Origin of the sequence: Xanthomonas sp. D-109 (genome assembly GCF_017746095.1) — a bacterium.
GTDB classification, from domain to species: domain Bacteria; phylum Pseudomonadota; class Gammaproteobacteria; order Xanthomonadales; family Xanthomonadaceae; genus Xanthomonas_A; species Xanthomonas_A sacchari.
The window spans coordinates 57,672-113,221 of record NZ_JAGHWV010000012.1 but is presented as its reverse complement, the minus strand read 5'-3'; the positions used below and the strand labels follow the sequence as shown (position 1 = coordinate 113,221).

At 70.3% G+C, this 55,550-nt stretch carries 55 protein-coding genes (1 of these 55 only partly in view); 22 read left to right on the top strand and 33 right to left on the bottom strand.

From position 1 onward, the window contains the following. Positions 1-696, bottom strand: partial view of a ribokinase gene (locus J7357_RS13510; protein WP_209247185.1) — the 5' portion only. The gene continues 258 nt to the left of window position 1, outside the view; the window shows 696 of its 954 coding nt (coding positions 1-696); it begins with the start codon at positions 694-696; its stop codon lies beyond the left edge, outside the window. Between the two features lie 66 nt (positions 697-762). Next, a complete protein-coding gene (locus tag J7357_RS13505; RefSeq protein WP_010342192.1) occupies positions 763-2,061 on the bottom strand; it encodes a nucleoside transporter C-terminal domain-containing protein in 1,299 nt (432 codons plus the stop codon). A 214-nt stretch (positions 2,062-2,275) separates the two neighbouring features. Between J7357_RS13505 and J7357_RS13500 the strand changes: the two genes are divergently transcribed. From J7357_RS13500 to J7357_RS13480, 5 genes are all read left to right on the top strand, one after another. Continuing rightward, positions 2,276-3,247 (top strand): aldo/keto reductase, encoded by a 972-nt coding sequence (locus tag J7357_RS13500; RefSeq protein WP_209247182.1) that lies wholly within the window; start codon positions 2,276-2,278, stop codon positions 3,245-3,247. A gap of 188 nt (positions 3,248-3,435) precedes the next feature. Further along, on the top strand, positions 3,436-3,636 hold the full coding sequence (locus J7357_RS13495; RefSeq protein ID WP_017907561.1) for a hemin uptake protein HemP: 201 nt from the start codon (positions 3,436-3,438) through the stop codon (positions 3,634-3,636). 174 nt (positions 3,637-3,810) lie between these two features. Continuing rightward, positions 3,811-6,039, top strand: coding sequence for a TonB-dependent hemoglobin/transferrin/lactoferrin family receptor (locus J7357_RS13490; protein ID WP_209247180.1), 2,229 nt, complete (start codon positions 3,811-3,813; stop codon positions 6,037-6,039). A gap of 6 nt (positions 6,040-6,045) precedes the next feature. Further along, the gene (locus tag J7357_RS13485) at positions 6,046-6,633 is read left to right on the top strand and encodes a Hemin transport protein (RefSeq protein ID WP_209247178.1); all 588 of its coding nucleotides are present in this window, start codon (positions 6,046-6,048) and stop codon (positions 6,631-6,633) included. Between the two features lie 50 nt (positions 6,634-6,683). Then, a complete protein-coding gene (locus J7357_RS13480) occupies positions 6,684-7,622 on the top strand; it encodes a DUF6607 family protein (RefSeq protein WP_209247176.1) in 939 nt (312 codons plus the stop codon). Between the two features lie 128 nt (positions 7,623-7,750). Here J7357_RS13480 and J7357_RS13475 read toward each other — a convergent pair whose 3' ends face one another. The 7 genes from J7357_RS13475 to J7357_RS13445 all read right to left on the bottom strand — a co-directional run bounded on the left by J7357_RS13475 (position 7,751) and on the right by J7357_RS13445 (position 16,017). Beyond that, complete coding sequence (locus tag J7357_RS13475; protein WP_209247174.1) at positions 7,751-8,620, bottom strand: ABC transporter permease; 870 nt, start codon at positions 8,618-8,620, stop codon at positions 7,751-7,753. Further along, complete coding sequence (locus tag J7357_RS13470; protein WP_209247172.1) at positions 8,617-9,495, bottom strand: ABC transporter ATP-binding protein; 879 nt, start codon at positions 9,493-9,495, stop codon at positions 8,617-8,619. Before J7357_RS13470 ends, J7357_RS13475 begins: the two co-directional genes overlap by 4 nt. A gap of 1 nt (position 9,496) precedes the next feature. Then, positions 9,497-10,555, bottom strand: a complete 1,059-nt coding sequence (locus tag J7357_RS13465; RefSeq protein ID WP_244667504.1) for an ABC transporter substrate-binding protein — start codon at positions 10,553-10,555, stop codon at positions 9,497-9,499. A gap of 70 nt (positions 10,556-10,625) precedes the next feature. Further along, positions 10,626-11,519: a TauD/TfdA family dioxygenase gene (locus J7357_RS13460; RefSeq protein ID WP_209247170.1), complete on the bottom strand. Its 894-nt coding sequence runs from the start codon at positions 11,517-11,519 to the stop codon at positions 10,626-10,628. A gap of 347 nt (positions 11,520-11,866) precedes the next feature. Further along, positions 11,867-12,781 carry a trypsin-like serine protease gene (locus tag J7357_RS13455; protein ID WP_209247168.1) on the bottom strand — a complete coding sequence of 305 codons (915 nt, stop codon included), beginning with the start codon at positions 12,779-12,781 and terminating at the stop codon, positions 11,867-11,869. Between the two features lie 153 nt (positions 12,782-12,934). After that, the gene (locus J7357_RS13450) at positions 12,935-15,418 is read right to left on the bottom strand and encodes an FtsX-like permease family protein (protein WP_209247166.1); all 2,484 of its coding nucleotides are present in this window, start codon (positions 15,416-15,418) and stop codon (positions 12,935-12,937) included. Continuing rightward, positions 15,415-16,017, bottom strand: a complete 603-nt coding sequence (locus J7357_RS13445) for an ATP-binding cassette domain-containing protein (RefSeq protein WP_010342203.1) — start codon at positions 16,015-16,017, stop codon at positions 15,415-15,417. Before J7357_RS13445 ends, J7357_RS13450 begins: the two co-directional genes overlap by 4 nt. 124 nt (positions 16,018-16,141) lie before the next feature. On the opposite strand from J7357_RS13445, the gene J7357_RS13440 reads away from it, so the two are divergent. The 4 genes from J7357_RS13440 to J7357_RS13425 all read left to right on the top strand — a co-directional run bounded on the left by J7357_RS13440 (position 16,142) and on the right by J7357_RS13425 (position 20,813). After that, a complete protein-coding gene (locus J7357_RS13440) occupies positions 16,142-16,801 on the top strand; it encodes an arylesterase (RefSeq protein WP_209247164.1) in 660 nt (219 codons plus the stop codon). Positions 16,802-16,893: 92 nt separating this feature from the next. Next, positions 16,894-17,607, top strand: coding sequence for a response regulator transcription factor (locus tag J7357_RS13435; RefSeq protein ID WP_003481607.1), 714 nt, complete (start codon positions 16,894-16,896; stop codon positions 17,605-17,607). A gap of 107 nt (positions 17,608-17,714) precedes the next feature. Then, on the top strand, positions 17,715-18,995 hold the full coding sequence (locus J7357_RS13430; protein ID WP_209247162.1) for a HAMP domain-containing sensor histidine kinase: 1,281 nt from the start codon (positions 17,715-17,717) through the stop codon (positions 18,993-18,995). A gap of 135 nt (positions 18,996-19,130) precedes the next feature. Continuing rightward, positions 19,131-20,813, top strand: a complete 1,683-nt coding sequence (locus J7357_RS13425) for an alpha-L-fucosidase (RefSeq protein ID WP_209247160.1) — start codon at positions 19,131-19,133, stop codon at positions 20,811-20,813. Positions 20,814-21,057: 244 nt separating this feature from the next. Here J7357_RS13425 and J7357_RS13420 read toward each other — a convergent pair whose 3' ends face one another. After that, complete coding sequence (locus J7357_RS13420; protein WP_209247158.1) at positions 21,058-21,774, bottom strand: SGNH/GDSL hydrolase family protein; 717 nt, start codon at positions 21,772-21,774, stop codon at positions 21,058-21,060. Positions 21,775-21,963: 189 nt separating this feature from the next. Between J7357_RS13420 and J7357_RS13415 the strand changes: the two genes are divergently transcribed. The 8 genes from J7357_RS13415 to J7357_RS13380 all read left to right on the top strand — a co-directional run bounded on the left by J7357_RS13415 (position 21,964) and on the right by J7357_RS13380 (position 28,141). Then, the gene (locus J7357_RS13415; RefSeq protein ID WP_010342212.1) at positions 21,964-22,344 is read left to right on the top strand and encodes a diacylglycerol kinase; all 381 of its coding nucleotides are present in this window, start codon (positions 21,964-21,966) and stop codon (positions 22,342-22,344) included. 39 nt (positions 22,345-22,383) lie between these two features. After that, on the top strand, positions 22,384-23,133 hold the full coding sequence (locus J7357_RS13410) for a TerC family protein (protein WP_019799747.1): 750 nt from the start codon (positions 22,384-22,386) through the stop codon (positions 23,131-23,133). Between the two features lie 74 nt (positions 23,134-23,207). Then, positions 23,208-23,840, top strand: coding sequence for a LemA family protein (locus J7357_RS13405; protein ID WP_019799748.1), 633 nt, complete (start codon positions 23,208-23,210; stop codon positions 23,838-23,840). A gap of 120 nt (positions 23,841-23,960) precedes the next feature. Beyond that, positions 23,961-24,848: a TPM domain-containing protein gene (locus J7357_RS13400; protein ID WP_244667520.1), complete on the top strand. Its 888-nt coding sequence runs from the start codon at positions 23,961-23,963 to the stop codon at positions 24,846-24,848. Further along, complete coding sequence (locus tag J7357_RS13395) at positions 24,848-25,339, top strand: TPM domain-containing protein (RefSeq protein ID WP_209247154.1); 492 nt, start codon at positions 24,848-24,850, stop codon at positions 25,337-25,339. The genes J7357_RS13400 and J7357_RS13395 overlap by 1 nt, the downstream gene beginning before the upstream one ends. A gap of 506 nt (positions 25,340-25,845) precedes the next feature. Further along, complete coding sequence (gene lgt / locus J7357_RS13390) at positions 25,846-26,754, top strand: prolipoprotein diacylglyceryl transferase (protein ID WP_209247152.1); 909 nt, start codon at positions 25,846-25,848, stop codon at positions 26,752-26,754. Continuing rightward, positions 26,751-27,545 (top strand): thymidylate synthase, encoded by a 795-nt coding sequence (locus tag J7357_RS13385; protein ID WP_152246453.1) that lies wholly within the window; start codon positions 26,751-26,753, stop codon positions 27,543-27,545. The genes lgt and J7357_RS13385 overlap by 4 nt, the downstream gene beginning before the upstream one ends. A gap of 89 nt (positions 27,546-27,634) precedes the next feature. Further along, positions 27,635-28,141, top strand: coding sequence for a dihydrofolate reductase (locus J7357_RS13380; protein ID WP_209247297.1), 507 nt, complete (start codon positions 27,635-27,637; stop codon positions 28,139-28,141). Between the two features lie 107 nt (positions 28,142-28,248). Here J7357_RS13380 and J7357_RS13375 read toward each other — a convergent pair whose 3' ends face one another. The 9 genes from J7357_RS13375 to J7357_RS13335 all read right to left on the bottom strand — a co-directional run bounded on the left by J7357_RS13375 (position 28,249) and on the right by J7357_RS13335 (position 37,683). Continuing rightward, positions 28,249-29,172, bottom strand: coding sequence for a symmetrical bis(5'-nucleosyl)-tetraphosphatase (locus J7357_RS13375; RefSeq protein ID WP_209247150.1), 924 nt, complete (start codon positions 29,170-29,172; stop codon positions 28,249-28,251). Beyond that, positions 29,172-29,555, bottom strand: coding sequence for a Co2+/Mg2+ efflux protein ApaG (gene apaG / locus J7357_RS13370; RefSeq protein WP_209247148.1), 384 nt, complete (start codon positions 29,553-29,555; stop codon positions 29,172-29,174). The genes J7357_RS13375 and apaG overlap by 1 nt, the downstream gene beginning before the upstream one ends. A 331-nt stretch (positions 29,556-29,886) precedes the next feature. Beyond that, the gene (gene rsmA, locus J7357_RS13365; protein ID WP_209247146.1) at positions 29,887-30,681 is read right to left on the bottom strand and encodes a 16S rRNA (adenine(1518)-N(6)/adenine(1519)-N(6))-dimethyltransferase RsmA; all 795 of its coding nucleotides are present in this window, start codon (positions 30,679-30,681) and stop codon (positions 29,887-29,889) included. Positions 30,682-30,807: 126 nt separating this feature from the next. After that, on the bottom strand, positions 30,808-31,785 hold the full coding sequence (pdxA, locus tag J7357_RS13360; protein ID WP_209247144.1) for a 4-hydroxythreonine-4-phosphate dehydrogenase PdxA: 978 nt from the start codon (positions 31,783-31,785) through the stop codon (positions 30,808-30,810). Between the two features lie 3 nt (positions 31,786-31,788). Beyond that, positions 31,789-33,150 (bottom strand): peptidylprolyl isomerase, encoded by a 1,362-nt coding sequence (locus J7357_RS13355; RefSeq protein ID WP_209247143.1) that lies wholly within the window; start codon positions 33,148-33,150, stop codon positions 31,789-31,791. Further along, positions 33,147-35,498 (bottom strand): LPS-assembly protein LptD, encoded by a 2,352-nt coding sequence (gene lptD / locus J7357_RS13350; protein WP_209247141.1) that lies wholly within the window; start codon positions 35,496-35,498, stop codon positions 33,147-33,149. The genes J7357_RS13355 and lptD overlap by 4 nt, the downstream gene beginning before the upstream one ends. A gap of 110 nt (positions 35,499-35,608) precedes the next feature. Further along, on the bottom strand, positions 35,609-36,514 hold the full coding sequence (locus tag J7357_RS13345) for a histone deacetylase family protein (protein ID WP_209247139.1): 906 nt from the start codon (positions 36,512-36,514) through the stop codon (positions 35,609-35,611). Positions 36,515-36,538: 24 nt separating this feature from the next. Continuing rightward, entirely contained in the window at positions 36,539-37,093 is a 555-nt protein-coding gene (locus J7357_RS13340) for a cob(I)yrinic acid a,c-diamide adenosyltransferase (protein ID WP_209247137.1), read from the bottom strand. Positions 37,094-37,098: 5 nt separating this feature from the next. Continuing rightward, the gene (locus tag J7357_RS13335) at positions 37,099-37,683 is read right to left on the bottom strand and encodes a hypothetical protein (protein ID WP_209247135.1); all 585 of its coding nucleotides are present in this window, start codon (positions 37,681-37,683) and stop codon (positions 37,099-37,101) included. A gap of 143 nt (positions 37,684-37,826) precedes the next feature. On the opposite strand from J7357_RS13335, the gene ubiH reads away from it, so the two are divergent. The 3 genes from ubiH (at position 37,827) to comJ (ending at position 40,927) form a co-directional block, all read left to right on the top strand. Further along, complete coding sequence (gene ubiH, locus J7357_RS13330) at positions 37,827-39,041, top strand: 2-octaprenyl-6-methoxyphenyl hydroxylase (RefSeq protein ID WP_209247133.1); 1,215 nt, start codon at positions 37,827-37,829, stop codon at positions 39,039-39,041. Further along, positions 39,038-40,216: a UbiH/UbiF family hydroxylase gene (locus J7357_RS13325; RefSeq protein WP_209247131.1), complete on the top strand. Its 1,179-nt coding sequence runs from the start codon at positions 39,038-39,040 to the stop codon at positions 40,214-40,216. The genes ubiH and J7357_RS13325 overlap by 4 nt, the downstream gene beginning before the upstream one ends. A gap of 222 nt (positions 40,217-40,438) precedes the next feature. After that, positions 40,439-40,927: a competence protein ComJ gene (gene comJ / locus J7357_RS13320; protein WP_209247129.1), complete on the top strand. Its 489-nt coding sequence runs from the start codon at positions 40,439-40,441 to the stop codon at positions 40,925-40,927. A 228-nt stretch (positions 40,928-41,155) separates the two neighbouring features. On the opposite strand, the gene J7357_RS13315 is transcribed toward comJ, so the two are convergent. The 4 genes from J7357_RS13315 to J7357_RS13300 all read right to left on the bottom strand — a co-directional run bounded on the left by J7357_RS13315 (position 41,156) and on the right by J7357_RS13300 (position 43,949). Then, complete coding sequence (locus tag J7357_RS13315) at positions 41,156-41,476, bottom strand: hypothetical protein (protein ID WP_010340011.1); 321 nt, start codon at positions 41,474-41,476, stop codon at positions 41,156-41,158. A 329-nt stretch (positions 41,477-41,805) separates the two neighbouring features. Then, positions 41,806-42,201 (bottom strand): EF-hand domain-containing protein, encoded by a 396-nt coding sequence (locus tag J7357_RS13310; protein ID WP_209247127.1) that lies wholly within the window; start codon positions 42,199-42,201, stop codon positions 41,806-41,808. A gap of 44 nt (positions 42,202-42,245) precedes the next feature. Then, positions 42,246-42,968, bottom strand: a complete 723-nt coding sequence (locus J7357_RS13305) for a hypothetical protein (protein WP_010340013.1) — start codon at positions 42,966-42,968, stop codon at positions 42,246-42,248. Positions 42,969-43,049: 81 nt separating this feature from the next. Then, positions 43,050-43,949 (bottom strand): SMP-30/gluconolactonase/LRE family protein, encoded by a 900-nt coding sequence (locus J7357_RS13300; RefSeq protein WP_209247126.1) that lies wholly within the window; start codon positions 43,947-43,949, stop codon positions 43,050-43,052. Positions 43,950-44,140: 191 nt separating this feature from the next. Between J7357_RS13300 and J7357_RS13295 the strand changes: the two genes are divergently transcribed. Next, a complete protein-coding gene (locus J7357_RS13295) occupies positions 44,141-45,190 on the top strand; it encodes a Gfo/Idh/MocA family oxidoreductase (RefSeq protein ID WP_244667517.1) in 1,050 nt (349 codons plus the stop codon). 114 nt (positions 45,191-45,304) lie between these two features. Here the strand turns inward: J7357_RS13295 and rlmM are convergent, their stop codons facing one another. The 7 genes from rlmM to J7357_RS13260 form a co-directional block, all read right to left on the bottom strand. Continuing rightward, on the bottom strand, positions 45,305-46,369 hold the full coding sequence (rlmM, locus tag J7357_RS13290; RefSeq protein WP_209247122.1) for a 23S rRNA (cytidine(2498)-2'-O)-methyltransferase RlmM: 1,065 nt from the start codon (positions 46,367-46,369) through the stop codon (positions 45,305-45,307). 22 nt (positions 46,370-46,391) lie between these two features. After that, on the bottom strand, positions 46,392-46,952 hold the full coding sequence (locus J7357_RS13285) for a nucleoside deaminase (RefSeq protein ID WP_209247120.1): 561 nt from the start codon (positions 46,950-46,952) through the stop codon (positions 46,392-46,394). Next, the gene (locus J7357_RS13280; protein WP_209247118.1) at positions 46,952-47,359 is read right to left on the bottom strand and encodes a hypothetical protein; all 408 of its coding nucleotides are present in this window, start codon (positions 47,357-47,359) and stop codon (positions 46,952-46,954) included. Before J7357_RS13280 ends, J7357_RS13285 begins: the two co-directional genes overlap by 1 nt. 59 nt (positions 47,360-47,418) lie before the next feature. Beyond that, complete coding sequence (locus J7357_RS13275) at positions 47,419-47,802, bottom strand: STN domain-containing protein (RefSeq protein ID WP_209247116.1); 384 nt, start codon at positions 47,800-47,802, stop codon at positions 47,419-47,421. A 46-nt stretch (positions 47,803-47,848) separates the two neighbouring features. Beyond that, entirely contained in the window at positions 47,849-48,808 is a 960-nt protein-coding gene (locus J7357_RS13270; protein WP_209247114.1) for a DMT family transporter, read from the bottom strand. Between the two features lie 39 nt (positions 48,809-48,847). Then, positions 48,848-49,624: an AraC family transcriptional regulator gene (locus tag J7357_RS13265; protein WP_209247112.1), complete on the bottom strand. Its 777-nt coding sequence runs from the start codon at positions 49,622-49,624 to the stop codon at positions 48,848-48,850. 464 nt (positions 49,625-50,088) lie between these two features. After that, complete coding sequence (locus J7357_RS13260; RefSeq protein WP_209247110.1) at positions 50,089-51,840, bottom strand: glutamine--tRNA ligase/YqeY domain fusion protein; 1,752 nt, start codon at positions 51,838-51,840, stop codon at positions 50,089-50,091. A 202-nt stretch (positions 51,841-52,042) separates the two neighbouring features. Between J7357_RS13260 and J7357_RS13255 the strand changes: the two genes are divergently transcribed. Then, the gene (locus J7357_RS13255; protein WP_017915895.1) at positions 52,043-52,270 is read left to right on the top strand and encodes a DUF2007 domain-containing protein; all 228 of its coding nucleotides are present in this window, start codon (positions 52,043-52,045) and stop codon (positions 52,268-52,270) included. Between the two features lie 80 nt (positions 52,271-52,350). Here the strand turns inward: J7357_RS13255 and J7357_RS13250 are convergent, their stop codons facing one another. Genes J7357_RS13250 through J7357_RS13240 form a run of 3 tightly spaced genes read right to left on the bottom strand, consistent with a single transcriptional unit; the run spans position 52,351 to position 55,429 of the window. Beyond that, positions 52,351-52,824 carry a response regulator gene (locus J7357_RS13250; protein ID WP_209247109.1) on the bottom strand — a complete coding sequence of 158 codons (474 nt, stop codon included), beginning with the start codon at positions 52,822-52,824 and terminating at the stop codon, positions 52,351-52,353. Continuing rightward, complete coding sequence (locus tag J7357_RS13245; RefSeq protein ID WP_209247107.1) at positions 52,821-54,731, bottom strand: ATP-binding protein; 1,911 nt, start codon at positions 54,729-54,731, stop codon at positions 52,821-52,823. Before J7357_RS13245 ends, J7357_RS13250 begins: the two co-directional genes overlap by 4 nt. Next, positions 54,728-55,429, bottom strand: coding sequence for a helix-turn-helix transcriptional regulator (locus J7357_RS13240; protein WP_209247105.1), 702 nt, complete (start codon positions 55,427-55,429; stop codon positions 54,728-54,730). The genes J7357_RS13245 and J7357_RS13240 overlap by 4 nt, the downstream gene beginning before the upstream one ends. Positions 55,430-55,550 lie beyond the last annotated feature (121 nt).

Here is a 55,550-nt window from a genome sequence, read left to right as displayed (position 1 = left end):
GCCGACCGCGCCCAGCGTCACCACCACGGTGCCGCCCGGCAGCAGCTTGCGGCACAGCGCGTGCAGGCTGCCGCCATCGGTGGCGGCGACGTCGTCGGCGTCCACGCGCACGCCGACATGGCGCGCCAGCAGCGCGGCGAACTCGGTTTCGTTGGGGGTCAGCACGTCGGCCAGCTTGAGCAGGCCGATGCTGGTCTGCGCATTGGCCGGTGCGGCGTTGAGCACGGTGGTCAGGCCGGCCTCGCGGGCGAGGGCGAGGGTGCCCTCGATGGTCTCGATCGGCGATTCCAGCTGCGCCAGCAGCACCCGCGCCGAGCCCAGCAGCGGGCGCTGCGCCTGCACGAAGTCCAGGCTCAGCGCCGCGTTGGCGCCGGCGCCGATGACGATGGTGTTGCGGCCATGGCCGTCGACATAGATGCCGCCGGTGCCGGTCGGCTCGCTGCTGGCCTCGGCCACCAGGGTGATGCCGTCCTGCGCGGCCAGGCCGCGCGCCATCGCGCCGCCGGCATCGTCGCCGAGCGCGCAGACGAAGCTGGTGCGCGCGCCGGCACGCGCCGCCGCCACCGCCTGGTTGAAGCCCTTGCCGCCTGGGCCGGTGCTGTAGCGGCCGGCGATGGTCGCCCCCGGTGCGGGCAGATTCTCGCACCGCCACACATGGTCGACATTGAACGAACCGACGACGATGACCGAACTCATAGGCATGTACTGCTTCTCGACTGGAACTGAAAAAGGAAAAACGGTGGAGCGGGTGCTGCGGCCGGATCAGGCGAAGTGCGACAGCACCCCGGCGATGGTCGCGGTCATGAAGGTGGCGATCGAACCGCCCAGCACCGCACGCAGGCCGAAGCGGGCCAGGTCGTGGCGGCGCTCCGGGGCCAGGCCGCCGATGCCGCCGATCTGGATCGCGATCGAGCTGAAGTTGGCGAAGCCGCACAGCGCATAGGTGGCGACCAGCCGGCCCTCCGCGCTCAGGCTCACGCCCGGCACCTGACCCTGGACGATACGCGACAGCTCGGTATACGCGACGAACTCGTTGATGACCACCTTCTGGCCGATCAGCGAACCGACGGTGGTCGCATCCGGCCACGGCGTGCCGATCACCCAGGCCACCGGCGCCAGCACGTAGCCGAAGATGGTGGACAGGTTGGTCGGGCGGCCGATGACGCCGGCCAGGCCGGTGACATCGCCGATCCAGGTCAGCGGCGCATTGACCAGCGCGATCAGCGCGATGAACGCCAGCAGCATCGCGCCGATGTTCAGCGCCAGGCGCAGGCCGTCGCCGGCGCCGGCGGCAGCGGCGTCGATCACGTTGCTGGTGGTCTTCTCCACTTCCATCTTGACCGTGCCGCGGGTCAGCGGCGTGCCGGTTTCCGGGATCAGCAGCTTGGCCACCACCAGCGTCGCCGGCGCGGCCATGATGCTGGCCGCCAGCAGATGCTTGGCGTAGAACGCCTGCTGCGCCGGGTCGCCGCCGCCGAGCATGCCCACGTAGGCCGCCAGCACGCCGCCGGCGATGTGCGCCATGCCGCCGATCATCATCGTCAGCAGTTCGGATTCGGTCATGCGCGGGATGTACGGGCGCACCGTCAGCGGCGCCTCGGTCTGGCCGATGAATACGCTGGCGCAGACGCTGGTGGTCTCGGCGCCGGACACGCGCATCACCTTGGTGATCGCCCAGGCCATCACCCGCACCACCGCCTGCATCACCCCCAGGTGGTACAGCACGCCCATCAGCGCGGAGAAGAAGATGATGGTCGGCAGCACCTGGAAGGCGAAGATGAAGCCGTAGGTCTTGGTGTCGAGCAGGCTGCCGAAGATGAAGCTGGAGCCTTCGTTGACGAAGCTCAGCACCTTCACGAACACCTGGCCGAGCCAGTCGAACACTTCGCGGCCGCCGGGAACCAGCAGCACCAGCGAGGCGAAGCCGATCTGCAGGACCAGGCCGGTCGCGACCAGCTTCCAGTCCACCGCGCGGCGGTTGTTGGAGAACAGCCAGGTGATCCCGATCAACACCGCCAACCCGAACAGGCCGAAGCCGATCCTTCCCAATCCCTCGACCATCTGCGTCCCCGGTCCCCGACCAAAGACGGGAAGCCTAGTGCAGGGGGTGACGGCCGGCAAGGCGAGCGGTGTTCAGTCGGGGGATTGGGGATTTGGGATTGGGGATCCGCAAGAGCGGGGCGCCCTGCTGTTGGCAGGGCGATGTCGGGCGCCGCCGCTACACTGTGCGGCCGCCCCGGCCGTGCCGCGGGTTTGTTCAGCAGGAGGAGTTGCCATGCATTACCGTCGCCTCGGTGCCACCGGGCTGCAACTGTCGGCGCTGTCGTTCGGCGCCTGGATCAACTTCGGCGGGCAGACCGGCCGCGACGAAGCGCGCAACCTGATCGCCGCCGCCTGGGACCACGGCATCAACTTCTTCGATAACGCCGAGGTCTATGCGCACGGCCGCGCCGAGCAGGTGATGGGCGACGTGATCGCCGACCTGCGGCTGCCGCGCGACGGGTTCTGCGTGTCCAGCAAGGTCTACTTCGGCGCCGTCGAGTCGCCGCGCCCGACCCAGCGCGGGCTCTCGCGCAAGCACGTCACCGACGCCTGCCATGCCGCGCTCAAGCGCTTGCGGGTGGACTATCTGGATCTGTACTACTGCCATCGCCCCGATCCGGACACGCCGGTGGAGGAAACCGTGCGCGCGATGGACGCGCTGATCCGCCAGGGCAAGGTGCTGTACTGGGGCACCTCCGAGTGGCCGGCCGAGCGCATCCGCGAGGCGGCGCAGGTGGCGCGTGCGCTGGGCCTGCATGGGCCATCGATGGAGCAGCCGCAGTACAACCTGCTGCATCGCGAGCGCGTGGAGCAGGAGTACGCGCCGCTGTACGCCGAACTGGGCCTGGGCACGACCATCTGGTCGCCGCTGGCCTCGGGCCTGCTCACCGGCAAGTACAACGACGGCATCGATCCGGCCTCGCGGCTGGGCCAGGAGCGCAATGCCTGGCTGCAGCAGGAGGTGATCGGGCCGCCGGCGCAGCGCCGCATCGAGCGCGCGCGTGCCTTCACCGCGCTGGCCGCGGCCGAGGGCGTGGCGCCGGCGCCGCTGGCGATCGCCTGGTGCCTGCGCAATCCGCACGTCTCCACGGTGATCCTCGGCGCCAGCCGGGTCGCGCAGTTGCTGGAGAACCTGGCCGCGCTGGAATTGGCCGCGCGCGACGACGCGGCATGGTGGGAGCGGGTCGAAGCCGCCGTGCGCTGACGATGTGTGCGCGCGCCGCCGCGATGCAGCGGCGGCGCGCCAGCGAGCGGTGAAGGCATTGCGATCTTCGGAATCTTTCGTGGGCGCAATTTCGATCAGGACTGCGAATCGAATCGGGCGAGAATGGGTCTTGATTAAGTATTGAGAATCATTATCATCTCGATGCACCCCGTGGATGGAGTTCGACCATGACCGCTCAACCCGTGCTGTTGCGTCACCCCGAGACCCTGAGCCTGCGCGAGCGCACCGTGCCGCGCGCCGTGCCGGCAGAAGAAACCATCAGCAGCCAGGCGCTGCTCAAGGGCCGCCGCGAAGTGCTGATCCAGCACGGCGACCGCGTCTATCGCCTGCGCCACACCAGCAACGACAAGCTGATCCTGACCAAGTAACGCCGTCCGGCCGCCGCGCGCGGCCGGCTCCCCGCTCGACCTGCTGCCACCTGGCCGCCGCCCCTGCGCGTCGGCCGCGGCCGCCTCGCAGTCGCGATCCTTCTCTCCCCCTCGGCCAGGCGCGGACCCCGCGCCGTGCCGGTCGAGGGTCTTACGCGACCACCGATGCTCCCCATGTTCCGTACCGCTCCGTTGACCGGCGCGCTGTGGCTGGCCCTGGCCGCCGGCGCACATGCCGCTCCCGCATCCGCACCCTCTTCCTCCAACGCTGACGCCGACGCCAGTGGGGCGTCCGCCGTCCGCGACTTCGATCGCCTGCAGGTCACCGCTACCCGTACCCAGCGCGCCATCGTCGACGTGCCTGGCAGCGTCGATGTGATCGACCGCGAACAGATGGATCGCGCATTGGTCCACGACCTGAAGGACCTGCTGCGCTACACGCCCGGCGTGTCCGCCACCGGCAACAGCGGCCGCTTCAGCGGCATCTCCGGCATCCGCATCCGTGGCCTGGACGGCAACCGCGTGCTGATCCAGACCGACGGCATCCCGGTCTCGGACAGCTTCAGCTTCGGCAGCTACCTCAACGCCAACCGCAATTTCGTCGACATGGACACGCTCAAGCGCGTGGAGATCGTGCGCGGCCCGGCCAGCGCGCTGTACGGCTCCGATGCGTTGGGCGGCGTGGTCGCCTATGTCACCAAGGACCCGGCCGACTACCTGGCGCCGGGCAAGGACAGCTACGTCGGCCTGAAGTTCGGCTACGAGAGCGAATGGAAGGGCCTGTTCGCCGGCGCGCTGGTCGCCTTCGGCGGCGACCGCTGGAGCGGCATGGCCGCGGTCAGCCATCGCCAGGGCCAGGAAAGCGAGACCCAGGGCGACAACCGCAGCGTCGGCGCCGCCCGCACCGCGCCCAATCCGCTCAGCAGCGACGGCCGCAGCCTGCTCAGCAAGCTGGTCTACGCGCCCAGCGCCAACCAGCGCTTCAAGCTGACCGTCGAGGGCAACGAGGACTATTCGCGCATCGATGCGCTGAGCAACGTCACCGCCAGCATCCTGTCGCAGCGCGGCCGCGACCATCAGACCCGCGCCCGCGTGTCGCTGGCACACGAGGTGGACCAGCTCGATACGCTGCTCGCCGACGACCTGCGGTGGCAACTGTACCGCCAGGACAGCCAGAGCCTGCAACGCACCGACGAACGCCGCAGCAACGGCACCCTGCGGCACATGGAGCACGACTTCGACCAGCGCCTGTACGGGCTGCAGGCCAACCTGCACAAGCGGGTGGAGCAAGGCAGCGTCGTGCACGACTTCAGCTACGGCATCGACCTGTCGCACACCGACACCCACGAGAAGCGCGACGGCCACACGCTGAATCTGCGCACCGGGGCGATCAGCAAGACCGTGGGCATGGAGACCTTCCCGGTCCGTGATTTCCCGATCACCGAGACGCTCAAGGCCGGCGCCTACCTGCAGGACGAGATCGCGCTGGCTGGCGGACGCTTCAGTTTGATCCCGGCGCTGCGTGCCGACTACTACCGGCTGTCGCCGCAGGTCGATGCGATCTTCGCCACCGACAATCCCGGCGTGGCGGCGAAGAAGATCAGCGACCGCAACGTCTCGCCCAAGCTCGGCGCGATCTGGCGCCTGGACGATGCCTGGTCGCTGTACGCCAACTATGCGCACGGCTTCCGCGCGCCGCCCTACAACGACGTCAATATCGGCTTCACCAACCTGCTCATCGGTTACACCGCGATCGCCAATCCCGACCTGAAACCGGAGACCAGCCGTGGCGCGGAGTTGGGCGTGCGCTACGCCGGTCCGGCCGTCTACGCCGGCCTGAGCGCGTACCGCAACGCCTATCGCGACTTCATCGAGTCCTACCGCTTCGTCGGCTTCAACGCCGACGGCCTGATGCTGTATCAGTCGCGCAACGTGGACAGGGTCACCATCCGCGGCGTGGAAGCCAAGGCCGGCATCGACTTCGGCGCACTCGATGCGCGCTGGGCCGGCTGGTCGCTGCAGGCCAGCGCGGCCTATGCGCGCGGCGACAACCGCACCGACGGCACCCCGCTCAATTCGGTGGATCCGCTGCGTGGCGTGCTCGGCCTGGGCTACGACCGCAGCACCTGGGGCACGCAACTGGTCGCCACCGCGGTGGCGAAGAAGCGCCGGCCGGAACTGCCGACCTACTACACGCCGGCCGGCTACGCGACGCTGGATCTGCTCGCGCACTGGCACTTCACCGAAGGCGCACGGCTCGACGTCGGCGTGTTCAACCTGGCCGACCGTCGCTATATCGACTGGAACATGCTGCCTGGCGCGACCCTGGCCAGCAGCGCCGTGCTCGACCGCTATACCGGTGCCGGGCGCAACGTCTCGGTCAGCCTGGCGCTGGATTGGTAGCCGCACATGCGCATGGCCGCGCCAGCGCGTACCGGCCCGGAGCGGATCGCCGCGCCGCTGCCGCGCCCGGCGCAACTGGCCGCGCTGGGCACTGTGTTGTGTCTGTACCGCGCGCACACCGGCGCCGAACTGATCGGCTGGCGCCACGCCTGCAGCGTGGCCGCGCACCTGGACGTGGACAGCGACGGCGTGCTGGAGAGCCTGCGCTTCTACGACCGGCAGCAGCAATGCTGCTGGCGCCTGTACCTGCTGCCCGACAGCGATTTCGTCGCCTGGGACACGCTGTTGTCGGCGTTGCCCGCGGCACAGGACGCCGCCGACGGCGGTGTCGCCGAACGACTGTGGCGGCGCGTGGCCGGTCGCCTGCGCGGCGACGGCTGGCACGCAAGGGCGCTGCGCCTGCACGCGGCCGATGGCGTGCTGGCGGCCAGCGTGGCCGGCGTGTCGCCGCTCGGCGCCAGCATCGCCCGGCGCATCGCGCGCCTGGAGGCGGCCGAGGGCGACGTGCTGGTCGACGATTGCTGTTGCGCTCGCGCCGGTCGCACTGCGCCGCATCCCGATCCCGAGCGGCCATGGCCGCTGCTGCGGTTGTGAGCGGCCGATCGCGCTTCCCCGTTTCCCATCAACAACGACCACACCTCTCGATGATGAAAGCCCCGCCCCTGTTCTGCGCCCTGCTGCTTGCCGGCAGTCTTCCCGTCCACGCCGCGGACGCCGATCCGGCCCGTGACCGCGCCAGCATCCTGGCGATGCAGGGCGAGTACACGGTGGCGTTCGCCTTCGACGAGACCGTGCTGCTGCAACCCGGCTACACGCGCGCCGCGCCAATGCGCAGCGGCGGCGACGAAGTGGTGATCGTGGTCGAGGACAGCCCGCGCAAGGTGGTGCTGCAGCATCTGCTGGTGGAACCCAAGAGCGGCCACGTGACCAAGCACTGGCGCCAGGACTGGATCTACGAGGCGCCGCAGCGTTTCGCGTTCAGTGCCGACCAGACCTGGCAGGTGCGCCCGCTCGACGCCGCGGCCACCCGCGGCGCCTGGACCCAGTGCGTGTACGAGGTCAGCGACGCGCCGCGCTACTGCGGCACCGGGCGCTGGGACTACGCCGATGGCCATCCGACCTGGACCAGCGACCTGAGCTGGCGCCCGTTGCCGCGCCGTGAGTACACCAAGCGCAGCGACTACAACGCGCTGGCGGTGATCAACCGGCACACGCTGACCCCGGCCGGCTGGACCCACGAGCAGTTCAACACCAAGGTGCTGCGCAAGCCCGACGGCAGCCAGCAGGCCATCGCGCGCGAGTTCGGCTTCAATGACTACGTCAGGACCACGACCGTCGATTTCGCTCCGGCCTACGCCTACTGGAAGGCCACCCAGGGCTACTGGGCCAGGGTGCGTGCGCGCTGGGACGGCCTGCTCGGCAAGCCGCCGGGCGTGCACCTGAAGACCAAGGTCGATGGCATGGCGATCATCGTGCCGCTGTTCGGCCAGGCCGAGGCGGTGCAACAGGGCAAGCCGGTCAGCGATGCGCAGCTCGATGCGGTGTTCGCGCAATGGGCGGAGCCGGCACCGGCCGCGCGCTGAGGCCAGCGCCGGCGACACAGCCAGGGTGGGGAAGGCGGCCGGGATGGCGCCTTCCCCTTTTGCGTTTTACCTGTGGGCGTGCGCTCGTGACCGGCGCGAACCCGTGCTGGCGACGACGCCCGCGCCGTTCAGCGCTGCATGCCCCAGCGGCGCACGGTAAGCCGTTCCAGCACACGGAACCCGGCGCCTTCCACCACCAGGCCGAGCAGGATCACCATCGCCAGGCCGGCGAAGACGCGGTCGGTGTAGAGCTCGTTGCGATTCTGGAAGATGTACCAGCCCAGGCCGCCCTGGCCGGAGGTGGCACCGAACACCAGTTCGGCGGCGATCAGTGTGCGCCAGGCGAACGCCCAGGCGATCTTCAGGCCGGACAGGATCGCCGGCAGCGCCGCCGGCACCAGGATCGCGACCACGTAGCGCAGGCCGTGCAGCCCATAGTTGCGCGCGGCCATGCGCAGCGTCTCCGGCACGCCCTGGAAACCGGCGTAGGTGTTCAGCGCCAGCGGCCACAGCACCGCGTGCACCAGCACGAACACCAGGCTGCCATTGCCAAGCCCGAACCACAGCAGGGCCAGCGGCAGCAGGGCGATCGCCGGCAACGGATTGAACATCGCCGTCAGCGTGCCCAGCAGGTCGCGGCCGATCCGGGTCGAGACCGCCAGCGCGGTCAGGCCGAAGGCCAGTGCCACACCGAGCGCATAGCCTTGCGCGAGCATGCGCAGCGAGGCGCCGACCCGGCCCAGCAATTCGCCCGTCCATATCCCGTCGGCGAAGGCATGCGCGGTCTGCAGGAAGCTCGGCAGCAACAGGTCGTCGCCGAGCCAGCGCGCCACCGCTTCCCACAGTGCCGCCAGCGCGACCAGCACCAGCGCCTGGCGCAGCCAGTCCGGGACCTGCCGCCGCCGCGCCACGGCCGCCGGTACGGTCGCGGTGTAGGGCACGACCGGGTTTTCGTATTCGGCGCGGATCGGCGGCCGCAGCGGTGCGGCGGCGCTCACGGCGCGGCCTCGCGCACGCCGACGCGCCGACGCAATGGCGCCACGTTGCTGGCGGCCGTCGCCGTCCCCTCGGTGTCGTCGCCGACGCCAGCGGCGCCCGGCGCATCGAACAGCAGCCGATGGATGCGCTGCGCGGCGTGCTGGAACGCCGGGCTGCCGACGCTGGCGGGGCCGAAGCCATGGCTGTTGAGTTCGGCGCGCACCTGGCCCGGATGCGCCGACAGCAGCACGATGCGGCTGCCGACCAGCAAGGCCTCCTCGATCGAGTGGGTCACGAACACCAGGGTGAAGCGGGCCTCGTCCCACAACTCCAGTACCTCCGCCTGCATGCGCTGGCGGGTCAGCGCGTCGAGCGCGGCGAACGGCTCGTCCATCAGCAGCACGCGCGGTTGCATGGCCAGCGCCCGCGCGATCGCCACGCGCTGCTTCATGCCGCCGGACAAGGTGTGCGGATAGGCGTCGGCGAACGCCGACAGCCCGACCTTGTGCAGGAAATGATCGGCGCGCTCGGCCGCTTCGCGCCGCCCCAGTTTGCGCGCCGCACGCAGGCCGAAGGCCACGTTCTGGCGGACCGTCTTCCACGGCGCCAACTGGTCGAATTCCTGGAACACCACCACCCGGTCCGGTCCCGGCGCGCGCAGCACCTGCCCATCCAGGCGGATCTGTCCTTCGCTGGGCGCGACGAAACCGGCGATGGCCTTGAGCAGGGTCGACTTGCCGCAACCCGACGGGCCGAGCAGCACCAGCCGGTCGGCGGCGTACACGTCGAAGCTGACCTGGTGGGTGGCGCGGACCACGCGCGGCCCGCTGGCGTAGTCCAGGCTGACCCGCTCGAGCTGCAGCAACGGCGCCGGCGTCAAGGCGAAGGGGTTCATCTCAACTGCCTCCGGCGACTTGCGCGCTGTCGAAGAAATACTCCTTGACCGAGGCCGGCGCCTGCCTGATCGCGCCGATCCGGGACAGGAACTGGCCGAGCTTGAGCGTGTTCTGCGGCGCGGTCTTGAACTGCACCTTCGGGTCCTTGAGGATGCGCAGCACCAGCGCGCGGTCGATCTTGCCGCCATTGCGGCGCACGAACAGGTCCGCCGCCTGTTCCGGCTGGTGCTGCACGAAGACCGCCGCCTCGGCCAGCGCGGCGACGAAGGCCTGGTAGGTCTTGGGATTGTCGCGGCGGAACTTCTCGGTGGCGTACAGCACCGTGGCCGAGGTCGGGCCGCCTTCGATCGCGTACGAATCGAGCACGATGTGCGCCTTCGGGTTGCGCGCCAGTTCCTGCTCCTGGAACGGCGGGCTGGCGAAGTGCGCGGTGATCTCGGTGCCGCCGCGGATGATCGCCGCGGCAGCGTCGGGATGCGGCAAGGCCACCTGCTGCGCGTCCAGCCGGTTGTAGGCGCGCTCGCCCCAGCGCTGCGCCGAGGCATGCTGCAGCAGGCGCGACTGCACCGACACGCCGACCGCCGGCACCGCGATGCGGTCGCGCGGGCCGAAATCGTCCAGGGTCTTGATCCGCGGATCGTTGCTGATCAGGTAGTACGGGAAATTGCCCAGCGAGGCCACGCCGCGCACGTTCTGGCGGCCGCGCGTGCGGTCCCACAGGGTGAACAGCGGGCCGACGCCGGCACCGGCCACGTCGATCGACCCGGACAGCAGCGCATCGTTGGCGGCCGCACCGCCGGACAACTGCACGGTCTCCACCGCGATGTCGATGCCGGCGGCCTTGCCGTGCTTCTCGATCAGCTTCTGCTCCTGCGCCACATCGAGCAGCAGGTAGACGATGCCGTACTGCTTGGCGATGCGCAGCCGGCCTTCGGCCTGCGCAGGCTGGGTGTGCAACAGCGCGACGGCGAGCAGTGCGGTGGCGAACCAGCGCAGTCGCCGCGGCGCGGCGGCGGGCGGCGCGGTGGGCAGGAGAGCGAGCGAATCGGAAGCGGTCATGCGTCGTTCCAGTGGGGGAGGGGACTGCGCGGTCGGATAGCGGCGGATGCGCCGCGTGCAGGGGCGTGGCTCAGAACGGCACGTCGCCCTCGATGGTGGTGCGGTGCAGGCGTCGGCGCAGGTGATCCGGAGTGCCGCCGGCCAGGTGGGTGACCGAGCGGTTGTCCCAGAACACCATGTCGTGCGGCTGCCAGCGGTGCCGGTAGACCAGCGCATCGGCGCTGCTGTGCGCGAACAGCGCCTGCAGCAGCGCATCGCTTTCGTCCTGCGGCAGGCCGACGATGCGGGTGGTGAAGTGTTCGCTGACGAACAGCGCGCGGCGCCCGGTCTCCGGATGGGTGCGCACGATCGGATGGCGCACCGGCGGCACCTCGTCGATCTGCGCCTGGGTCAGCGGCGGCCGCCACGGATTGCGCTTGCGCAGGTCCTCGTACTTGGCCAGGTAGCTGTGCTCGGCCAGGCGCCCGTCGACCGCGCGTTGCAGCTCAAGCGGCAGCGTGTCCCAGGCCAGGTGCTGGTTGGCGAACAAGGTATCGCCGCCCTCGACCGGCAACTCCTGCGCCAGCAGCATCGAGCCCAGGCTCGGGGTCGGCTTGTACGACAGGTCCGAATGCCAGTAGTGGCCGGCATCGCCCAGCCCGATCGGCTGGCCATGCTCCTTGATGTTGGACACCACCAGCACTTCCGGGTGATCGCGCAGCTGGAACTGGCGCAACACATGGATCTGCAGCGGGCCGAAGCGGCGGCTGAAGGCGACCTGCTGCGCCGGGGTGATGCGCTGGTCGCGGAACACGAGCACGTGGTAGTGCAGGTGTGCGCGATGCAGCAGCGCGAACGTGCTGGCGTCCAGCGGCTGGGTCAGGTCCAGTCCCAGCACCTGCGCGCCCAGCGGCGCGGCGAACGGTTCGATGCGGACCGTCGGCGCGGCGGCGGCCGGCCGTGTTGCGATGGATGCGCGTGCCATGCGGCGGCCTCGTCTGCGAAGGATGCGACGCCGCGGCTCCGGCATGCGGCGTCCATTCCCACTGTAGGCCGCGTCCGGCGCGCGCCGAAGCAACGATTCGGATGGTGCTTATACGCAACCGGCATATGCTTGGTGCCGGGATTCGGGATTCGTAGTGGTCTGTCGATCCCCGGCGGCGGTGCGCGCCGCCGATCGTTGCAAGCATGCGTGGGCGACGCCCACGTCTTGCAGCGGTGCGGTGTGCCGGGCCGCCGTGCGCTCAGTTCTCGCGCAAGGCCAGCGCCGGCGGCGTGCGCAGGATGCGGCGGGTACGGACTCGGTGAAGATCCCAGTCGGCCTCCCGAAGATCAGGGAGCCGTAACCTGCATTTGCCCGGACGCCGCCAGCGCTTGTGGCGTCGCGATCGGCGACGCGTCGTCCGTGGCAGCGGATATCACCTGTTGGATCCATGGCAGATAGCGGGACACGCGCACGGCGTGCACGATCTGGCCGTAAAGGCCCTGCACGAACGAACCATTCGCGGTCCAGGTCTTCCAGAACGGATGGTCCGGCGGATAGTTGCCCCACGATGCCAGTCCGATCAGTTGCCGCGCGTCGCCCTCCCCAATCAGCAAGGGGCCGCCACTGTCGCCGCTGCCGGTGATGCCTTCCAGCGGCAGGGCAGACGCCGGCGGATCGAAGCGATACCAAACGTAGCGAGGGTCGGCGCCGACGATCGTGTTGAAGGCATGGCGCAGCACGCCGCGGTGCGCGCCGTGTGGGTCCTGGCCCTTGCTGCCGTCGCCGGTGGCGCCCTTGCCGATCAGCTCGGCGGTCATGCCCACCTCCTCGTCGCCGCGGTACAGCGCGACCGGTGCCACCCCTGGCACCGGTGCAGCCAACTCGATCAGCGCGATATCGTCGGACGCGCCGAGCGCCGCATAGAGTTTGGAGAAGTCGTGCGTCGTCAGTGCCTCCTTCACCAGCGCGTCGGGCAGCTTGCGGTAGCCGGGATGGACGACCACCCGCCTGATCCTGTACGCCACGCCGCCGATGGATACGTCCTGGTCCATGCCCGGCATCTGCATCGGTGCCGCATGCGCGGCAGTGACCACCCACTCGGGCGCGATCAGCACGCCGTGGCCTTCGCCGGGCAGGTCGACCAGCGCCGGGAATGCCGTTGCCGGAATCCGGTAGCGCGTTTCTTCCACATCCGCCCTGACCACCACGGCGCCAGCCGCGGTGGAGAGGGCCAACAGACAACAGGCGACAATCCACTTCATGCGGTACTCCTTTCGATGCACCGCGATCTTACCCATGACGCGGCACGCATCGCGCGGGTGGTCGCGACAGACCGCCGCCGCGCTTCGGTGGCGAGCTTGCCACCGGCGCGCTTTTCCAAATCCCCAATCCTGATTCCCCACTCCCGGCTCCTCTCAGTTCTCGCGCAAGGCCAGCGCCGGCGGTGTGCGCAGGATGCGGCGGGTGCCGGACCAGCCGGCGAGCAGGCTCAGCGCCACGCCGCCGAGGCCGCCGAGCAGCAGCGCCGGCCACGGCGGCGACAGCGCGAGGTCGAAGGCCTGCCTGGCCACCACCACGCCGATGATCGCGGCCGCGCCGACCGCAAGGATCGCCGCGAGCAGGCCGAGTGCGCCGAACTCCACCAGCACCGCGCCGCGCAACTGCCCGCGCCGCGCGCCCAGCGTGCGCAGCACCGCGCTGTCGTAGCGGCGCTCGCCGGCGGTGGCCTGCAGGGCGGCCAGCAACACCAGCGCACCGGCCAGCAGGCTGAAGCCCATCACCAGTTGCACCGCCTGGGCGACGCGGTCGATGACCTCGCGCACGCGCTGCAGGATCGCGTCGATGTCCAGCAGCGACACGTTCGGATAGGTGCGGCTGAGCCCGCTCAGCTGCGCCGCCGAGGCGTGCGGCAGGTGGAAGGCGGAGATCAGGTTGTACGGCGCATCCTGCACCGCGCCGGCGTTGAGCAGCAGGAAGAAGTTGACCCGGAACGAATCCCAGTCGGCCTTGCGCAGGCTGGTGACGGTGAAGCTGCGCTGCTGGTCGCCGAGCAGCAGGGTGATGCGGTCGCCGAGCTTGAGCCCGTAGCGCTGCGCCCAGCCTTCCTCCACCGAGGCTTCGGCGGCGGTGCTGTCGGCAGCCCAGAAGCGGCCGGACAGCAACCGGTTGGCGGCGGGGAATTCGTGCCGCCAGGAGAAGTTGATCGGTCGGTCGCTGCCGTCGCCATCGTCCTCCGGACCCTGCTCGCGGCGCTGCGGCGGCCTGCCGTTGATCGCCACCAGCTTGCCGGTGCTGAACGGTTCCACCGCCGCATCGGCCACACCGAGCGTGCGCAAGGTGCCCAACACCTGCTCGGCCTGGTCGGGCTGGATGTTCATCAGGAAATAGTTGGGCGTGTCCGCGGGCAATCGGTCGCGCCATTGTCCGAGCAGGCCGGGCCCGATCACCGCCAGCAACAGCAGCGCGCACAGCGACAGCGACAATCCCACCAGTTGCACCACGCTCAGCGCGCGGCGCCGGGTCAGCGCCGCCAGGCCCAGCTTCCATGGACCACGCAGCCGTCCCTGCAGCCGCCGCAGCACCGCCAGCAGCACGCCGCCGACCGCCGCGGCCAGCGCCGCCAGCAGAGTCAGGCCGCCCAGCACCCAGGCCGCCAGCACGCCGTCGCCGGTGGCGTAGACCGCCAGCACCACGGTGGCGACCAGGGCGGCGGCGTAGACCAGCAGCGAGGTCGGCGGCAGCGCGGCGAAGCTGCGGTTGAGCACGCGCATCGGCGGCACGTCGCGCAGGCGCAGCAGCGGCGGCAGGCCGAAGCCGAGCAGCAGCAACAGGCCGATGCCGGCGCCGGCCAGCGCCGGCGTCGCCTGCGGCAACGGCAGGCGGTTGGGAATCAGGCTGCCCAGCGCTTCGACCAGGCCGACCTGGGCCAGCATGCCCAGGCCCACGCCGAGCGCGCAGGCGGGGATCGCCAGCAGCAGCAACTGCAGGGCCAGCGCGCCGAGGATGTCGCGCTGGCGCGCGCCCAGGCAGCGCAGCACGGCCACGTTGTCGATGCGGCGCAACGCGAAGCGATTGGCGGCCAGCGCGGTGGCGACGCCGGCCAGCAGCACCGCCAGCAACGCGGCCAGCGCCAGGAAGCGCCCGGCGCGGTCGAACGCGCCGCGCACGCCGCGCTGGGTGTCCTCGATGCCGACCAGGCGGAACGCCCTGGCGCGCGGCGCCAGCCATGCGCGCAGGGCGGCGATCTCGCCCGGCGCGCCGGCGAACATCAACCGGTAGGACGCGCGGCTGCCAGGGCCGAGCAGGCCGGCGGCATCGACGTCGGCGCGGTTGACCAGCAGCGGCGGCGACAATTGCATCAGTTCGCCGGAGGCATCCGGCTCGGCGCGCAGCACCCGGGTCACGCGCAGCGTGCCGGCGCCGAACTCCAGCGCATCGCCGAGCTTCAGCCCCAGCGCTTCGAGCAGACGCGGATCGGCGTAGGCCTCGCCGCGTGGCGGCGGCCCGGCCCGTTCGCTGCCGGCACCGACGGTGTCGCGCGCCACCAGCAACTCGCCGCGCAGCGGATAACCCGTGCCCACCGCCTTGATGTTGGCCATCTGGCTGGCGTCGCCATGGAACAGCACGCTCGGGAAACTGACCATGCGCGTGCTGCGCAGCCCGCGCCGCTGCGCTTCCTCGGCGAAGGCGGCGGGGATGTCCTGGCGCCCGCTGACGCCGAGGTCGCCGCCGATCACCTCGGCGGCGCTGCCGGTCAGCGCCAGGGTCACCCGGTCGACCAGGGTGCCGACCGCGGTCATCACCGCCACGCCCAGCACCAGCGCGGCGAACACGGTCAGCAGATCGCCGGCGAACAGTTCGCGGCGCAGTGCGCGCGCGGCATGGCGCAGCACGTTCATGCGGCATCCGCCGCGTCGGCGGCGCGCAGGCGGCCGCCATCGAGGCGGTAGCGGTGCTCGCAGCGCTGCGCCAGGCGCATGTCGTGCGTGACCAGCACCAGGGTGGTGTCGCTGCCGGCGTTGAGCGCGAACAGCAGGTCGCTGATCTGCTGCCCGGTGGCCTGGTCGAGGCTGCCGGTGGGCTCGTCGGCGAACAGGATGCGCGGCCGCGCCACGAACGCGCGCGCCAAGGCCACGCGCTGCTGCTCGCCGCCGGACAGTTGCCGCGGGTAGTGCCGCGCCCGTGCGCTCAGCCCCACGGCCTCCAGCACCTCGCGCACCCGCGCCGGATCCTCGCGTCCGGCCAGTTCCAGCGGCAGGGCGATGTTCTCGGCCGCGGTCAGCGACGGCAGCAGGTGGAAACTCTGGAACACGAAGCCGACCTCGCGCGCGCGCAGCGCAGCGCGCGCTTCCTCGTCCAGCGCATTGAGCGATTGCCCGGCCAGCACGATCTCGCCGCGCGTGGGCAGGTCGAGGCCGGCCAGCAAACCGAGCAGGGTGGTCTTGCCGGAGCCGGAGGCACCGACGATGGCGACGCTGTCGCCTTCACCGATGGTCAATCCGACCTTGTCGAGAATGTGGACCGTACCCTCCGGTCCGCTGACGGATTTGCCGACATCGCGCACGTCGATGGCGATGCCGGCGCGAAGCGTGGGGGCCTGACTGTCGATGAGGGAATCTCCGATGCGTGGTGATGAGACGAGAAGCAAGCCGGCCTGGACGCGCCGCGCCTGGCTGCTGCTGGCATGGTGGGTGCTTCTGCCCGTCATCGCCTGTGCCAAAGGTGCGACGGGTCCGGTGCTGGTGCTCGGCGACAGCCTCAGCGCGGCGCACAACATCCCGGTGCAGTCCGGCTGGGTGGCCTTGCTGGACAAGCGCCTGCAGCAACAGATGCGGACGCCGCCGGCCGTGGTCAATGCCAGCATCAGCGGCGAGACCTCCTCCGGCGCACTGACCCGCCTGCCGGCGCTGCTGCAGAAGCACCGGCCGTCGGTGGTGGTGATCGAACTGGGCGGCAACGACGCGTTGCGCGGGCTGAGCCCGGCCGAACTGCGCGGCAACCTGGAGAAGATGATCGTGCTCAGCCGTGACGCGGGCGCGAAGGTGTTGTTGCTGGGCATCGACGTGCCGCCGAACTACGGCCCGGGCTACCGCCAGCGCCTGCGCGCGGTCTACGCGGACCTGGCGAAGCAGTACCAGACCGGCCTGCTGCCATTCCTGCTGGAAGGCGTGGCGCTGAACCCGGCGCTGATGCAGGGCGACGGTCTGCACCCCACCGCCGCGGCCCAGCCGAAGGTGCTGGACAACGTGTGGCCGCAGCTCAAGCCATTGATTGCGCAATAGTTTTTTTGCGACTCAGGCAGATGAAGCGACCTTCACGCCGCCACCACCGCACATCCGGCATGTTTCACAAAGCTGAAGACTGAGGAAGCGTTATGCGTCAGACCAAGGAAACATCCGGGCTCGTGCTGGTCGTGGAAGACAACCGCAATATTTCCGAGATGATCGGCGAGTATCTGGAGGGCCGCGGATTCGAAGTGGATTACGCCTGCGATGGCCTGGACGGCTACCGCCTGGCGGCGGAAAACAGTTACGACGTGGTGGTGCTGGACCTGATGCTGCCGCGTCTGGACGGCATCGAAGTGTGCCGCCGCCTGCGCAACGACGCGCGCAAGTCCACCCCGGTGCTGATGCTGACCGCGCGCGACACGCTCGACGACAAGCTCACCGGCCTGGGTTTCGGTGCCGATGACTACCTGACCAAGCCGTTCGCGATCCAGGAACTGGAGGCGCGCCTGCGTGCGTTGATCCGCCGCGAGCGCCGCCAGGTCGGCTCGGAAGTGCTGAAGGTGGCCGACCTGGTGCTGGATCCGGTGAGCATGCGCGCCACCCGCGCCGGCACCGAGCTGCAGCTCTCGCCGATCGGCCTGCGCCTGCTGACCATCCTGATGCGCGAATCGCCGCGCGTGGTCACCCGCCAGGAAATCGAGCGCGAGATCTGGGGCAACGGCCTGCCGGACTCGGACACCCTGCGCAGCCATCTGTACAACCTGCGCAAGATCATCGACAAGCCGTTCGACCGCCCGCTGCTGCACACCGTGCAGAGCGCCGGTTACCGCATCGCCGACATCGCCCAGCCGATGAGCTGAGGCGGCGCCCGATCGTGGATGCAATGCGGCCCCGCTGAACGGGGCCGCTTGCACGAAAGGCTCACGATCGGCCTTCCTATAATCGCGGCAACGATCACGGATGCCGTATGCCGCACGGGTTGCCGCGCAAACTTCGCCTCGCCCTGATCGCCCGCATCGTGTTTGCGGGCTGCGTCGTCACGCTTGCCAGTTATCTGGTGGTGGCGATCGTGCAGCACTCGCTGGTCGGCTCGATCCTGCAGCAGGAAGCGCGCTATTACTGGCGCGTGCATGCGCAGCAGCCGCAGCAGCTTCCGCCCAACACCCACAGCCTGCGCGGCTACCTGGTGGCGCCCGGCCAATCCGATGCCGCGGTGCCCGTCGACCTGCGGGGGCTGGCGCCCGGCCTGCACGAGGACCGCCCCGGCGGCGAGATCGTGCTGGTCGACCAGAACCCGTCCGGCCGCCTGTACCTGGTGTTCCTGCGCGCGCCGGCGCAGCGGCTGGCGTTCTGGTTCGGCGTGGTGCCGACCCTGCTGACCCTGATCGCGGTGATCGTGGTGGCCTGGTTGACGTGGCGGGTGTCGCGACGCTTGCTGTCGCCGATGAACTGGCTGGCGCGGCGGGTCTCGCGCTGGGATCCGCGGCACCCGGCCGCCGCCGATCTGGCCCCGGAAAACCTGCCGGCCGACGTGCAGGGCGAAGCGCGGCAGTTGGCCGCCGCGCTGCATGCGCTGGCCCAGCGCGTCACCGACCACGTCGCCCGCGAACGCAACTTCACCCGCGATGCCAGCCACGAACTGCGCACCCCGCTGACGGTGATCCGCGTCGCCACCGACATCGCGATGACCGAGCAGGAACTGCCGCCGCGCCTGAACCGCAGCCTGCAGCGGATCCAGCGTGCCGGCCGCGACATGGAAGCGGTGATCGACGCGTTCCTGATCCTGGCGCGGGAAGCGGACGTGGTGCCGCAGAGCGAGACCATCGACGTCGCCGAGCTGGTGGAATACGAGGCCGAAAACGCCCGTGAGCTGCTGGCGGACAAGCCGGTGACCCTGAGCGTGCGCGTGCTGGCCCCGGCCACGCTGCACGCGCCGCCACGGGTGCTGCACGTGGTGGTCAGCAACCTGCTGCGCAACGCCTGCAGCTATACCGATGCAGGACGCGTCGAAGTCGAGGTCGAGGCCGACCGCATCCGTATCCGCGATACCGGCATCGGCATGTCCGAGGAGGCGCTGCGGCACGCCTTCGAGCCGTTCTTCCGCGCCGAGTCGGAACGTCCGCAGGGCACCGGGCTGGGCCTGTCGATCGTGCGCCGGCTGTGCGACCGCTTCGGCTGGCAGGTTTCCCTGGAAAGCGCCGGCGGGGGCGGCATTCTCGCGACGGTGCGGTTCGGCCCGGCAGCGTAGGCGCTGGCACAGGGCGCTCGCGGCGGGGGCGTCCGGTCCATCGGCAAGAGGCCGCGCAGGGGCTTTTCCTGGAGGCGGCGAGTCCGATGGACGAGAGTGCTATGGTGCGCCGGTCCTGCCCCTCGCCATGTCCCGATGAAACGTCGCACCCTGCTCGCGCTGTCCGCCCGCCTCGGCGTGCTGAGCGCCTTGCCCTCGCTGGCCTTGGCCAGGTCTCTGCCACGTCCGGCGTCCCTCGGCTTCGTCCAGCAGGGCCGCGTGGCCGCGTTGCCCACGGCCGACCAGGTGCGCTGGCAGCGGCGCGAGATGGGCATGTTCGTGCATTTCGGCAACGAGACCTACAGCAACGGCCGCCCGCACGACTTTTCGGTGCCGGCGCAGGAAGTGAACCCGGTCGATCTGGACACCGATCAGTGGGCCAAGACGGCGGTGGCCGCCGGCGCGACCTACATCGTCTTCGTCGCCAAGCACCAATACGGGTTCTGCTGCTGGCAGACCGACACCACCGATTTCAGCCTGAAGCGCTCGCCATGGAAGCACGGCAAGGGCGACATCATGGCGATGCTGCGCGCATCCTGCGACAGATACGGCCTTGGACTCGGCGTCTATCTTTCGCCGCGCGACGATCACTTCGGCGCGGCGACCGGGGGCATCTGCAAGACCCCGGCGGAGCAGGCGCGCTACGACGCCGTCTACCGCCAGCAACTGACCGAGTTGACCACGCGCTACGGCGCGCTGGTCGAGGTGTGGTTCGACGGCGCCACGGCGACCCCGGTCGCCGACATCCTCCAGCAGCACCAGCCGCATGCGGCGGTGTTCCAGGGCGCCGCTGCGACGATCCGCTGGGTGGGCAACGAGGACGGTTTCGCGCCTTATCCATGCTGGAACGGCGTGGATCGCGCCGTCGCCGCGCTGGGCACGGCGACGGCGCTGGACAGCGATCCGGACGGCGACCGCTGGCTGCCCAACGAGGTCGATGTCTCCATCCGCAGGCCGGAGTGGTTCTGGACCCCGACCAATGGCGACAAGGTGCTGCACCTGGATCAGTTGCTCTCGATCTACTACCGCTCCGTGGGGCGTGGCGCGCAGCTGCTGCTGAACGTCTGTCCCAATCCGCGCGGCTTGGTCGACAAGGCCGACCAGGACGCGGTCGCAGCCTTCGGTGCGGAGATCCGGCGCCGCTTCGGCAAGGCGCTGGCAACGACGTCGGGCGCCGGTGCGGACGTGATCCTGACGCTGCCGCAGCCGCGCCGGATCGACACGGTGGTGCTGCAGGAACAGATCGAGCACGGCGAGCGCGTGCGCGCATACGTACTCGAAGGCCGCGTGGCAGGCGCATGGACGACGTTGGGCCAGGGGTCGGCGGTCGGCTACAAGCGCATCCAGCCGGTGGTCCCGATCGAGGTCGACGCGGTGCGCGTGCGCACCACCCGGGCCGCGGCCGCGCCGATGCTGCGTACGCTGGCGGTGTACGACACGGGCGTGGCGCCGCCGGCCGACTGGAATGCGCCTTCCGGGTTGTGGTCCAAGCACCTGATCGGCGACTGGAAGGACGGGACGTTCTCGTTCGATCTGCGTGGCGTGGTGACGGAAGCGGCGCAGTACAAACTGCGGCTGGTCGCGGCCGATGGCGCCATCGTCGCCATCACCGACGTGACGCTCGTCCTCGGCGGCGCGCCGCAGCCCAAGATGCTCAAGCATGTGCCCCAGCATGCGGACGAACTGATCATCAATGTGACTGGTATGGGCGATACCGGCACCATCTCCGGCAAGGTCAGCGGCGCCAGTCGCGGTCAGGCGCTGTTGCAGAAGATGTGAGACCGTGCGCGCGGCGTGCTGCGGCCGGCACGCGCGATGCGGTGGGCCAAGCCCGGTGTGCCGCACCGACCTCGCGGGCGTTCGCTCGTCCACCTGCAACAAGCCGGCGTGCGCCTTTCGCAGCACCGTGCGCGCCGCGCTTGCATGGCGCGCGTTCGGAAACGCGCGGCATCGCCGTCAGTGTCGGGCCGGCCGAGCGAGCGGCCGGACCGCGTGCAGCGCGGGCGTTGGCCGCGCGCCGCGGTCAGTGCGTCAGGTACGGACGCACGGTGTCGCGCCACAGCGCGTAGCCGGCCGCGTTCATGTGCAGCTTGTCCGGACCGAACAGCTCGGCGCGCGGCTGCCCGTCGGCGCCCAGCATCGGCGTGTACACGTCGACGAACTGGACCTGCTTCAGGCCGGCAGCGGCCTTGCGGATCAGCGCGTTGGCCTCGGCCATCTTCGGCATCAGCGCCGCACGCGAGGGGCTGGGCTTGATCGACAGATAGACGATGCGGGTCTTGGGCAGGTCGCGGCGCACGCGGGTCACGAAGGCCACGAAGTCGTCGCGCACCTGCTGCGGGCTGCGGCCGCTGTTGAGGTCGTTGTCGCCGGCGTAGAACACGATCAGGCGCGGCTTGTACGGCACCACGATGCGGTCGGCGTACCAGGTGCTGTCGCGGACCTCCGAGCCGCCGAAGCCGCGGTTGAGCGTCTGCACGCCTGGGAAATCGGTGGCCAGCGAGGTCCAGAAGCGGATCGAGGAACTGCCGATGAACAGCACGCCGCCGGGTTTGACCGGATGTGCGGCATCGTCCTTGGCGAAGCGCGCCATGTCCTCTTCCCAGGCGGCATTGGAGACCTGGTCGGGCACGCTGGGCGGCGGAGGTGGGGTGAGCGCCCGTGCCGGCGACAGGCCCAGCAGGGACAGACTGAACAGACTCAGGGCGAGCAGCGGTGCGCGCAGCGGCGAACGGGGCATGACGCCTCCTCGAAGCAAGGGGATCGGCGATGGTGCCGCAGGCGCGACATGCAGGCAAATCCGCGGCGATGCCGGCGCCGCCGCGGGGCTTGTGGCAAAATTGCGGCCTATCCCGCTGCGCCCTTGCCCATGACCGATTCCTTCCGGCCGTCGTCGTCGCGTCCCCGTCGCCCGGGGCGGGACTGAGCCATGGCCGACCAGTTCGGGCATCTGCCGCGCGGGCCGCGCCGCATGCTGATGGCGGCGCGTTGGTCCTGGCAGGGATTGCGCGCGGCCTGGCTGCACGAATCCTCGTTCCGCCTGGAGGTGTGCCTGTTCCTGATCCTGGCGCCGTTGGCGCTGTGGCTGGGGCAGGGGCCGGTGCAGCAGGTGCTGATGATCGGCTCGCTGCTGCTGGTGCTGGCGGTGGAGCTGCTCAATTCGGCGATCGAAGCGGTGATCGAGCGCTATGGTCCCGAGCATCACGAGCTGGCCGGCCGCGCCAAGGACATGGGCTCGGCCGCGGTGTTCGTGATGCTGGCCAACGTGGTGCTGTGCTGGGGCCTGATCCTGCTGCCGCGCCTGCTGTGATCGCCGCCCGTTTCTTCTTCCGTTAAAGGACCCGACACCATGGCCCTCGAATTTCTCGCCGACCCCAACACCTGGCTGACGCTGTTGACGCTGAGTGCGTTGGAGATCGTGCTGGGCATCGACAACCTGGTGTTCATCTCCATCGCCGTGGGCAAGCTGCCGGAAGCGCAACGCCCGGCCGCGCGCAGGTTCGGCATCGCGGTGGCGTGCCTGACCCGCATCGCGCTGCTGGTGTCGCTGGCGTTCCTGGCGCGGATGCAGGGCGAGTTGTTCAGCGTCGCCGGCATGGGCATCTCGATCCGCGACCTGGTGCTGATCGTCGGCGGCCTGTTCCTGCTGGTGAAGGGCACGATGGAGATCCGCGAGCTGATCACCGGCGGCGAGGACGAAGACCCCACCACCAGCAAGGCCTCGGGCGTGTTCTGGATGGTGATCGCGCAGATCGCGGTGATCGACATCGTGTTCTCGCTGGACTCGGTGATCACCGCGGTGGGCATGGCCCAGCACATCCCGGTGATGATCGCCGCGGTGCTGCTGGCGGTGGCGGTGATGCTGCTGGCGGCCAACCCGCTGGGCCGTTTCATCGACGCCAACCCGACGGTGAAGATGCTGGCGCTGGCCTTCATCCTGATGATCGGCGTGGTGCTGATCCTGGACGGCCTGGACGTGCACGTGCCCAAGCCCTACATCTACGCGGCGATGGGCTTCTCGGTGCTGGTGGAGTGGCTGAACCTGCTGATGCGCCGGCGCGCCGCCGCGCACCAGGTGCCCGGCGCGGGGAAGTGGTGAGCCACCGCTGAGGACGGCTGCGTTTTCACCGGCAGCGTGGCAAGCTGCGCGCAGTCATTCGCCGGAGTCCTCGCATGCGCCTGTTGTCCCGCTCCCTGTTCCTGGCCGCGCTGGCGGTGTTGCTGTCCGGCTGCGGCTACAACGCGATCCAGCAGAAGGACCAGGCGGTCAAGGCCGGCTGGTCGGAAGTGCTGAACCAGTACAAGCGCCGCGCCGACCTGGTGCCGAACCTGGTCAACACGGTCAAGGGCTATGCCGACCAGGAGCGGCAGGTGCTGACCGACGTGACCAACGCCCGCGCCCGCGTCGGCCAGGTGCAGGTCAACGCCGACGACGCCGCCTCGCTGCAGCAGTTCCAGCAGGCGCAGGGCCAGCTGTCCAGCGCGCTGTCGCGGTTGCTGGTGGTCAGCGAGAACTATCCCAACCTGAAATCCGACCAGGCCTTCCGCGACCTGCAGGCGCAGCTGGAAGGCACCGAAAACCGCATCACCGTGGCACGCGGCCGCTACATCCAGGCGGTGCAGGACTACAACACCTACATCCTGTCCTTCCCGCAGGTGCTCACCGCCAAGATGTTCGGCTACAAGGAGAAGCCCAACTTCTCGGTGGAGAACGAGGCGCAGATCTCCGAGGCGCCGGCGGTGAACTTCGGCGGCCAGCCGGCGTCCGCGCCGCAGCAGCCGCAGCAGCCGGCACCGGCGCAGTAAGCGTCGCGGCAGGCCGGCCCGACCGTGCGTTCCACCTCCGCGGCTGAGCGCGCCGCCGCAGCGACGGCGTCGTGCGGCGGCGCGCGCCCTGCGGCTGGCCGTCGGCACGTCTGCGTCTGGCTGGTGCTGCTGCTGGCGTTGCTGCCCTGGCTGGCCTGGGCGCAGCCCGAGGCGCCGATCCCGCCGCTGGATGCGCCGGTGGTCGACACCACCGGCACGCTGACGCCGAACCAGCGCCTGGAACTGGATCGGCAGGCGGTGCAGTTGCAGCAACGCAAGGGCAGCCAGCTGCAGGTATTGGTGGTGTCCAGCACCGCCCCGGAGAGCATCGAGCAATACACCCAGCGCGTGTTCGACCAGTGGAAGCTTGGCCGCAAGGGCGTGGACGACGGCGTGCTGCTGGTGGTGGCCAAGGACGACCGGCGCGTGCGCATCCAGCCCGGCTACGGCCTGGAGGGTGCGATTCCCGACGCCACCGCCAACCGCATCATCCAGGAATACCTGGTGCCGCGTTTCCGTGCCGGCGACTACAGCGGCGGGATTGCCGAAGCGACCGCGATGCTGGTCAAGCTGATCGACGGCGAGGCGTTGCCGGCGCCGGTGAGTGCGCACGCTTCCACCTCGCGCGGCGGCGGCCTGGGATTCGGATTCTTTGCCGGCCTGTTCGCGGCGCTGGTCGCGCAGGTGCTGTTCGCGCGGCTGTCGCGCCCTGTGCGCGGTGTGCTGAGCGGCGTGGTCGGCGGCGGCGTCGGCCTGCTGCTGAGCCTGTCGCTGTTCGTCGGTGCGCTGACCGGCGCGATCGGCCTGCTGCTGGGCCTGTTCGTCGGCATCGCGCCTGGCCGCTCGGCTGGCGGTGGCGGTTGGGGCGGCTGGGGTGGCGGCGGCTTCGGCGGTGGCTGGGGCGGCGGTGGCGGTGGTTGGGGCGGCGGCGGAGGCGGCTTCGGCGGAGGCGGCTGGGGCGGTGGGGGCGGCAGTTCCGGAGGCGGTGGCGCCTCGGGGAGCTGGTGATGCGTCTGCTTCGGCACCTGTTCGCGCCGTCCGCGCAGCGCCTGTTTCCCGCGGCCAGTCTGGAACGCATCGGCGCGGCGATCGCCGAGGGCGAGCGCCTGCACAGCGGGCAGGTGATGTTCGCGGTGGAATCGGGGCTGGCGCCGGCGCAGGTGCTGCGCGGCATGGCCCCGCGGCTGCGCGCCGAGCATGCGTTCGCGCAGTTGCGCACCTGGGATACCGAGGCCAACAACGGCGTGCTGATCTATCTGCTGCTGGCCGACCACCACATCGAGATCGTCGCCGACCGCGGCCTGCGCGGACGGGTGGACGCGGCGCAGTGGCGCCAGGTCTGCGCGCTGATCGAGCGCGACATGCGCGCCGGCCAGCCCGAGCAGGCGGTGATCGCCGGCGTCGGCGCAGTGTCCGCGTTGCTGGCCGCGCACTTCCCGGCCCAGCCTGGTCAGCAGGGCGAGAACGAATTGCCGAACCTGCCGCGGGTGCTGGACTGAGCGCGCCTGGAGTTCGGGCGTGTCCTGCCGGTAGATGACACGCGGCGTTTTGGCGCCGATGTGGTGGATTTCAGGGGTTTGGCTGCAGGGGGATTCAGGATGCGCTGCCCACCTGCTGCCGATCCGAGCCATTTACCTGGCTGGGATTTTTTCACCGAGTTCGCCACCGACGCATCCTCCCGCAGGAGCGGCTTCCGCCGCGACGGGCGTTCCCCGGTAAAGCCCCGTCGCGGCTGAAGCCGCTCCTACGGGAATGCGCATCGCGTCCGGCCGTACATCGGTCATGCGCAGAGTCGGCGGTGGAGTCCGTGGCAGACGCTTGCGCCTGACGGCAGATGAAGCGCCACCCCGCTGCGCCGTCCGCAATCGCAAGGAGCGGAGTCGGTGGCAGACGCGTGCGCCTGCCAGCAGATGAAGCGCCGCCCCGCTGCGCCGTCCGCAATCGCGGCAAGTAGCGGAGTCGGTGGCAGAATAGGCGCTCTTTGCCCCCCGGCCGACGCCTGCGCATGACCTATCTCCACCAGATCGACCCCATCGCCTTCTCGTTCGGGCCGGTGAAGGTGCATTGGTACGGGCTGATGTACTTGGCCGGCTTCATCTCGGCCTGGTGGCTGGGCCGCCGCCGCATCCGCGCCGGGCGCCTGCCCGGGGTGAACGAGGACGGCTTCTCCGACCTGCTGTTCTACGCGATGCTCGGCGTGGTGCTGGGCGGGCGCATCGGCTACATGCTGTTCTACGCACTGTCCGATTTCCTCGCCGACCCGCTGCTGATCTTCAAGGTGTGGGACGGCGGCATGAGCTTCCACGGCGGCCTGCTGGGCGTGCTGGCGGCCTGCCTGTGGTGGACGCGCAAGGCGCGCCTGCATTTCTTCGACACCGTCGATTTCATCGCGCCGCTGGCGCCGCTGGGCCTGGGCTTCGGTCGCATCGGCAATTTCGTCGGCGGCGAGTTGTGGGGCAAGTTGACCCACGCCGGCTGGGGCGTGATCTTCCCGCACGCGCCGGCGACCGACGGGGTGGCCAACGCGCCAGCGCTGGAGAGCTTGATGAGCAGCGCGCAATTGCAGCAGCAATACGCCGCCGGCATGCTCGATCGCTATGCCCGCCATCCCTCGCAGTTGTACGAAGCGGCGCTGGAGGGCCTGGTGATGTTCGTGGTGCTGTGGACGTTCTCGATGAAGCCGCGCGCACGCTATGCGGTGTCCGGCCTGTTCGCGCTGCTGTACGGCGTGTTCCGCTTCGCCGTGGAGTTCGTGCGGGTGCCGGATGCGCAGCTCGGCTACCTGGCGTTCCATTGGCTGACCCGCGGCCAGCAGCTGAGCATTCCGCTGATCCTGTTGGGCGTGTTCTTGCTGTGGCGCTCGCGCAGCGCGCCCGTGCTGCAGCCGGTGCCGCCGCCGGAGGTGAGCAAGTGAAGCAATACCTGGACCTGCTGCAGCACGTGCTGGAGCACGGCGCGGAGAAGGCCGACCGCACCGGCACCGGCACGCGCAGCGTGTTCGGCTGGCAGATGCGCTTCGATCTCAACGACGGCTTCCCGCTGGTCACCACCAAGAAGCTGCACCTGCGCTCGATCGTGCACGAGTTGCTGTGGTTCCTGAAGGGCGAGACCAACATCGCCTATCTCAAGGACAACAAGGTCAGCATCTGGGACGAGTGGGCCGATGCGCAGGGCGAACTTGGCCCGGTGTACGGCAAGCAGTGGCGGCGCTGGACCGGCGCCGACGGCCGCGAGATCGACCAGATGCAGTGGCTGGTGGACGAGATCAAGCGCAATCCGGATTCGCGGCGGCTGGTGATCAGCGCCTGGAATGTGGCCGAGTTGCCGCAGATGGCGCTGATGCCCTGCCACAGCCTGTTCCAGTTCTACGTGGTCGACGGCAAGCTCAGTTGCCAGCTGTACCAGCGCAGCGGCGATATCTTCCTCGGCGTGCCGTTCAACATCGCCAGCTACGCGCTGCTGACCCACATGGTGGCGCAGGCCACCGGCCTGGGCGTGGGCGATTTCGTGCACACGCTGGGCGATGCGCACCTGTACTCCAACCATTTCGAACAGGCGCGCGAGCAACTGGCGCGCACGCCGCGGCCGTTGCCGCGCCTCCGACTGAATCCGGCGGTGACCGATCTGTTCGCCTTCACCTACGACGACATCGCCATCGAGGGTTACGACCCGCATCCGGCGATCAAAGCGCCGGTGGCGGTGTGAGTGGCGGGGAGTGGGGAATGGAGAATGGGGAATCGGAAAAGGCGGCAGTGGCGGCGGGGACGGATTTGGAGCCGTCTACGCGCCCCTCGCTGCAGTTGAGCCTGATCGCGGCGCTGGATCGGGCCAATGCGATCGGTCGCGACAACGACTTGCCGTGGCGCCTGCCGGACGATCTCAAGCGCTTCAAGGCGCTGACCCTGGGCAAGCCGGTGCTGATGGGGCGCAAGACCGCGCAGTCGCTCGGGCGCGCGCTGCCCGGGCGCTTGAACCTGGTGATGACCCGTTCCGGGCAGGTGCCGTTCGCGGACATGCAGGCGGTGGCGTCGCTGCAGGCGGCGTTCGACGCGGCGCGCGAAGCCGGCGCGACGGAGTTGGCGGTGATCGGCGGCGGCGACATCTTCGCCCTCGCCCTGCCGTTGGCCGAGACGCTGTACCTGACCCATGTCGACACCGTGGTCGATGGTGCCGATGCGCATTTTCCCGCGTTCGATCCGGCGCAGTGGGACGTGGTGGCGCGGCAGGCGCATCCGGTCGATGCGCGGCATGCGCTGGCCTTCGCGTTTGTGGATTACCGGCGCCGATCTGGCGCGGTGTAGCGGCCACCGGGCTGTCGTAGGAGCGGCTTCAGCCGCGACGCGCATTCCGGGGAACGCCTGTCGCGGCTGAAGCCGCTCCTACGAAATCGCAACGTCTCGCGTTAGACCTATTCCTGCTCGGGCGTGGCAGATGCAGCCGGCGCCGGTTGTCCACGGTGCGGCGCGCTGCGCCGCCGCGGCGTGCCACTGCGCGCCGCCGGCGGCGGCCCCTGCACCGGGCGGCCCGGGACCTGCACGACCTGCAGGTCCTCGCTGTCCAGGCGCAACGCGGTGAGCTTGCCGCCCCAGACCGCGCCGGTGTCGATCGCGTGCACGCCCTGGGTGATGGTCAGGCCCAGCGTCGACCAATGTCCGCAGACGATCTTCAGGTCGCGCTCGACCCGCCCCGGCACCTCGAACCACGGGTACAGGCCCTGTGCCTGGGTGCCGGGCGTACCCTTTTCCTCGATCGCGATGCGCCCGCGCGGGGTGCAATAGCGGGCGCGGGTGAACAGGTTGATGATCGCGCGCGAGCGGTCGTAGCCGGTCAGGCCCGGCGACCAGGCGGGGCGGTCGCCGTACATGTTGCGGAACAGCTTGCGGTAGCCGTTGCCGTGCAGTTGCTGCTCGACCTCGCGTGCATGCTTCTCGGCCAGCGCGGTGGTCCACTTCGGCGCCAGGCCGGCGTGGATCATCATCCAGCCGAGTTGGCGGTCGGCGTGCAGCAGCTTCTGCATGCGCAGCCAGGTCAGCAGTTCGTCGCGGTCCTCGGCCAGCACGATGCGCTGCAGGTCCGGGTTGACCTTGCGCTGTTCGTCCGGGCTGCGCTCGCCGATCGCCAGCAGCGACAGGTCGTGGTTGCCCAGCACCACCACGCTGTGTTCGCGCAGCGAGTGCACCAGGCGCAGGGTCTCCAGCGACTGCCCCCCGCGGTTGACCAGGTCGCCGCAGAACCACAGCCGGTCCACCGCCGGATCGAAGCGGATCTTCTCCAGCAGGTGCTGGGTGATGTCGTAGCAACCCTGCAGGTCGCCGATCGCCCAGACCGCCATCAGTGCAGGGTCCGTGGGACGGACAGCACGAACGGGGCGATCGCGGCGATGAAGTGGGTACCGTCGTCGGCCTCCATGTCGTAGTGGCCGCGCATCGTGCCGTGTTCGGTCTCCAGCACCAGCCCGGAGGTGTAACGGAAATCCTCGCCCGGGCGCAGCCGCGGCTGTTCGCCGACCACGCCGTCGCCGTCCACGCGTTCGATGCGGCCGTTGCCGTCGGTGATCTCCCAGTGCCGGGCGATCAGCCGCGCGGCGACGCGGCCGCTGTTGTGGATGCGGATCGTGTAGGCGAACGTGTAGCGTCCGTCCTCCGGCGCCGATTGGTCGTCGAGGAATCGGGGCGACACTTCGACCTCGATCCGATAGGGGGCGTCATCGTTCATCCCCACAGTTTAGAGCGTGTTTTGCCGTTTGAGGCGAGATGCGTCAACGGTTGTCACTGCCAGGCGGCTGACGCGCGGCAGTGGCCCTGGCTGCGGCCTGCGCGAGCCGCACGTGCGGGCCTGTTGTTGCCGCGGGCAGTGTGCAGGAGGGCCGTCGTTCGCGGTGGCGGTCTGTGTTGTGCGGCTTGCCACGCTACGGTGTCGAGGCGGTGCCGTCATCACCATGTCTACGGTGCAGGTCGGCGACGCCTGCGCCGGCATGCAAGGAGGGGGCAACGCGCGCGCAGAGGTCGCACCACGCATGCATGCGCGCGCCGCGCGGGACGTCCGCTCAGGCTTGCGCGATGTTGGCCAGGCGCACGAAGTCGGCGACCTCGAGCTGCTCGGCGCGCGCGTCCGGGCGCACGCCGGCGGCCTCGAACTGGGCAGCATCGCAGACGCCGTTCAAGGCGTTGCGCAGGGTCTTGCGGCGCTGCCCGAACGCGGCGCGGACCACGTCGGCGAAGCGCTTGGGATCGGCGATGCCCACCGTCTGCGGCGGCCGCGGCACCAGCCGCACCACCGCCGAATCCACCTTCGGCGGCGGCCGGAACGCGCCCGGCGGCACCACGAACAGCGAGGTCACCTCGCAATACGCCTGCAGCATGACGCTGAGCCGGCCGTAGACCTTGCTGCCAGGGTCGGCGGCCATGCGGTCGACCACTTCCTTCTGCAGCATGAAATGCATGTCGGCGATCGCCGTGGCGTGGTCCAGGGCATGGAACAGGATCGGCGAGGAAATGTTGTAGGGCAGGTTGCCGACCAGGCGGATGCGTGCGCCCTCGGCCAGGGCGGCGAAATCCACCGACAGCACGTCGCGGTTGAGGATGGTCAGTTCGCCGACACCGGCCGCCGCCGCGGTCAGTGGCGCGATCAGGTCGCGGTCGAATTCGATCACGGTCAGCTGGCCATGCCGGCGCAGCAGCGGGAAGGTGATCGCACCCTGGCCGGGACCGATCTCCACCAGGCGATCGCCGGGCTTGGGATCGACCGCGCGGACGATGCTGTCGATGTAGTGGCGGTCGCTGAGGAAGTGCTGGCCGAGGGATTTCTTGGCCGGGGCGCCGAAGCCGGAGGAGGAAGTCATGGCGGCCATTTTATCGGCATGCACGGGGTGGCGCGCGCCTGCGGCGACGTAGGAGCGGCTTCAGCCGCGACCGGCATGACCGGGAGCCTGGTTGCGACAGAGCGCCGAACGCGCTCGGCCCGGCAGCTAGGACTGCGCGCGGCGCGCCGCCAGTTGCGCGCACAGCGCTGTGGCGGCGAACAGACTGGACGGGTCTGCGACACCGCGACCGGCCAGCTCCAGCGCGGTGCCGTGGTCGACCGCCACGCGCGGGTAGGGCAGGCCCAGGGTCAGGTTCACCGCCTGCTCGAACCCGCTGTACTTGAGCACCGGCAGCCCCTGGTCGTGGTACATCGCCAGCACCGCGTCCACGCTCGCCAGCTTCTGCGGCAGGAACGCGGTATCGGCCGGCAGCGGGCCGATCAGGCGCATGCCCTCCGCGCGCAAGGCATCCAGCACCGGCTGCATCACCTGGATTTCCTCCAGGCCCAGGTGGCCGTCCTCGCCGGCATGCGGGTTCAGCCCCAGCACGGCGATGGTCGGCGCGGCGATGCCGAACTCATGGCGCAGCGCGGCCTCGGTGATGCGCAGGCTACGTTCCAGCAAGGCCGGCGTGAGCGCATCGGCGACCGCGCGCAGCGGCAGGTGGGTGGTGACCAGGGCCACGCGCACGATGGCATTGGCCAGCATCATCACCACCTCGCGGCCGGCATGCTGGGCTAGCAACTCGGTGGTGCCGGTGTAGGCGATGCCGCCGGCGTTGATCGCAGCCTTGTGCACGGGACCGGTGACCATGCCGGCCAGTTCGCCGCGCAGGCAGGCATCGGCGGCCTGGGTCAGCGCGGCGATCACCGCCGCGGCATTGGCCGGTTCGGTCGCGCCAAAGCGGCTGGGCACGGCATTGGCGACCGTGCGCAGGCGCAGGTCGCCAGGGGCGAGGGCGGGACTGGATTCGGGCAGCAGCTGCAGCGGCAGCGACAGCGCCGCCGCGGCGGCGCGCAAGGTGTCGGGATCGGCGAAGGCCAGGAGCTGGCAGTCGTGGCGCGGCTGTTGCGCCAGTCGCACGCACAGCTCCGGACCGATCCCGCCCGGCTCGCCCGGCACCAGCGCGAGCGAGGGACGCATGGGTCAGGGCTTGGCGGCGGGCGCCGCCGCGGGCGTGGCCGCCGGCGCAGTGGCGGCGTCGGTGTTGCCCACGCGCAGGTCGACATAGGCTTCGCCGCGCATTTCCTGCAGGAAGCGGTTGTATTCCTCTTCCAGCTTGCGGCGGCCGATGGTCTCGCGGACCTGGGCGCGCTGGGTATCGCTGGTCACGTCGGTCTGGCGCTCGCCGACGCGCTGCACGATGTGCCAGCCGGCCTCGGTGCGGAACGGCTGCGACACCTGGCCATCCTGCAGGCTCGCGACCTGGTGGCCGAAGTCCGGGCCGAACGCGTCGGCCGGGAACCAGCCCAGGTCGCCGCCCTGGCTGCGGCTGTTGGTGTCTTCCGACGCTTCCTTGGCCACGGCCTGGAAGTCGGCGCCACCGGCGATGCGCGCACGCAGGGTCTCGATCTTGGCCTTGGCCGCCGCATCGGGCTGCGCATCGTTGACCCGGATCAGGATGTGGCGGGCGTGGTACTCGGTGACGGTCTTCTTTTCCGGATTGGCCGAGGCGTCGCGCACCTCGACCAGCTTCAGCAACTGGAAGCCGCTGGGGCCGCGCAGCGGGCCGACCACCTGGCCGGGCTTCATGTCGCGGATCAACTGCGCGAACGCGTTGGGGATTTCATCCAGGCTGCGCCATCCCAGGTCGCCGCCTTCCAGCGCATTGGGGCTGTCGGAGTAGCGCACCGCCGCGGCGTTGAAGTCGATCTCGCCCTTGTCGATCAGGTTCTTGACCCCGTCGATCTTGCCCTGGGCAGTCTTGATCTGCTCGGCGGTGGCGCCTTCCGGCAGGCCGACCAGGATGTGCGCCAGGTGGTACTGCGCCCCGGTGGTGGCCTGCTGCGCCAGCGCCGCGTCGACTTCGGCCTCGCTGACGTTGATGCGGCTCTGCGCGAAGCTCTGGCGCAGGCGCTGCACGGTGATTTCGTCGCGCACCGAGTTGCGGAAGTCGGTGTAGGACATGCCGTCGGCGGCCAGCTTCTTGCGCAGGCCGTCCACGTCGGTGCCGTTCTGCTGGGCGATGCTGGCGATGGCGCGATTCAGCTCGTCGTCGCCGACGCGGATGCCGGTGCTGTTGGCGCGCGCGACCTGCAGCTTGACCAGGACCAGGCGTTCCAGCACCTGCCGCTGCAGCACGTTATCCGGCGGCAGCTGCGCCTCGCGGCCGGCATACTGCGCCTTCACGTTGCGCACGGCACGATCCAGTTCGCTCTGCAGCACGACATCCTCGTCGACCACCGCGGCGATGCGGTCCAGCGGTTGGGTTTGTTGCGCGGCGGCCGGAGCGGACACGCCGGCGACCGCCATCAGGGCGGCGAGAAATACAGAAAGGGTCTTGGTCATGGAATCTGGTTCGGATCGTAAGCGTCCGGATCGGTCGTGGTGTTGCTGGGCGGGACCAAGTACAGGTCGTCGCGGTTGTAGCCGAGAATAGCACGGCGCAGAACGCGGTCCGTGTCCTGGCCCAGGGACGACAGGCCCTTGAGCACGAACTCGACCTGGAACGCGGTGTCCAGCGCGCCGGTGCGGTTGCGCACGTAGCGCCGCGCCACGGCGCGCACCGCCAGGCAGCAGCTGTCCCACTGCACGCCGAGGATGCTTTCCAGCGGCTTCTTGTCCATCAGCGAGTAGTAATGCCGGCCCACCACGCTCCAGGTCGGGTTGATCGGGTACAGGAACGACACATCGGCCTGTTCCAGCAGGTCGCGGCGATAGCGGTAGGCGATGTTGACGATGCCGTCGCCTGGCATCAGATAGCGCGCGCGGAAGCTGGCCAGATCCTTGCGCCGGTACTTGGGGTCCCATTGATAGGTGGCGCCCAGGTTCCAGCGGTCGTTGATCATGTAGTTCGCATCGGCCACCCAGGCCGACTTGCCCTGCTCGATCGTGGTGTCGCTGTTGGGCAGGCTGACCCGCGAATCGCTGAAATACAGGATCTGGCCGAGGCTGACCGACAGCTTTTCCTTGCCGTCGTCCTGGCGCAGCAGGCGCGAGCTCAACGCCATGGTCAGCTGGTTGGCGTCGTTCTGGCGGTCGGCGCCGGTGTAGCGCGAATCGCGGAACAACTGGCCCCAGCTGAAGGTGAACTCGCGGGTATCGAAGATCGGCAGGTCGTTCTGGTCGCGGTACGGGGTATACAGGTAGAACAGCCGCGGTTCCAGGGTCTGCAGATAGCTGGTGTTCCCCCATTTGGTATCGCGGTCGAAGTACAGGCCCGCGTCGACCGTGGCGATCGGCAGGCTGCGCGAGGGCGTGGTGTCGCCGCCCAGCGTGGCCGCCAGATCCTTGTCGAGTTGATAGGCGGTGTAGCGCCAGGCCAGCGTGGGCTTGAGGAACCAGGCGGCGCCGGCCAGCGGCATCGAGATGTAGGGCTTGAGGTCCAGGCGGCTGCCGCCGGGGCGCGGCGTGACCACGCCGGTGCGTTCGTAGGTGCCGTCGGTGGTTTTCTCATGGATGTCATCGTGCACGAAGCGCACCGCTTCGCTGTACAGGCCGGCTTCGAAATAGTTGCCGAACGACTGGTCCCAGTTGAAGAAGGCGCGCGGCTGGCGGTTGTACGGCAGCGCATCCTCGGTCAGGGTGTAGTCGGTCAACTGCCAGCGGTCTGCCATCAGGCCGGCGGTCCAGGTCTCGCCTGTGCCGTAGACGCCGATCGTGCTCTGGATGTTGGATACCGCGTTGCCGAGCAGGCGGTTGGAGAAATCCTCCGTGTAGCGCTCGTCGCTGACCCATGCCACCGAGGCGCGCGCCTGCCACTGCGCATTGATGTTGTGGTAGCCCTGGTAACTGAAGCGGCCGCGATCCTTGTCGCGCAGCTTGTCGTCGGGCAGGTAGGCGGCCTCCAGTTCGCCCTTGCCGCCGTCGTACAGATAGCGGAACTCGCTGCCCAGCATCAGGCCGCGGCTGGCCATGAAGCGCGGATACAGGGTGGCGTCGTAGTTCGGCGCCAGATTCAGGTAGTACGGCTGGGTGTAGTCGAAGCCGTTGCGGCTGGACATGCCGATCGCCGGGAACAGGAAGCCGCTGCTGCGGCGATCGTCGATCGGGAACTTGAACCAGGGCGCGTACAGGATCGGGACGTTGTAGACCTTGAGGATCGCGTTGCGCGCGGTGCCGAAGCCCTCGTCGTTGTCGACGTCGATTTCCGGTGCATGCAGTTCCCACACCCGCTGCGAGGGGTCGCAGGTGGTGTAGGTGGAGCGGTGCATCTGCCCCAGCGCGCCCTGCAGGTCGACCGAGTCGGCCTTGCCGTTGCCGCGGCGGGCCAGCAGTTGGTAGCGAATGTTGGTGATCTTGTGGGTATCGGTGTCCTGATTGCCCTCGGCGCGGTCGGCGATCATGCGGATCGACGAATCCTGGTAGCGCACGTGGCCCTCGGCGATGTAGTTGCCGGTCTCCGTGTCCACCCGCAGGCTGTCGGTACCCATGAACTGGTCGCCGCGCTTGAGCGCGACGTTGCCGGTGTAGTTGGGGATGGTGGTGGTGCCCGACAGCTGGTCGCCTTCGATATTGGTCGGCTGCTGGTCGCGGTTCTGCGCGAGCTTGGGATCCGGCTGCTGCGCGTCGTCGAACTTGGGCAGCACGTCCGGGGTCGGGCACAGGCCCCAGTTCGGCGGCTTTTCAGCCGCCACTGCCGGCAGGCACAGGGCGATACTGAACGGAAGAGGGAGCAGGCGAAGGGTTCGGCGCACGCGCGTCAGGTATCGGGCGAAAACGGTCGCTAGCTTGCCCCATCCTGTGCATAGGGGCAATGAAGGCGTCCCCGGGGCAGGGGACGGGGTTCATCGGGCCTGCGGGACGCTCAGCGCAGCGCGTCGACGTGGGCGACGCTGCCCTCGCGCAGGGCCTGCAGGTCGTAGCCGCCCTCCAGCAGGGACACCACCCGGCCGCGCGCGTGCCGCTGTGCCACCGCGCGCAGCTCGGCGGTGATCCAGGCGAAGTCCTCGGTGTCCAGCATCAGGTCGGCCAGCGGATCGCGCATGTGCGCGTCGAAGCCGGCCGAGATCAGCAGCAACTGTGGCTTGAACGCGTCCAGCAGCGGCAGCATCTGGTCGGCCCAGGTGTTGCGGAAGCGGAAACCGCCGCTGCCCGGCGGCAGCAGCGCGTTGTGCAGGTTGCCGACGCCGCGGTCGTGGACCCCGCCGGTGTGCGGGAACAGCCCGGATTGGTGGGTGCTGAGGTACTGCACGCGGGGCTCGCGCTCGAAGATCGCCTGGGTGCCGTTGCCGTGATGCACGTCGAAATCGACGATGGCGATCCGCTCCAGGCCGTGCGCGTCGCGGGCGTGCGCGGCGGCCACGGCGACGTTGTTGAACAGGCAGAAGCCCATCGCGGTGTCGGCGGTGGCGTGGTGGCCGGGCGGGCGCACCGCGCAGAAGGCGGTGTCGCTGACGCCGTGCATGACCGCGTCCACCGCGGCCACGCCGGCGCCGGCGGCACGCAGGGCGGCAGCGCGCGAGCCGGGCGAGAGTACCGTGTCCACGTCGAGCATCTGCGGGCCGTCGAGATCGGCCAGGACGCGGTCGATCAGGTCGCGCTCATGCACCCGGGCCAGGTCGCCGAGCTTGGCCAGCGGGGCCTCGCGCCATTCCAGCGCAGGAAAGGCCTCGCGCAGTGCGGTGGTCACCGCCTCCAGGCGCTGCGGACGTTCCGGGTGTTCCGGTCCGGGCGCGTGGCCAAGGCAGGCAGGATGGGTGTAGATCAGCATGCGCGGCCGCGGCCTGGGCGTCGCTCAGGCCTGGCGCCGGTCGTGGCGCCACAGCACTTCGCCGTGGCCGTCGGCCCGCGCCAGCACCCGCGCCAGCACGAACAGCAGGTCGGACAGGCGGTTGAGGTAGCGCACCGCTTCCGGGCGCACCGCGTCCTGCCGCGACAGCGCCACCGTCTCGCGCTCGGCGCGGCGCACGATGGTGCGGGCCAGGTGGCAGCGCGCCGCCGCTTCGCCGCCGGCGGGCAGGATGAAGTCCTGCAGTGGCGGCAGGGTGTCGTTGTAGCGGTCCAGGTGCCGTTCCAGCGCGTCGATGTCGGCGGCATGGATCGCGGCGTGGCCGGGGATGCACAGCTCTCCGCCGAGGTCGAACAACTGGTGCTGGATCGCGGTCAGCAACTGCCGCACGTCCTCGGCCAGCGCGCAGGCCAGGACCACGCCGATCGCCGAGTTGGCCTCGTCCACGGTGCCATAGGCGGCGACCCGCGCCGAGTCCTTGCCGACCCGGTTGCCATCGCCCAGGCCGGTGCTGCCGTCGTCGCCGGTGCGGGTGTAGATCTTGGAGAGGCGGTTGCCCATCCCGGTCAGTGACCGACCGGCTGGCCGCGCTGGCCCAGCCGCGCCAGCTGCTCGACGCCGACCTGGACCGCCGCGGCCAGCGCCACGTACAGGCTGGCGCTGCCCAGGTAGGGCAGCAGCCAGTCGCTGTAGTTCTGCCACCAGCCGGCCAGGGTCGGGTTCGGCACGCTGCGGCTGACCCAGTAGAAGCTGCCCTGCGCCAGCAGGTGGCACGACGCCACCGCCACCAGCAGGCTGCCGGCGGCCAGGCCCAGGGCGCGCCAGTCGGCGCCGCGGTAGCGCTGCGCCAGCCAGGCGCCGCCGGCCCACAGCACGAAGTAGGCCGGGATCAGGCACCAGTAGGCCGGCGACACGCAGTAGTGCTGCCAGAAATCCAGGCCCTGGCTGCGGATGACCAGGTAGTCGACCAGCACCGCCAGCGCCATCAGCAGCGGGAACGCCCAGCGGGTCCAGCTGCGCAGGTAGAAGCCGCCGACGAAGAACACCGCCCACGACGCGTCCGGGATCGCCCCGAAGTGGTTGATGCGGGTCGCGGCCAGCAGCGCGGTCAACAGCAGCAGGGCGGGGAGGCGGTGGGCGGAAGGCGTCATGACGGCGGGCACCGGGGCACGTAAGACCCCGGATTCTACTGGAAGCGCGGCGCGCGCGAGCGCCGTGCGCCGCTCTCGCCACGGTGCGCAAGCTGGGCGGTGGCGCTCACCGGCCAGACGGGTGCCGGTCGTATCATGGCCGGATGAGCAAACGACATGACGTAGTGATCGTCGGCGGCGGCCTGGTCGGCGCCAGCCTGGCCATCGCCCTGGACCGGCTGGGTGTGGACGTGGGCCTGGTCGAGGCCGCGCCGCCGGGCGCGTTGCCGCCGGTGTTCGACCAGCGCAACCTCAGTTTCGCCGCCGCCACGGTCAACGCGCTGAGCGCGCTCGGGGTGATGCAGCGGCTGCGCGCGCCGACCGGCCCGATCCGCCGCATCCACGTCAGCCGCGCCGGCGATTTCGGCCGGGTGCGGCTGGAGGCCGCCGAGTATGGGCGCGAGGCCTTCGGCCAGGTGGTGGTCGCGCGCGACTTCGGCGAGGCGCTGGAGGCCAGCCTGGCGGCGACCACGCGGCTGACCCGCTATCGCCCGGCGCAGTTCGTGGCGCTGGAGGCCGACACCGAGGAGGGCGAGCGCCGCCTGCGCATCGTGCGCGACGGCAGCGAGCAGGTCCTGCACACGCGGCTGCTGGTCGGCGCCGACGGCAGCGCCAGCGCGGTGCGCGAGGCCTTGGGCATCGCCGCAACACGGCACGATTTCCAGCAGACCCTGTTCGTGGCGCGGGTGCGCGGCAGCCGCCAGCCCGACGGCACCGCCTACGAGCGCTTCCGCGACGACGGTCCGACTGCCTTGTTGCCGCGCGGCGACCGCCATTACGGCGCGATCCATGCGGTCGCCGCCGAGGACGCCGAGGCGGTGGCGGCGCTGGGCGAGGACGCCTGGCTGCAGCGGCTGCAGGACGCGCTGGGCTGGCGCGTCGGCCGCCTGCTCGGCAGTGGCGAGCGCAGTGCCTACCCGATCGTGCAGGTGCTGGCCGAGCGGCTGACCGACGCGCGCGCGGTGCTGCTGGGCAATGCCGCGCAGACCTTGCACCCGCTGGGCGCACAGGGCTTCAACCTGGGCTTGCGCGATGCGCTGACCCTGGCCGAACTGATCGAGCGCGACGGCACCGACCCGGGCGCGCCGGCGCTGCTGCAGCAGTACGCGCAGCGCCGCGAGCAGGATCGCCAACGCACGGTGGCGTTCTCCGGCGGGCTGGCGCGGCTGACCGCCAACCCGGCCACGCTGCTGCGCCCGCTGCGCAGCCTGGGCCTGCTGGCGGCGGCGCAGGCCGCGCCGTTGCAGTCGTTCCTGGTCGGTGGCGCGATGGGCTTCCGCGGCGATGTGCCGCAGCTGTGCCGGGAGACGCGCGCATGAGCCGGCGCGGCGTGCTGGATGTGGTGGTGGTGGGCGGCGGCGTGGTCGGCGCGGCCTGTGCGCTGGCCCTGGCCGGCGAAGGCCTGGCGGTGGCCCTGGTCGAGGGCCGCGAACCGCCGCGCTGGTCTGCCGACACGCCGGACCTGCGCGTGTACGCCTTCGCCCCGGACAACGCGGCGCTGCTGCAGGGCTTGGGCGTGTGGCCGCAGGTCGTCGCCAGTCGCGCCAGCGCGTACCGGCGCATGCGCGTGTGGGATGCCGGCGGCGGTGGCGAACTGGCCTTCGACGCCGACACCCTGGGCCGCGACCAGCTCGGCTGGATCGTCGAACACAGCCTGCTGGTCGAACAGCTGTGGGCGGCGCTGCCGGCGGCCGGCGTGCAGGTGCATTGCCCGGCGCGGGTGGAGGCGCTGGAGCCGTCGGCCGAGCGTGCGCGCCTGCGCCTGGACGACGGCAGCCGCCTGGACGCGCGCCTGGCGATCGCCGCCGACGGCGCCGATTCCACCCTGCGCGCCTTGGCCGGGCTGGACGCGCCGGCGCACGACTACGGCCAGCGCGGCGTGGTCGCCTTCGTGCAGACCGAACAACCGCACCAGGACACCGCCTGGCAGCGCTTCCTGCCGGGAGGGCCGCTGGCGTTCCTGCCGTTCGCCGACGGCCGCAGCTCGATCGTGTGGACCTTGCCCGAGGCCGAGGCGGCGCGGGTGCTGGCGCTGGACGATGCGGCCTTCGGCGCCGAACTGACCCAGGCCTTCGGCGCGCGGCTGGGTGCGGTGCGGGCGCTGTCGCCGCGGCTGGCGTTCCCGCTGCGCCGGCAACTGGTGGAGGCCTACCAGCGCGGCCGCCTGCTGGTGCTGGGCGACGCCGCGCACGTGGTGCATCCGCTGGCCGGGCAGGGCGTCAACCTGGGCCTGCGCGACGTCGCCGCGCTGGCGACGCTGGTGCGGCAGGCGCAGGCGCAGCGAGTCGACTGGGCGGCGCCGCAGCGGTTGGCACGCTGGGCGCGCGGCCGCCGCAGCGACAACACCGTGGCCGCCTACGGCTTCGATGCGATCAACCGGCTGTTCTCCAACGACGAGCTGCACCTCACCCTGCTGCGCGGCCCGCTGCTGGGCCTGGCCGGCAAGCTGCCGTTGTTGATGCACGGGTTCTGGAAGCGCGCTTCCGGCGTGTGACCGCACGCTCCGGCCGGACGCGGCGGCCGCAGATTCGACCACGCGCGCCGAGCGGCGCCCGTGCCCTCATCCGCCCCTTCGGTGCACCTTCTCCCGGAGGGAGAAGGAAGAGCCAGCTTCGGCTGGTTTGCTTGAGCCTGTCTCCCTTCGGGAGAGGGGTTGGGGTGAGGGTAGGGAGCGAAGCGCAGCACGCAGGCCGCGTTCCTGCCATGGAGGACGACGATGCAAGACGCGACCCGGGCGCAGACCGTGGATCTGCTGATTTCCCACAGCCAGGTGCAGTTGCGCGCCCGTGCCTTCGACGAGGCCGCCTGCCGCTGGGGTCCGCGCAACCTGGCGCAGGGCGCGATCCTGCATCGTGACTACGTGGTGTTCGATCCGTTGCCCGAGGACGCGTTCGGCGCGCAGGTGCACCTGGTGCTGGCCGCGGCGTTCGCACCCGATCCGCGTGCGCAGCGGCGCATGCAGGTGCCGTTCCGGGTGGTTCCGGACGCGCGGGTGCAGGTGGCGTCTGCTGCTGAGGCCTTCGATGTGACGCTGGCGCTGCAGCCTGGCGACTACGCGCTTTACTACGAAGTCTGCGAAGGCGACGACGAGGTGTATTACCGGCTCACCCTGGTGCCGGCGACGCAGCCGGTGGCGGCGCGTTATCTGCTGGACGATCCCTGGGGCGGAACGCAGGATGCGCCGCTGCAGGAAGGAATGCTGTAGCGCTCGTCAGCGCGGTGGGCGAGGCGAGATGGAGGGCGTATTGGATGACGCGCGGTGCGGCGATCGATGCGCCGGCTGCGCTGAAGCGAGCGTCTGACGTTCCGGCCCTCGCGTGACGGGTGTCTGCGGTGTTGCCGCTTCAGAAAACAATCGCGCCGCATGCGGCGGGGAAGCCGCAGGCGGCGCGTGTGGTGGAAAGGACGCGAATCGGTCGACGCGTGGATCGCGTCACGTCGACATCCAGCCTTCCAGGTCGGCCTTGCTCAGGCGGCCGTGGTGATGCACGTCGACGGCATCGAACTCGGCGTACAGCGTCGGGTCGGCCTTGGCTTCGGCGCGGCTGATGTAGCCGTCATGGTTGCGGTCGAGCTTGGCGAAATCGATGTGGTAGTCGCCGACGATCGAGTTCGGCTCGACCGAGGTGACATTGATGATCTGGCCGTTCTGGTGCAGGGTCACTTCGTCCGGCGCCGACTGCGCCATGGCCAGCGCCGGCGCGGCAAGCAGCGCGAACGCGAACGGGACGAGACGAGGAACGATGCGGTTCATGGCACGACTCCTGTTGCTGGGAAGGAGTCAAGAACATAGGCCTGGCCGAATTAATCGACGCTAAAAAAATCGGGCCTTCGCACGTGTGCGCCGGCGCTGTTTAGCAAGCGTTTCCAATGTGCGCTCCAGCGCGGCCGGCGCTGCCCCTGGCGCTGCCGGACGCACGTCGGCGTGGCTACAGCGCACTTCGCATGATCTGCTTCCGCGACACGCAAGCCGGATGCCGCTTGCCTGTAGCAGAGGCTTCAGCCGCGACGGCGGCGTTACCGGTAAACCCGTCGCGGCTGAAGCCGCTCCTACAGAACGCGTCCCGACGTGATGCGGGATGTCTACAGCCAGCCGGCCAACTGCGCGCGGCTGAGGCGGCCGCTGTGGGTGGTGTCCAGCGCGTCGAACTCGTCGGCCAGCGACGGATTGGCCTGCGCTTCGCTGCGGCTGATGTAGCCGTCGTGGTCGGTGTCCAGCGCCTCGAAATCGATGCGGTAGCTGCCGGCGACGCGGTCCGGCTGGATGCTGCGCACGGTCACCTGCGCTTCGCCCGGCGTCGCCGGCAACTGCACCTGGTGGGTGACCACACCGTTGCTGAGCGGCTGCGCGCGCACGTTGACCGGCGCATCCCGCAGCGGTTCGGTGGTGGCGCTGGAGGTGCTATTGAGATTCTGCGCCGCGGCCGGCGCGGCGCAGGCGCACAGGCAGCAGAGCAGGACGAGGGAACGGCAGGGCATGGACAAGACGCAACTCCGGTATGGCGAGGGATGGCGGCCCCGGCTCAGCCGGGGATGAATGGAAACGCGAGCTTCAACAGGCCCTTCAGCCCGCCCTCGGCGGTGCTGGCGACGGCCTTGGCGCCGAGGCTGTTGAGGGCGCGGCGCACGTCCTCCCAGCGTAGCTTGCTCACGTCCTTCTTCAACAGGTCGGCGACCTCCTCGGCGGTGGGCGCCAGCTTCTGCAGTTCCTGCGTCACCTTCTCCGGCTCCGGCTGCAGGTAGCCCCAGCGCTCGGCGATCTTCAGCAGCGTGTCGAAGCGCACCGCCATCACGTCGCGGTTGCGCTCGTACACGGGCATGGCGCCGACGTCGACAATGGCTTGTTCGAAGCGCTGCTGGTCGTCGGGATGTTCGATGCGGATCGCCAGGAAGCCGTCCTTCTTGCTGCGCTCGCTGACGTGCTTGGCCCCGGCGCGCAGGTTGTCCTCGGTGAGCACCGTGGCGACGATGCGCTGCAGCGCCGCCTCGTTGTCCTCCGGCACCAGCGCGCGCCAGCGCGCATAGCCGTCGCGGCGCAGGCCCTTGACCTTGGCCGGGGTCACCCGCAGGCGCATCGCCACCGCGTTGTTGGAATCGCTGCGCGAGATCGCGCCGTCGCGCTCCAGCAACACGAAGATCAGCAGTTCCAGGTCGCGCTTGGTCAGCGACTGGAAGCCCTGCAGCAGGGTCAGGCGCAGGAATTCGTCGGCGAAGCCGGCCGGGTTGTTCAGTTCGATCGGCTGCATGTGCGCGGCCCTCCAGTCAGTGCAGCCAGGATGCCAGGCGGCCATTGCGCGGGCTGAGACACCGCTGCGATACGCATCCCATCAACGTCCGTGCTCGCGTCCGGGGCGGTCGCTGCGGAAGGTCTCGATCGCGCCGCGGTCCTGCAGGGTCACATCGACATCGCGCCCGTCGGCGCCGCCGAAGGCCAGGTTGGTGGGCTTGCGGCCCTTGGTCGCGACCTCGTGCAGCAGCGTGCCGTCGGGCGCCAGCACGATCACCTTGCCGGCGTCGTAGCGGGCCACGTACAGGTTGCCGTCGACGTCGCAGCGCATGCCGTCCAGGCCGGCGTCGGCGAAGCTGGCGAACAGCCGCTTGTTCGAGACGGCGCCGTCGGCCGCACGGTCGTAGACCCAGATCCGCCGCTGCACGCTCTCGTTGACGTACAGGCGCTTGCCGTCGGGGCTGACCTCGATGCCGTTGGTGGTGCCCATGCCGGTCTCGATCAGGTGCGCACTGCGGTCGCGGTCGATGCGCCACAGCTGGCCGCCGTCGTGCTTCCAGTCCGGGTCGCTGGCGTACAGGGTGCCGTCGGGCGCCATCGCGATGTCGTTGGGCTGGAACGCGCCCGGCAGCGTGGCGTAGACCTCGATGCGCTTGCTGCGCAGGGCGATGCGCAGGATGCGGTGCTGGCCGTAGTCGGCCACCAGCATGCGCCCGCGGCGATCGAAGCGGATGCCGTTGCCGATGCTGCCGGCAGGCAGATCCACGAACAGGCTGGCCTGCGCGTGGCCGTCGGCATCGCGCTGGATCCGGCCGATGCTGCCGTCGTGGGCGAAGTTGACCACGTACAGCGCACCATCGGGGCCGGTCGCAGGCCCTTCGATCTTGTCGGTGAATACGCCATCGCCGACCAGGTCGCGGGCGTGGAACAGGGGTTCCTGCGCCCTGGCCGGGGCAGCCAGCAGCAGGGCGAGGGCGGCGAGCAGTGGGCGGCAGCGCATCGGGTGTCCGGACGGCGGGGGAGGCGGCAGTGTGCCAGAGGCCCCGACGCATCGCGCGATAGCGCTCACAGTGCCGATGCCGCGCCAGCGGTTAGGGTGGGGAACCTTTCCGGTCGGAGTTGCGCATGGAGCCGTCCTCGCCGAATCGCCGCCGCCTGTTGTTGGCCGGCCTCTCCGCCACCGCCGCCGGCATGCTTGGAGCGTCCGCATGGGCGGCCACGCCGGCGCGTCGTCGCAAGCCGCTGGGCGTGGCCCTGGTTGGGCTCGGCGAGTACGCCAGTAGCCGTCTGGCGCCGGGGCTCACCCTGACCAGGCACTGTCGCCTGGCCGGCATCGTCACCGGCTCGCCGCAGAAGATCCCGCAGTGGCAGGCGCGCTACCGCATCCCGGATCGCAACGTCTACAGCTACGACGACCTGGAGCGCATCGCCGACAACCCGGACATCGACGTGGTCTACGTGGTCACGCCCACCCATCTGCATGCGCCGCTGAGCCTCCGCGCCGCGGCCGCCGGCAAGCACGTGTGGTGCGAGAAACCGATGGCGCTGCACGCCGAGCAGGCGCAGGCGATGATCGAGGCCTGTGCGCGCAACAAGGTGCGGCTGAGCATCGGCTACCGCATGCAGCACGAGCCCAACACCCGGCGCCTCATCGCCCTGGCCGGCGAACGCCCGTTCGGGGCGATGCGCAGCGTGCGCGCCGAGGCGGGCTATGCCGGCTATGGCGACACCGACCCGGCGCAGCGGCCGTGGCGGCTGCGCGCGCAGTACGGCGGCGGGGCGATGTACGACATGGGCGTGTATCCGCTCAATGCGGCGCGCTACACGACCGGCGCCGAGCCGCTGGCGGTCAGCGCGCGGCGATCCACCGATCGGCCGGCGCTGTTCGACGAGGTCGACGAGCACATGCACTTCACCCTGGAGTTCCCGCACGAGGTGATCGCCAGCTGCGCGGCCAGCTTCGGCCGCACCATGAACCTGCTGCGCGCCGAGTGCGCGAATGGCTGGTACGAACTGGCGCCGTTCCAGGCCTACGACGGCGTGCGCGGCCGGGCCAGCGATGGCCGCCTGTTCGACGCGCGGGTGCGCCACCAGCAGGCGCTGCAGATGGACGAGGACGCGCTGGCGATCCTGCAGGGCACGCCGCTGCGGGTGCCTGGCGAGGAAGGCCTGCGCGACATGCGCATCGTCGATGCCATCCAGCGCTCGGCGCGGGAGGACGGGGCGCGGATCGTGTTGTAGCGGTGGGCGGAGCCAATGCGCTCTTCGTAGGAGCGGCTTCAGCCGCGATGGCTTTCCCGATAATGCCCATCGCGGCTGAAGCCGCTCCTGCGAAAACCGGATGGATGCGGCCGCTCAGCCTGGGATCGCCAGCACCGTGATCTCTTCGCGGTCGTGGTAGAGCTGCTTGGCGCGCAGCTGCAGCGGGCGTTCGGCGCGCTCGGCGAACAGGTCCAGGCACAGCCGGGTCTCGTCCCAGCGCTTCTTCATCGGCAGCTTCAGGTTGAAGATCGCGTGCCGGCACCAGCCCTCGCGGAACCAGGTGGCCATGCGCTCGGCGACGCGGCGCGGTTGCTCGACCATGTCGCAGACCATCCAGTCCAGCGGCTGCGGCGGTTTCCAGTGGAAGCCGTCGGCGCGCAGGTGGTCGACCAGGCCGCTGTCGAGCACGTGCTGGCGCAGCGGGCCGTTGTCCACGCTGGTCACGTGCAGGTGCTGGCGGGTCAGTACCCAGGTCCAGCCGCCGGGGGCGGCGCCGAGGTCGGCCGCGCGCATGCCCGGGCGCAGCAGCGTCTCGCGCTCTTGCGGGGTCAGCAGCGCCAGCAGCGCTTCCTCCAGTTTCAACGCCGAGCGCGAGGGCGCCTCCGGCAGCAGCTTGAGGCGCGGAATGCCCAGCGGCCACGGCGCGCTGTCCTCGCTGTCGGCCACCGCCAGCAGGGCGTGGGTGCCGGTCACGAAGCACACGTGCAGGCGCGGCAGCCGCGGCTGCGGCTTGTCGCTGAGCAGGCCGGCCTTGCGCAGCGCCGGGCGCAGCGCGTTGCCGAAACTGCGCGCCAGGCCCGACAGCGGCTTGCCGGCGTCCGAGTCCGGATGTTCGACCCACAGGTCGCCGAAGCGCGGCTGTCCGGCAAGCGCAAGCAGGATCGGCGCGATGCGGTCGCTGGCCGGCAACTCGCGCAGTTCGGCCAGCAGCTGCAGCTTCTGCCGGGCGAAGATCAGCCCGCGCCAGGGCAGTGCCTGCGCCGGCACCGCGGTGTCGCTGAGCAGCAGCGCATAGCCGCTGTTGCGCTCGGTGCGGGCGTAGGCGGCCAGCCCGGCCTCGCCGGCGCGGGCGTTGAGCTCGGCCGCCAGTTCGGGTTCGAAGCCGGGCCGGCAGTAGCACAGCAGGCCCTGGACCAGCGGGCCGTTCTCGGAGGACATGGGCAAGCCTTCGTCGGCGGCGTCAGTAGCGGGGGCTGTCGAGTTCGCCATAGCGGCGCAGCACCGAGCAGGCGGCGTCGCGATGCAGGCCGCGCACCACCTCGATGCCGCGGCGCTGCAGCTCGCCGACCCAGTCCGCCGGCAGCGGGCCTTCGTCGAACGGGGTCAGCGCCATCACGTCCTCGGCGCTGGCACCGATCAGCAGGCGGTCGATGCCGGCCCAGATGGTCGCGCCGTAGCACTGGCAGCACGGCTGCGAGGAGGTGGCCAGGGTCACCGGCGACAGCACCGCGTTCAGTCGCGGGGTCTGCAGGCGCTGCTGGGCCAGCATGTAGGCCATGTTCTCGGCATGCGCCAGCGAGGTGGTCTGCGGCACGACGCGGTTCACGCCGACGGCGATGATGCGGTGGTCCGGGCCGAACACCGCCGCGCCGAACGGGCCGCCGCTGCCGGCGTCCACGTTCAGTCGCGACAGTTCCACCGCCAGCGCGACCTTGTCGGCGTCGCTGGCGTAGACGGCCTGCGGATCGACCGCCTCGTGGATCCAGGCGGGCAGGGTGAGGTGGACTTGCGCGTAGAGCATCAGCGGACGGGTTCGGCAGGCTGGGGGGCGCGCAGTGTATCGGCTTGCGCGGGGCGCGCGCTGCATTGCCCGGCCACGCAGGAGCAGCCGGCGATGGCGGGCGAGCCGCACACGCTCATGCGCCCGCTGGCCTGGCATTGCGCCATCACGCCCTGCGGATCGGTGGGGCTGTCGCGGTTGACGCAGGCCGGCATCGCCCCGCAGCAGTTGCCGACGTTCTTGACGGTGCAGTCGGCATCGGTACGGCAGCTGGTATCGACCTTGATCGGCAGGCCCGGTGCGGATGCCGCTTGCGCAGGCGCCGGCACCGCCGGCTTGGCGGTTTCGCTGCGCGCGCAGGCGCTGGACAGCAGCATGCCGGCGAGCAGGCACAGGGAACACAGCAACGACGCGAAATGGCGGGACATGGCGACCTTCCGTGCGGTGGAGTGCGGCCATGGTAGCAACCCCTCGCGCCGCCACCGGGTCAGCGGCGCACGACCGTCAGCGTGTCCGCGTTCTCCTGCGCGATCCGCAACGCCGTGCCGTCCAGCGCCTGGTGCAGCGCCTGGCGGATGCTGATCTGTCCCCTCACCGCGTTGACCGGCAACGACGCGAGGCCTGGATCGCGGTACACGACCATGCAGCCGGTGGCGTGGGCCAGTTGCTGCGACACCTCATCGAAGCGCCCGGCCGGCAGGTCGTAGGCATGGTCGGGGACGGCGTCGCACTTGCCGGTCGCCGCCGGTGCGCTGGCGGTGACGGCCGAATCCGGTGTCGCGGGGGACGGTGCGGTGGAAGCGTTGCTGCAGCCGGCGAGTGCGAAGACCAGCGCGAGGACGGGGCAGCAACGGCGCAGGAGTGTGTGCATGGCGCGATTCCCGTGAGAGGACCTGCGCCAGTCTAGGCAGCGCCGCTTAACCGGGCTTGGCTTCGCGCACGGCGGGTTGCGGCCGCGCATGCACCAGGGTGCACCACAGCACGCCGCCGAGCAGGCAGGCGATCGCCAGCAGTTCCAGCGCGGTCGGCCAGCGCTGCTCCCACAGAAAGCCGTACAGCAGCGCGAACACGGTCTCGAACACGATCATCTGCCCGACCAGGGTCAGCGGCAGCAGCCGGCTGGCGTGGTTCCAGCAGGCGTTGCCGATCACCGAAGCGAACAGCGCCAGCACCAGCGCCATGCCCCAGAAGCGCATCCACTCGGGGCCGGCGTGCGGCGTGCCGGCCAGCGCGAACGCCGGCAGCGCCAGGGCCAGGGCCAGCGCGCCGGTGACCACGCCGGTCAGCAGCGACCAGTCGCGGCCGGACAGGTCCGGGCGCCGCCGCAGCCAGCGCGCGTTCTTGATCGAGTAGGCGGTCCAGCACGCCAGCGCGCCGACCGCGCAGGCCAGTCCCGCCGCACGCAGGCCGAGGCTGGCCGGAATGTGCGGCCGCGCCACGGCCAGGGTCTGCACCGCGACCAGCGCCACCCCGAGCACGCACAGCGCGCAGGGCGCGGCGAGCCGGCGCAACCGCACCGCGCCGGCCGCGCGCGAGCCGATCACGGTGACCGCCGCCGGCAGCAGGCCGATGATCAGCGCGGTGGCGGCGCCGCCGGCCCACTGCACCGCGCTGCCCAGCAGCACGTAGTAGACGATGTTGCCGAGCAGGCTCAGGCGCAGCAGCGCCCACCATTCGGCCGCGCCCAGCGGCGCGGTGGCGGCGCGCCAGCGCGGCAGCAGCACCACGGCGGCGATGGCGCCGTAGGCCAGGTAGCGCGAGATGGCCAGTTGCAGCGGCGAGAAGGCGCTCAGCAGTTGCGGCGCCAGGAACACCAGGCCCCACAGCGCACCCGCGACCATGCCGCTGCCGACCCCTGCCCATAGACGTTCGCGCATGCGGTTCGGTTCCGTATCGGCCGTGTCAGCCGTGACGGCTCAGCATGCCGGCGCCGGCAGCGGCCGGCTTGTCCCAGACTCCTGTCCTGGCGCCGGGCGATGACGGCGGCGGTAGGCGGCCGGGGTCTGGCCGGTGCTGCGCTTGAGCGCGCGGGTCAGCGCGCTCTGGTCGGCATAGCCGCTGTCCTGGGCCAGGTCGGCGATCGGCCGGTTGCCATGCGCCAGTTGCCGGCGCACCCAGTCCAGCCGCCGTGCCGCCACCCAGTCCTGCGGCGTGCGTCCGAACGCAGCGCGGAACAGCGCGTGCAGGCGACTCGGACTCAGGTGCGCCACCTGCGCCATGCGCCGCACCGGCCAGTCCTGGCCGGGCGCGGCCTCGATGCGTCGGCACAGCGCCTGCAGCCGCTGCCAGCCGCGCGGCGCGGTGTCCGCCTGCAGCCAGGCCAGCACGGCAGCGCCGGCCTGGGCATGGGCAATGGCGAGGTCGGGATGCGGCGCCTGCGCGGCGAGCAGATCCTGCAAGGGCGGGGGCAGGTCGAGGAAGGGCTGCCGCCGCAGACGCTCCAGCGCAGCGTCGCCGAAGGCATCGGCGGCGCAATCGACGACCAGGAAGCGGTTGGCGTCCAGCGCGCACTGCGCATGCCGGGTCTGCGGTGCGACCACCGCGGCGCGGAAACGGTCCAGATAGCCGCCGCGGCCGTCCACCTCCAGTTCCATCGACCCGTGCAACGGCAGCACCAACTGCACGTGGTCGTGCTGATGGGCGGCGCCGTCGCGGCCGTAGCTGCGCAGGCTCAGGGGTGGGGCGGGGGACATGCCCGTTACGCTAGCGCGCGGGCGGTGGCGGGGGAAGGGCGGGGATTGGGGATTGGGGATTGGGGATTTTCCGCGAGTGCGCGGCATGTGTGGCGCTCCTGACAGAAAAAGTCGGGACTCTGCGTATTCGTTGCTTGCACCGATAGACGCTACCGGTAAAGCCCGTCGGGGCTGAAGCCCCTCCCACAGTGCAATCGCAATCACCTAGTACTCGCGGGAAAATCCCCAATCCCCAATCCCGGCTTTTGGTGGCTTCGGCCGCAACGCCTTACCGACAAAAGCGGCACGGCTAACGCTGGCCGTGCAGGAAGCGGCCGCGCATGCGGCCATCCTGTGGGAGGGACTTCAGTCCCGACGCGATAGCGCCGAACGACGCGGCTTATGTTCTGGCACGCGGTGCGCGGCCGATGCGCGGCCTTCCTCCAGGACGTTGCCGTCGCTGGAGGCATGGCACACGCGCTTGGTCAGCTGCCCTGGCTAACGCTCCAGGTATCGCGCAGCGTCACGCTGCGGTTGAACACCGGCGCGTCGGCGCGGTGGTCGTAGCGGTCGGCGACGAAATAGCCGGTGCGCTCGAACTGGAATGCCTGCTCCGGCGCGGCCTGGGCGGCGGCGGGTTCGACGTAGCCGCGCACGCTGCGCTTGGAGTCGGGATTGAGGTAATCGCGGTAGGTCTTGCCCTCGGACTCGTCGTCGGGCTTCTCTACCGAGAACAGGCGGTCGTACAGGCGGATCTCCGCCTCCACCGCGTGCGCGGCGCTGACCCAGTGGATGGTGCCCTTGACCTTGCGGTTGGCGCCTTCCATGCCCGGGCGCGATTCCGGGTCGAGCCAGCCGCGCAGTTCCACGATCTCGCCGGCGTCGTTCTTGATCACTTCGTCGACGCGGGCGATGCCGGCGCCGCGCAGGCGCACTTCGCCGCCCGGCACCAGCCGCTTCCAGCCCTTGGGCGGGACTTCGGCGAAGTCCTCGCGCTCGATCCACAGCTCGCGCGAGAACGGCACTTCGCGCGTGCCGAAGCCCTCGTCCTTGGGATGGTTGGAGAACGTTAGCGTTTCGCTGTGGCCCTCGGGCAGGTTGCTCAGCACCAGCTTCAGCGGCTCGATCACCGCCATGCGCCGCGCGGCATGCGCGTCCAGGTCTTCGCGCAGGCAGCCTTCCAGCACCGAGAAGTCGATCACCGAGTTCTGCTTGCTGATGCCGACGCGGTCGACCAGCAGGCGCAGCGCGGCCGGCGTGTAGCCGCGGCGGCGCAGGCCCTGCAGGGTGTACATGCGCGGGTCGTCCCAGCCGTCGACCAGGCCCTCGGCGACGAGCTGGGTCAGCTTGCGCTTGCTCATCACCGTGTAGTTGATGTTGAGCCGCGAGAACTCGATCTGCCTCGGCTTGGCCGCCTCGCGCGGCAGGCCCTTGTCCAGCAGCGGCTGCAGCAGTTCCGGGTGGCCGGCCAGGTCGACCTTGTCCACGCACCAGTCGTACAGCGGGCGGTGGTCCTCGAACTCCAGCGTGCACAGCGAGTGGGTGATGCCTTCCACGGCATCGCCCAGCGAATGCGCGAAGTCGTACATCGGGTAGATCGGCCAGGCGTTGCCGGTGTTCTGGTGTTCGACGTGCTTGATCCGGTACAGCGCCGGGTCGCGCAGGTTGATGTTGCCGCTGCTCATGTCGATCTTGGCGCGCAGGGTGCGCGCACCGTCCGGGAACTCGCCGGCGCGCATGCGCCGGAACAGGTCCAGGTTCTCCTCGACGCTGCGGGTGCGGTATGGCGAGTCGCGGCCCGGTTCGGTGAGGGTGCCGCGATATTCGCGCACCTGCTCGGCGGAGAGGTCGCAGACGAAGGCGTGGCCGTCGCGGATCAGCTTCTCGGCGGCCAGGTAGTACACCTCGAAATAGTCCGAGGCATGGCGCAGTTCGGCCCAGTCGAAGCCCAGCCAGCGCACGTCGTCCTGGATCGCGGCGACGAATTCGGGATCTTCCTTGGCCGGGTTGGTGTCGTCGAAGCGCAGGTTGCAGCGCCCGCCGAACTCGGCGGCGATGCCGAAGTCCAGGCAGATCGCCTTGGCGTGGCCGATGTGCAGATAGCCGTTGGGCTCGGGCGGGAAGCGGGTGCGGATGGCCGTGTGCTTGCCGCTGGCCAGGTCCTCGCGGACGATCTGGCGGATGAAGTCTTTCTTCTCGGCCGGGGCGGAGGCGTCGGTGGCGGGGGTGTCGGACATGCGCGTCAGCGAATAAGTAAAGCGCAAGTTTAGCCGAGCTGGCCGGCGGCCGCCCCGGCGCGTAGGCTGCGGCTTGGCCCAGCTGCGAGATCCCGCCATGTCCTTGTCCTGCTTCGTCGGCGCTCGATCCCGCCGCGCATGGCTGCAACGCGTCTGGCGCGCCCACCCCGCCGATGTCGGCGCCCGCGGCTGAGGGCCGACCATGCAGATCGCCTACCGCGCCCAGCACCTGATCGATGCGCACCTGGCCAAGCACGCGCTGGAGGACGCCGGCATCACCGCCTTCGTGTTCGGCGAGGCCCTGCTCGGCGGCGCCGGCGAACTGCCGTTCGGCGTGGTCCAGGTCTGCGTGGCCGACGAATTGCTGGAAAAGGCCCAGGAAGTGCTGATGGCATTGGGCCTGGGTGGCCAGGTGACGCGGGCGATGTAGGTGTGGGGCGGGGATTGGGGAGTCGGGATTGGGGATTGGCAAAAGCGGGGCTGCCGTTGCGAATCCCCAATCCCTAATCCCTAATCTCCAATCCCGGCCGTCGACCACCCCGGCGGCACGGCATCCGCCACGGCCAGCGCACGCAGGCGCTTGAACAGCACCACGGTCTCGGCCACGTTCCAGACCCGCAGAGCCACTTCGAAGGTGTCCAGCGGCTTGGTCAGGAAATCCTTGGCGCCCAGGCCGAGGGCGCGGTGGCGGGCGCTGCGGCTGGGGTCGGCGGTGAGCACGATCACCGGCAGGAAGCTGGACGGGCCGGCCAGCCGCGCCAGTTGCTCCAGGATCGCGTAGCCGTCCAGCTCCGGCATCATCAGGTCGAGCAGGATCAGGTCCGGCGCGAATGCGGCGACCAGGCCCAGCACCCGCTGCGGGTCGGTGGTCGCCACCACCTGGCGGAAGCCTTCGCGCTGCAGCAGTTCCTCCAGCAGGCGGACGTTGGCTGGTTCGTCGTCGACGATCAGGATGCGCGCGGCGAGGACATCGTTGCGGGTCATGCGAGGTGTCGGTCCAGAACGGAGAAGAAGTCGGCCACGTCCAGCGGCTTGGTCAGGTAGGCGCGCACGGGATCGCCCTGCACGCGGGCCAGCGTGGTCGCGGTGGCATCGGCGCTGATCACCACTACCGGGATGGCTGAGGTGTGAGGCTGCGCGCGCAGCGCCTGCAGCAGTTCCTCGCCGTTGCCGTCGCTCAGGTGCAGGTCGAGCAGGATCAGGTCCGGCGTGGCCTGCTGCAGATGCGCGTGCGCCTGCGCCAGGCTGGCGGCCTCGTGCAGGCGCCAGTGCGGGCGGCGTTCGACCAGGGTACGGATCAGCGCCTGGTTGGAGGGGTTGTCTTCCACGCTCAGCAACTGGCGCCGGGCCGCGCCCGTCGTCGTCGTCGCCACCGCCTGGTCCGGCTGCGCCGCTGCCTGCGGCCGATCCAGCGGCAGCGCGATGGTGAACCGCGATCCGTCCGGGCCGCTGTCCACGGCGATGCGCCCGCCCATCGCCTCGGTCAGGCGCTTGCTCAGCGCCAGGCCCAGGCCGGTGCCCTCGATCGCCGAGCGCTCGGCGCCGAGCCGCTCGAACGGCGTGAACAATCGTTCCACCTGCGCCGGCGTCAGGCCGTGGCCCTGGTCGTGCACGGTCAGGGCCAGGGACTGGCCTTCGGGCACGGCGCTCACCCACACCGCGCCGCCCGGGCGGTTGAACTTGATCGCGTTGGACAGCAGGTTGATCAACACCTGGCGCAGCCGCTGCGGATCGGCGCGCACGGTCCACTCCGGCGGCAGTTGCGGTGGCCGCAGCACGATGCCGCGCGCCTGCGCTTCCGGCGCGACCAGCCCCAGCGCCTCTTCCAGCGCGGTGCGCACCGGCACCGGGCGAGGGCTCAGGTCGAGCTGGTCGGCCTCAATGCGGGCGATGTCCAGCAGTTCGGTGATCAGCCCCAACAGGTGCCGGCCGGCGCCGAGGATGTGCTGCAGGTGGTCGCGCTGCGCCGCGCCCGGCAGGTCCATCTCCAGCACCTGCGCATAGCCGAGGATGGCGTTGAGCGGGGTGCGCAGTTCGTGGCTGCTGCGCGAGAGGAATTCGGTCTTGGCGCGGTTGGCGCTCTCGGCCTCGCGGCGCGCCGACTGCGCTTCCTCGGCGCGCGCGGCGAGCAGGGTGCTGGCCTGCTGCAGGCGTTGCGCGACCTGGCCCAGTTCGTCGCCGGCCGGCGGCTGTGGCGTCAGCGGTCGGCCGTCGCCGAGGCGGTCGGCATTGGCCGAGAGCTGGCGCAGGCGCCGCGACAGCGACGAGGCGAACCAGGCCACCGCGAGCACCGCGCCGAGCCCACCCAGCATCGCCGCGCACAGGGTGATCAGCAGGTTGCGCTGGCGCAGCGCCTGCGCCTTGGCGGTACGCACCTGCAGTTGCGCGGTCTCGTAGTTGCGCAGCTCGCGCAGTTCCGCGCGCAGGATGTCGAGGGTGACCTTGCCCTCGCGCAGTTGGCGGATCTCTTCCTCGCGGCTCAGGTCCGGCGCCAGCAGCCGCCGCCAGCCCTGCATCTTCTCCTCGAACAGCGGCTGGATGCGGGCGAAGCGCTGCGCCTGCCGCGGATCGGTGATGCGCTGCGACAGGTGCTGCACCACGGTCTTCAGCCGCGGCTCGGCGTCGCGGTACGGGGTCAGGAACGCATCCTGGCGCACCAGCCGATAGCCGCGCACGCCGGCGGCGGTCTCGGCCAGCAGCGCATGCGCCTCGTGCAAATCGCTGAGCAACTGCAAGGTGCGGCGCACGTCGTTCTCGGCGGCGATGTTCTGCCGCTCCACGCTGTAGATCGCCACCAGCGCCGCCACCAGCAGCAACAGCGGCAGCGCCACCAGCGCCAGGCTCTTGCGGGTCAGCGGCCAGTCGTTCCAGCGCCGCGCCAGCGCCCTCACAGCGCCACCCCCGCCTGCACCGCGACCACCGCGGCCTGGGTGCGGTCGGCCACCTGCAGCTTGTGCAGGATGCGCTCGACGTGGACCTTGGCGGTGCCGGCGCTGATGCCCAGCTCGGCGCCGAGCGCGGCATTGGTGAGGCCGCGCGACAGCAGCGCCAGCACCTGCCGCTCGCGCGCGCTGAGCACGGCCAGACGATCGGCCTGCGCCGGTTTGCGCCGCCGCGGCGGACGCGGCGGTTCGGCCGCCAGTGGCGCCAGCAGCGCGGCGATCGCGGACAGGGCCTGCACGTCTTCCGGCGCCGGGACGGTGTGGGCGTCCCAGCCCAGACACAGCGTGCCCAGCGGCACGCCCAGCGCGGCGATCGGCAGGCACAGCTCGCCGGCCTCGGCGGCGGCATGGCCGCGCAGGCGCCAGGCCTGAGCGGGGGCCTCGATAGTGACGCTGGCGCCCGGCGGCAACGCATCGCCCTGGCTGGCCAGCACCAGGCAGCGGGTGCCGCGCACCGCCAGCACCGCGGCGTGCGGGGCCGCCACCAGGGCACTGGCCGGCACGAGTGCGTGCGCGGCGGCCTGCGCGGCATCGCCGGCCTCGCGCAGCGCGGCCGCGGCGGCAGCCACCGCCTGCCAGCGCGCGGCGTCGGCAGCGTCGCGGCGCAGTGCCTCACGCCACTGGCCTGCATTGGAGGAAGGGTGCACGGGCGCGTCTCCGATATGCCGAACGGCATATTCGAGGATATGCCGCCCAGCGGATGTTCCGCAAGCCGCCGCTGCCAATACTCGCTTCGCCCCGAGACGGCATCCCCTCAGCACACGGAGA

Coding starts and splice junctions, on each gene's coding strand:
- J7357_RS13410 (WP_019799747.1), top strand. CDS start 22,384: ATGGCCCTCGAATTTCTCGCCGACCCCAACACCTGGCTGACGCTGTTG.
- J7357_RS13325 (WP_209247131.1), top strand. CDS start 39,038: ATGAGCCGGCGCGGCGTGCTGGATGTGGTGGTGGTGGGCGGCGGCGTG.
- J7357_RS13395 (WP_209247154.1), top strand. CDS start 24,848: ATGCGTCTGCTTCGGCACCTGTTCGCGCCGTCCGCGCAGCGCCTGTTT.
- J7357_RS13295 (WP_244667517.1), top strand. CDS start 44,141: ATGCTTGGAGCGTCCGCATGGGCGGCCACGCCGGCGCGTCGTCGCAAG.
- J7357_RS13420 (WP_209247158.1), bottom strand. CDS start 21,774: ATGCCCCGTTCGCCGCTGCGCGCACCGCTGCTCGCCCTGAGTCTGTTC.
- J7357_RS13345 (WP_209247139.1), bottom strand. CDS start 36,514: ATGCTGATCTACACCCATCCTGCCTGCCTTGGCCACGCGCCCGGACCG.
- J7357_RS13260 (WP_209247110.1), bottom strand. CDS start 51,840: ATGTCCGACACCCCCGCCACCGACGCCTCCGCCCCGGCCGAGAAGAAA.
- apaG (WP_209247148.1), bottom strand. CDS start 29,555: ATGAACGATGACGCCCCCTATCGGATCGAGGTCGAAGTGTCGCCCCGA.
- J7357_RS13265 (WP_209247112.1), bottom strand. CDS start 49,624: ATGTCCCCCGCCCCACCCCTGAGCCTGCGCAGCTACGGCCGCGACGGC.
- J7357_RS13270 (WP_209247114.1), bottom strand. CDS start 48,808: ATGCGCGAACGTCTATGGGCAGGGGTCGGCAGCGGCATGGTCGCGGGT.
- J7357_RS13465 (WP_244667504.1), bottom strand. CDS start 10,555: ATGACCGCTTCCGATTCGCTCGCTCTCCTGCCCACCGCGCCGCCCGCC.
- J7357_RS13405 (WP_019799748.1), top strand. CDS start 23,208: ATGCGCCTGTTGTCCCGCTCCCTGTTCCTGGCCGCGCTGGCGGTGTTG.
- J7357_RS13505 (WP_010342192.1), bottom strand. CDS start 2,061: ATGGTCGAGGGATTGGGAAGGATCGGCTTCGGCCTGTTCGGGTTGGCG.
- J7357_RS13275 (WP_209247116.1), bottom strand. CDS start 47,802: ATGCACACACTCCTGCGCCGTTGCTGCCCCGTCCTCGCGCTGGTCTTC.
- J7357_RS13455 (WP_209247168.1), bottom strand. CDS start 12,781: ATGAAGTGGATTGTCGCCTGTTGTCTGTTGGCCCTCTCCACCGCGGCT.
- J7357_RS13355 (WP_209247143.1), bottom strand. CDS start 33,150: ATGACCAAGACCCTTTCTGTATTTCTCGCCGCCCTGATGGCGGTCGCC.
- J7357_RS13435 (WP_003481607.1), top strand. CDS start 16,894: ATGCGTCAGACCAAGGAAACATCCGGGCTCGTGCTGGTCGTGGAAGAC.
- J7357_RS13340 (WP_209247137.1), bottom strand. CDS start 37,093: ATGGGCAACCGCCTCTCCAAGATCTACACCCGCACCGGCGACGACGGC.
- J7357_RS13425 (WP_209247160.1), top strand. CDS start 19,131: ATGAAACGTCGCACCCTGCTCGCGCTGTCCGCCCGCCTCGGCGTGCTG.
- J7357_RS13490 (WP_209247180.1), top strand. CDS start 3,811: ATGTTCCGTACCGCTCCGTTGACCGGCGCGCTGTGGCTGGCCCTGGCC.
- J7357_RS13300 (WP_209247126.1), bottom strand. CDS start 43,949: ATGCGCTGCCGCCCACTGCTCGCCGCCCTCGCCCTGCTGCTGGCTGCC.
- J7357_RS13470 (WP_209247172.1), bottom strand. CDS start 9,495: ATGAACCCCTTCGCCTTGACGCCGGCGCCGTTGCTGCAGCTCGAGCGG.
- J7357_RS13460 (WP_209247170.1), bottom strand. CDS start 11,519: ATGGCACGCGCATCCATCGCAACACGGCCGGCCGCCGCCGCGCCGACG.
- rsmA (WP_209247146.1), bottom strand. CDS start 30,681: ATGACTTCCTCCTCCGGCTTCGGCGCCCCGGCCAAGAAATCCCTCGGC.
- J7357_RS13480 (WP_209247176.1), top strand. CDS start 6,684: ATGATGAAAGCCCCGCCCCTGTTCTGCGCCCTGCTGCTTGCCGGCAGT.
- J7357_RS13255 (WP_017915895.1), top strand. CDS start 52,043: ATGCAGATCGCCTACCGCGCCCAGCACCTGATCGATGCGCACCTGGCC.
- ubiH (WP_209247133.1), top strand. CDS start 37,827: ATGAGCAAACGACATGACGTAGTGATCGTCGGCGGCGGCCTGGTCGGC.
- J7357_RS13310 (WP_209247127.1), bottom strand. CDS start 42,201: ATGCCCTGCCGTTCCCTCGTCCTGCTCTGCTGCCTGTGCGCCTGCGCC.
- J7357_RS13250 (WP_209247109.1), bottom strand. CDS start 52,824: ATGACCCGCAACGATGTCCTCGCCGCGCGCATCCTGATCGTCGACGAC.
- comJ (WP_209247129.1), top strand. CDS start 40,439: ATGCAAGACGCGACCCGGGCGCAGACCGTGGATCTGCTGATTTCCCAC.
- J7357_RS13440 (WP_209247164.1), top strand. CDS start 16,142: ATGCGTGGTGATGAGACGAGAAGCAAGCCGGCCTGGACGCGCCGCGCC.
- J7357_RS13315 (WP_010340011.1), bottom strand. CDS start 41,476: ATGAACCGCATCGTTCCTCGTCTCGTCCCGTTCGCGTTCGCGCTGCTT.
- J7357_RS13485 (WP_209247178.1), top strand. CDS start 6,046: ATGCGCATGGCCGCGCCAGCGCGTACCGGCCCGGAGCGGATCGCCGCG.
- rlmM (WP_209247122.1), bottom strand. CDS start 46,369: ATGTCCTCCGAGAACGGCCCGCTGGTCCAGGGCCTGCTGTGCTACTGC.
- J7357_RS13450 (WP_209247166.1), bottom strand. CDS start 15,418: ATGAACGTGCTGCGCCATGCCGCGCGCGCACTGCGCCGCGAACTGTTC.
- J7357_RS13335 (WP_209247135.1), bottom strand. CDS start 37,683: ATGACGCCTTCCGCCCACCGCCTCCCCGCCCTGCTGCTGTTGACCGCG.
- J7357_RS13285 (WP_209247120.1), bottom strand. CDS start 46,952: ATGCTCTACGCGCAAGTCCACCTCACCCTGCCCGCCTGGATCCACGAG.
- J7357_RS13495 (WP_017907561.1), top strand. CDS start 3,436: ATGACCGCTCAACCCGTGCTGTTGCGTCACCCCGAGACCCTGAGCCTG.
- J7357_RS13280 (WP_209247118.1), bottom strand. CDS start 47,359: ATGTCCCGCCATTTCGCGTCGTTGCTGTGTTCCCTGTGCCTGCTCGCC.
- J7357_RS13375 (WP_209247150.1), bottom strand. CDS start 29,172: ATGGCGGTCTGGGCGATCGGCGACCTGCAGGGTTGCTACGACATCACC.
- pdxA (WP_209247144.1), bottom strand. CDS start 31,785: ATGCGTCCCTCGCTCGCGCTGGTGCCGGGCGAGCCGGGCGGGATCGGT.
- J7357_RS13305 (WP_010340013.1), bottom strand. CDS start 42,968: ATGCAGCCGATCGAACTGAACAACCCGGCCGGCTTCGCCGACGAATTC.
- J7357_RS13415 (WP_010342212.1), top strand. CDS start 21,964: ATGGCCGACCAGTTCGGGCATCTGCCGCGCGGGCCGCGCCGCATGCTG.
- J7357_RS13430 (WP_209247162.1), top strand. CDS start 17,715: ATGCCGCACGGGTTGCCGCGCAAACTTCGCCTCGCCCTGATCGCCCGC.
- lgt (WP_209247152.1), top strand. CDS start 25,846: ATGACCTATCTCCACCAGATCGACCCCATCGCCTTCTCGTTCGGGCCG.
- J7357_RS13500 (WP_209247182.1), top strand. CDS start 2,276: ATGCATTACCGTCGCCTCGGTGCCACCGGGCTGCAACTGTCGGCGCTG.